A 57,435-nucleotide genomic window follows, 5' to 3' on the forward strand; every position below is an offset into this window, starting at 1 on the left:
CCGCATGACCAGCTTCATGGCCGCCCAATTTGCAGAACTTGACGCACACAATCGAGCCACAGGCCGCGATTGACCGAGCAAAGGCCGACGAGCCGGCGGTGGCAACGTGGGTGCCGATCGCTCCGCGGCTCACGGAGCGCGAAGCCCCCCTCCCGGATCAGCTTCGCTGCCGCTCGCTTCTCCGACCTCCCCTCAAGGGGAAGGCAAAGCCGATCATCAGGATCGCATCCTCTCACCCACCGTGAGCGAGCAAGTCCGCCCGATCTCAGCGCCGCGCCTTGCGGGCGGCGTAGCGCTGGTCGCGCTTTTCCTTCATGGCGGCCATGTCGGCGACCGCGCGTTCGGCGCGGGCCTTCTCCTCGGCCTCGCGGGCGATCTGCTCGGCGTGTTCGGCGGCATAGGCGGCTTCGGCCTCGGCGGCGTCCTGCGCGGCCTTCTGCGCCTCTTGCTCGCGCTTCAGGCGTTCGCGCTCGGCGCGGCGTTCCTCGCGCGCCCTGGCGACCGCCTCGCGTTCGGCGCGCTTGGCAATCATTTCCGGGTCATCCGGCTTCGGCGCGGCCTTCATCTTGTCGAGAAGCTTCTGCTTGGCTTCCATGGCGTCTTGACGGCGGTCGGTGAAGGAGGTGCGTACTTGCTTTTTCAAACTGAATTCGTCCTTGTGGAGATCAATGCCGCTCGGGCAAGCCGCCAAATGCGGCGATCCGCCGTCTATGTGACGCTCCGGCGGCAATTACACAACCCTTGCGACACAATTAATCCGGCCGCCAGCCGGCACGGCCGCGCGCCACGCCTAGCCGGCACAGACGAAGCAGAAGCGCTCAAGTCGGGAGATCAGCGCCTTCTGGCTCGACACGCCGCATTTGAGCATGGCGGATTTCAATTGCTTGCGCACCGTGTCGAGTGCGACACCGGCCTCCTCCGCAAGCGCGTCAAGCGGGCGCCCGGCCGCCACCGCGGCCACCGCGCGGCTTTCGGCGGCGGTGACGCCGAACAGGCGGCAGAAGCGGTCGATCTCGCGGGTGCCGATGCTGAGCGCTTCCGACAGCGGCTCCAGCGTCAGGATCACGGCCGGCGACTTGAACGACGGCAGGCTTGAGACGATCGGCGCGGCACCCACCAGCCGCACGCTGTATTGCTCGCGCGTGACCGGATGCTCGGCCAGGAAGGCGCCGAAAGGCTCGGCGGCGTCGCCGTGAAGCCGGCCGGCCTGCTGCTGCCAGGCAAGCTCGGAGGCACGCTCGGCAAAGCGCAGCCGGCCTGCGCTCATGCGCATCAGCCCGCCCCGCTGCATCTCCTCGGCCCGCTGGTTGGCAAACAGCACGGCGCCATGAATATTGAGGATCACCACCGCCTTGCCCGCATAGGCCCAGAGATCTCCGAGCGCGCTGCGCTGCAATTCGAGATCGCGATTGGCGATGTAGAAGCGCAGCGCATGGCGGAAATCGGGCAGGATGCGGGTCAGGCGCTCGACCTGTTCCGGCTCGAACGGCACCGCGTCGTCATGGGGCGCCACGCCCACGCCCATATAGGCGGGGCCGGCCGACAGGTTGGTCAGCATCAGGTTGCGCATGCCGCCGGTCGCCAGCACCTCGTTGTAGACGATATCGGTGCGCCTTTCCTCCTCCGTGAGCACCTGGTGCTCGAGCAGGACCGTGTTCACCGGCGCTTCGGCGACGCGCGGAACCCGGCGATCGATGGCGATATAGGTTTCGATATAGGAGGCATAGGTGTGGTCGTCGCCACGCACGAAATGTTCGAGATAGGGCCGCTCGCCGGGGCGGTCGAGCACGATCAGGTTGACCGAGGAGCCGCCGACATAGTCCGACAGCGAGATCAGGCAGTCGGTCCAAAGCTCCGGGCTCAGCGCCGCCTCGAACAGCCGCTCCCGCATCGCCCGCTCGTCGATGCCCATCCCGCTCACAACCGCCCTCCCCGCGAACGCCCGAGCCAGCCTCCACGGGCAACCTGGCCTCGGTTGCGGCGCTGCGAATGTGGGGCGGATCGCATGGCATTATCCTGACTTGATGGCGCAAGCATATAAGCCCCCTTGCCCGGTCTTCAAGCCACTTGTTGGCCGATCCCAGCGGCAGGCAGGCCTCACGCCGGGAAAAAGTCCGGCAGCCGGGCGCGTGTCAGGTGCCGCAGAAGGTCGTGTAGGGTCCGAACTCCGGCGGCGCGCCGCGCGCGAAAGCCTCGAGCCCCGCGCGCTCGGTGAAGGGATCGGCAAGCACCCCGAGCAGCTTCTCGAACGGACCGAGATCACCCGCGGCAGCCGATTGCAGAGCCGCCTCCACCAGATGGTTGCGCGGGATGTAAACCGGATTGACACGGTCCATTGCCGCCCTCCGCTGCTCGGGCGCAGCGCTGTCGCGCGCAAGCCGCGCCCGGTAGCGATCGAGCCAGTCGTCGATGGCGGCGGGGTCGGCAAAGAGGGACCGCACGGGCTCCTCGTCGCCCGCAACGGCGGCGGAAAGGCTGCGGAACACGCGGGTGAAATCCGCCTGCGATTGCGCCATCGCGACAAGCAGCGCCACGCCGAGATCGAGGTCTTCGGGCTCCGCCGACACAAGCCCCAGCTTCAGGCGCAGACCCTCGAGCCAGGCACTCTCATAGGCGGCGGGAAATCCGTTGACCACCGTGCTCGCGCGTGCGACCGCATCCTCGCTGTCGTCGGGATTGATGAGATCGAGCAGGGTTTCGGCAAAACGCGCCAGATTCCACTGCGCGATCTGCGGCTGGTTGCCAAAGGCATAGCGCCCCTGGTGATCGATCGAGCTGAACACCGCATCGGGACTGTAGCCATCGATGAAGGCGCACGGCCCGTAGTCGATGGTCTCCCCCGAAATCGTCATGTTGTCGGTGTTCATCACCCCGTGCACGAAGCCGAGATGCATCCACTGGGCAATCAGCCTGGCCTGGCGCTCGAGGACGGCGGACAGCAGCCCGAGAGCGCGGTCGGGCTGGCCTGAGAGCTCCGGATAATGGCGGGCAATCGCGTAGTCGGCGAGTTGGCGCAGCCTGGCGGTCTCGCCGCGGGCGGCGAAGAACTGGAAGGTGCCGACCCGCAAATGGCTCGACGCAACCCGCGCCAGCACCGCGCCGGGGGCGGGTCCGTCCTGCCTGAGGATCCGCTCGCCGGTCGCCACCGCCGCAAGCGCCCGGGTGGTGGGCACACCCAGCGCATGCATCGCCTCGCCGATCAGATATTCGCGCAAGACCGGGCCGATCACGGCCTTGCCATCGCCACCGCGCGAAAACGGCGTCCGGCCCGAGCCCTTCAGATGCAGGTCACGACGCCGGCCTTGCGGGTCGATCACCTCGCCCAGAAGCAACGCACGCCCATCGCCGAGTTGCGGCGAGAAGCCGCCGAACTGGTGGCCGGCATAGGCCATCGCCAGCGGGGTTGCGCCCTCCGGCGCGGTGTGGCCGGCAAGGATAGCGGCCCCGGCCGGACTGTCGAGCGCCGTGGCGTCGAGACCCAACTCAGCGGCCAGAGCGCGATTGAAGCGGATCATCTCAGGGGCCGGAACCTCGGCCCCCTTCCACGGCACATAAAAGCCTTCGAGGTCGCGGGCATAGCTGTTGTCGAACCGGAAGGGGGCGGTGCTCATGGTCAAATCCTGAGGTTATGGGGCGTCTGCCGGGCATCGCTGCCTTGCAGACGCAAGCCGCTGCAGCGGCGGTGCCGGCGGGGCGTCGGGCGCCTGCCCTATTCCGCGGCGTCGCGCTTGGGCAGAACCCAGCCCGGCCGGGCGAAATGACAGGTATAGCCGTTCGGAATGCGTTCGAGATAATCCTGGTGCTCCGGCTCGGCCTCCCAGAAATCGCCCACCGGCTCGACCTCGGTCACCACCTTGCCCGGCCACAGGCCCGAGGCATCGACATCGGCAATGGTGTCGAGCGCGATCTCGCGCTGCCGCTCGTCGACATAATAGATCGCCGAGCGGTAGGACGGGCCGCGGTCGTTGCCCTGGCGGTTGGGCGTGGTGGGATCGTGGATCTGGAAGAAGAACTCCAGAAGTCGGCGATAACTCAGCTTCGACGGATCGAAGATGATCTCGATCGCCTCGGCATGGGTGCCGTGATTGCGGTAGGTCGCGTTCTTGACGTCACCGCCGGAATAGCCGACGCGGGTTTTCTCGACGCCCGGCATCTTGCGGATCAGGTCCTGCATGCCCCAGAAGCATCCGCCGGCCAGTACTGCGCGTTCGCTCATCTAGATATCCTCCACCTGGTCAAGATAGTCGCCATAGCCCTCGGCCTCCATCTGGGCCTTGGGTACGAACCGCAACGATGCGGAATTGATGCAGTAGCGCAGCCCGCCGCGGTCGCGCGGCCCGTCGGGAAACACGTGCCCCAGATGGCTGTCGCCATGGGTGGAGCGGACTTCCGTGCGGATCATGCCGTGGCTCACGTCGCGCAGTTCCTTCACATGCGCGGGTTCGATCGGCTTGGTGAAGCTCGGCCAGCCGCACCCGCTTTCGAACTTGTCGGACGAAGCGAACAGCGGCTCGCCGGAAACGATGTCGACATAGATGCCGGCGGCCTTGTTGTCGTTGTACTCGCCGGTAAACGGCCGCTCGGTGCCGTTCTGCTGGGTGACGCGGAACTGTTCGGGCGTCAGTTTCGAGAGAGCATCATCGCTGCGGACATAGGTTTTTGACATGGGGCGCATCTTCCTGACTGAAAATCTGTCTGGTTGTCCCACAGACATGGGCCACACCGCGCCGGTTTTCAATCGCCGGCGGCGTTCACGGCGCCGGATTTGGCCTCACGCCGGATGAATTTGTGGTGAGATGCGGCGCGAGCAACCGGCGCAAGCGAACCGTCTGGCCGAGCCAGGACGCCCGGACTGCCGGCAGACAACGCACCCTTGGCCGCCAAAGCGGCGCCCGTCCTCAGTATTCGCGTTCGAAGAAGATGCCGCCCTTGGTTTCGCCGCTAGAGCTCGCTTCGCCGCGCAGCTTGATGCCCTTGCCGACATCGAGATCGATGCGCGCCTTGCCGGCTCCGGCCGATCCGCCGCTCTCGATCCCGAGATAGGTGCGGTCGTTCAGATATTTGCCGACGCCCAGCGAGGTGTCGCCGGTCTCTTCGTCGGTGCGCACGTCGATGTCGTCGACACCGGTGGCGCGGCGCAGCTGCTCGACCAGCCCGCCGCCCTTGACCGCGCCGGTCAACTGCCCGACCGCCTCGGCAAGCTGGGCAATCTGCAGCGCCGACAGGCTGTTCATCGAGCGGCCGAACACGAGTTGCGCGAGCACCTCTTCCTCGGGCAGGGTCGGGCTCGAGGAGAATTTGAATTCCGGCGCATCCGCCGGTCCCGTCACCGCGATGGTGACGGTGGTGCTGCCCGAGCGGCTTGAGGCCGCGAGATCGAGGATCGGCACCACGGAGCCCGCAAAACCGAGCCGGCCGCGGTCGAAATCGAGCGTCTGGCCGACAATGCTGAGCCGGCCGCGCCTGAGATCGAAGCCCCCGGCAGCAACCGGCGCGCCGGTGGTGCCGGTCAGCCGCACCGAGCCGCCAAGTTCCACGTCCATGCCGCGCCCGCGCACGAAGATCCGGCTGGCGCGCACCTGCACGTCGAGCCCCACCCCGGTGGAGGCACCCTCGCTGCCGCCGCCCGACAGGCGCTCGGCCTGGGAGCGCACCTGGGCGGAGGCGTTTTCATGGGTGACGTTCAATTGCGCGATCGAACTCGGAATCGTGTCGGGCACGGTGATCGTGGTTTCGTCGAGCACGACCGTCCCGGACAGCTGCGGCAGACCTGTCAGCGGGCCGGAGAGCCCGAGATCCGCGTCAAACCGCGTCGCCACCGTTCTGCCGTCGGCATAGCGGCCGCGTTCGACCTTCAGGTTGAGATCGGCGGGAAAACTGGCCGCCGGATCGAGCCCTACGGTGCCGGAACCGCTGATGCGTCCGCCCGAGGACAGCGTGCCCGACAGCGAGCGGATCGACGCCTGCTGCGGCGAAAGCCCGATTTCGGCGGACAGGTCGTTGACGGCGATGCCGGTGCGCGCATCGACCAGCCGCGCGCCCGAGGTGCGGACCGTGCCGGAAATGCGCGGCCCGCCCACGGTGCCGCCGATATCCATGTTGACCTGGGCTGCGCCCGACAGCGCGATCCCCTGCCGGGCAAGCGGGGCCGACAGCAGCGAAAACGGCACGCTGCCGTCGATCTTGGCCGAGACCGCCTTGGATCCGCCGGTGTCGAGCCCGCCGGAGGCGGCAAAGGCCAGCCCCCCGCCGCTCGCGCGCGCGTCAAAGCTCAGGCGCCCGCTGCGCAGTCCACCGCTTGCCTTGAGCGACACCGGAACATCTGTGACCGACGAGGCCGCCGCCGCGCGCACATTGCCGGCATCAAGCGTGTAGTCGACCACCGGTGCGGAGGCCGTGCCCCTCACCGTGACCTTGCCGGACACGGAGCCCGACAGCCCTGCCCCGGGTGCAACCGCATTGACCGATGTCAGCGGCAGGTTTGCGAGCGCGACATCGAGGTTGAGTTGCTGTCCGGCTGAGCCGGTCACCGCCACCCGTCCGCCGCCGGGCGAAATCACCAGCCGCTCGATCCGCGTGGTGCCGTCGCGGATCACCGCCCGGGCCGGTTCGAGGAGGTCGATCTTCAGGCCCTGGTAGCTCGTGCGCGCGCTCGCGACCTCGATTTCCGTCTGCCCCTCGCTCTGCCGCACCCGCGCGTCGAGCGACACCGGAAATCCGGCGGCCTGCGCCTTGGCCTCGATCGCGGTCCAGCCCTGCTCCTGCGAGAAGCCGGCCGTGAGGCCGGAGACATCGGTACCGCCGGCGCTGAGCCGTGCGACATCGAGCGTGCCCACCGGCGCGGGCGTGCCCATCAGATCGGCAACGGTCATTTTCAGCCGTGCATCGCGCACCGAATAGCCGTCATCGCGGATCTCGGGGAAGCCAAGCGCGATGTCGGCCACCGATTTGGCGTCGCGTACCTCGAAGCGGATGCTGCCCGCGCCCTTGCCCTTGACCGTCTGCAGCGCAAGCGCCGAAAGCGATCCGAGATCCTTGAGATCGAGTTCGATCGTGCCGGTGGGGCGGTAAGCCTGGTCCAGCACCAGGGCGCCCGACACCAGGTTGTCGGCGACCTCGAGCCGCAGCGGATCGACGCGCACCGCGCCATCCGATTGCGCCACCACGACGCGCCCCTTGACGGGCCGGCCTTCCAGCGTGCCGGAGAGGTCCAAGTCGGCCTGCGGCGCGGCCGGATCGGCGACGCCCTTGGCGCTCAGCACCAGGTCGGACAGATCGCGCCCCTCGACGCTCAGCCCCTGGCCGGTGATCCGCGCCTCAAAACCCGGCGCGGAGCTTTGCCCGGAGACGGAGGCCGTGAGATCGAGACCACCGCTGACAGCGGCATTGAGCCCGGCAAGCTGCTTGAGGCTTGCCTCGATATCGCCCTCGATCCCGCCGTCGTCGGACAGCGCCACGCCGCCCGCGGCACTCGCATGGTCGGAGGCGAGCTGAAAGTCGCGCACGGCAACGGCGCCCGCCGCATCGCGCGAGACCTCCGCGGCAAACCGCGTTTCGGGCCCCAGGATGTCGGGCGCTTGCTCGGACAGCACCGCGTTGCGGATCGAACCCGCGATCCTGGCGGCAACGCCGCCGGCGCCGTCATAGGACGCATTCTCCAATACGACTTCGGCCACGCCGGTGCGGAGCGTGACCTTGTCGCTCGATACCGCGCCGTCTTCCGCCAGCGCGACATCGCCCGTCACCGACACGCCACCCGCAAGTGCCCGTGCGACGATCTCGTTGCTGGAGCCGGCTGCGCCGAGCTTGACCTCGAACGACCCCGCACCGCTGCGCGTCGCCAATGAGAACCGGTCGAAATCTGCCGTCGCCTGGATGGCGTCGGCGCTGTAGCCGGTGGCCGCCACGCGGTCGGTCGAGACCTCGACCCGGACCGCGGCTTCCTCGGCATTGCCCTTGACCCCGACGCTGAGCTGCGGCACCGCAAGGCTCACCCGCCCATCGCCTTCCCCGAAGACGAAAGGAGCGACCCCGTCCCGGGGGCCCGCCGTCAGGGTCAGGTCGACCGCGCCTTCGCGCGCCACGCGGCCACGCCCCTCGGCGCTGACGCTCCCTGAAGTGAACGAGAACAGGTCGATCACCGCGCCGTTTCGGTCAGGCTCGACCAGCGCTTCGAGCAGCAACTGGCTGCGCCCGGCCACGACCTGGCGCAGGTCCGGCGGCAGGAAGCGTTCGAACTCCCCGCCGGCCTCGACCGAGACCGCCTCGCCGGCGTCGCTCCTGTTGAGCCGCAGCTTTGCCTCGGCCACCAGGGCATCGTTGACGAGACCGTTCGCGGTGAGTTGCCAATCGGCCAGCGACCCTTGCGAGGTGGCCGTGAGCGTGATCGCGTCATTGGGCGACAGCCCGGCAAGATTGGCCATCACGCCGCCGGCCGGTTCGCTCAGCTTCGCCGACACATCAAGACGGTTTTCGGACTCTTCGTAATCGGCATCGAGCGTCAGTTCGCCCCCCACGCCGTCCGTGCGCTTGACAACAAGATCGGCAAGCGCGGTCGACAGCGACGCATTGACCTTGGCGCTTCCGCGCGCCTCGAACCGGGCGACGCGGCCGGCCACGGGCTCGCCGAGCACGATGTCGCCGGCGACGATCCGGCGGATGTCGAAGGCGACCGGCAGCGACACCGCGCCGCTTTCGGAGGCATCTTCGCCCGCTTCGGGCAACCGCGCCAGTTCCACCCGGTCAATGCTGACGCTGTCGGCGTCGAAGGCGGCATTGACGAGCGCGAAAGGCGACCAATCGATCTTGATGCCCTTGAGCAGGAGCCAAGGCTCGCCGGTCCCGTCGCTGAGCATGACATGGCCGATCCGGGTCGAGCCCGAAAACAGCCCGTCGACGCGGTCGATCTCGACGGTCTGCGCCGGCCCCGAGCCAAGCCGGTTGAGCGTAATCGCGATCAGCCGGCCGCCGGGCGTGGTCACGAACACGATCACCAGACCTGCGATCACCGCCAGGATCAAGATGGCGAACAGCCGCAACGCATAGCGTACAGCACCCGCCCGGGATTTGGCTTTTCCGGACCCTGCCATATCAGAACGCCTGACCGATCCCGGCATAGATTCCGTAATCGGGATCAAGCGGCCCCTTGTTCAGCGGCAGCGCGACATCGATGCGCAGCGGGCCGAAGGGCGTCGCATAGCGCAGGCCCACACCGGCGCCGACCTTGAACTCGGAATCGGAAAAGTCCTCGTTGGCGCTGACGAGCCCCGCGTCGACGAAGGGCACGAGGCCGATCGTGTCGGTGATGCCGATGCGCAGCTCGCCCGAGGCTTCGAGCAGCGAACGGCCGCCGGTCGGCTGCCCGAGCGCATTGACGGGGCCGATGTCCTGGTAGCCATAGCCGCGCACCGAACCCCCGCCACCGGCATAGAAGCGCCGGTTTGCGGGAATCGACGCCAGATCGGCGCCGACGATCGAGCCAGCGGCAATACGGCCCGCGGCGATGAAGCGTTTCTGCTCATCGAAGGCTCGATAGGCCGAGGCCTCGCCGCGCAGCTTGACGAAAGTCGCCCCGGAATTGATCTCGTAGGCCGGTTCGACCAGCAAGGACAGCCGCGTGCCGCTGCTCGGGTTGAGCTTGTTGTCGCGGGTGTCGCGCACATATTCTAGCGGCACCGCCACCGTGATCGTTTCCAGATCGACGTTGAAGCTGTCGGTCAGCTTCGCATATTCGACATCCACCCCGGCGGACACCGTCTGGGTTTCGGTGAGCTCATAGGAAACGCCGACCTTGCCCTCGACCGAGAAGCGGCGGAAGGCATCGGGGTTTTCCTGCTCGACCTTGAGCTGCGAGGTGAATTTGGAAGCCGGTCCGAGTACGCCCGGTTTTTCGAACAGCACCGCGCCGCGCCAGGTCATGTCCTTGGCTTCGGCGGTATCGCCGAGGCTGCTCACGGAGCCTTCGATGCGCAGTTTTTCGGCGCGACCGAACAGGTTGCGGTGGCCCCAATAGGCTTCGAGCCCGCCGCCATCGGTGGAAGAGAAGGTCGCGCCCGCGCCGAGATAGCGATGCTTGCGTTCGGACACCGTGACCTCTACCGGCACCGCGCCCGCAGGCGTGAGGCTGTCGGCGCCGCGCACGGTCACGCTCGAAAACACCTCGAGCGCGCGCAGCCGCTTCTCCGCTGCCGCCAGGTCGGCGCGATCATACTGCTTGCCTTCGCGAATGCCCGCCATGCGGGCGATGAAGGCCGAATCGACACTTTCGGCGCCCTCGACCGAGGTCGTCCCGAACGGCGCCACCGGGCCGGGGTCCACGCGCAGCGTGACATCGAGAACGCCGCGGGCATGGTCGGCGACGATATCGCGGCTCGAGACTTCCGCAAACGGGTGCCCGACATCCTCGAGCGAGCGCACCAGTTTCGTCTCGGCATCGAGAATGACCGTCGACTTCGCGGGTTCGCCTGGCGCCAGTTCGTCGAGCGGCGAGGCATAGGCAATGCCCGCGGCATCGACGATATCGACCTTGCCGAACCGGAACGGCTTGCCCGGCACCACCTGGATGCGCACCGGCACGGGTGCGGCCGCACTCAGGTCCGCGTCGGGCGGAAGGTCGGCGAGCGGCCGGCCGGCGATGAAGATCCGCACCTCCCCCGCATAGCGGGCGTTTTCATAAAGGGCTGCGACCAGCTGCTCGAAATCGCTGTTGGCACGCTGGATCAGGCCGATCGAGCCCGGAACCGGCTTGTCCATGTTGCGCATCAGTTCCGAAGCCGATTGAAGCTTTTCGCGCAAGGGATCGTCGGGGCCCGCGCCCTCGACTTCGAGTGTCGCGCTATAGGACAAAGGATCGGCGATTTCGATCGCCGTGGGTTCGTCGTCCTCGAACAGCTTGATGCCGAAAATCTCGAAGGCGCCCGCGGGTGCGGGAACGGCCGCGATCGCCACGCCCAGACACAGGGCGGCGGAAAGCCTGCGCAGCCAGATGCGGCTGCCCGTTCCGGATGTCCTGTCCCGCGGGTCTCTCATCTTCACCAATCTAGCAGGATGCGGTGAACGCTTCCTGAATCAACGTGTCAATCTGGCAACGCCGGCATGGGCGCGATCGTTCCCTTATATAGCGGAATGAGGCGAAGTGTAGCCCTTTGCGACCTCATGCGCGCCCGAAGAAATCCGGCTTCCCCAGAGGGGCACCGTTGTGCCGCAGGATGGCGTAGGCCGTGGTCACGTGAAAATAGAAATTCGGCACGGAAAACCCCTGGAAATACTGCAGGCCGGGAAAGCTCATGTCCTGCGCGCCGATCTTCAGCGTGATGTTTCTGTCCTCCGCACCGGCGAAGCCGGCCTCCGCAACGCTCTCGATGAAGTCGCGGGTCCTGGCGATCCGCGCCTGCAGTTCGGCAAAGCTCTCCTCGACATCGGGGAAGGACGGCACTTCGACACCGCCGAGGCGGGCGACGGCGCCCTTGGCATGATCGGTGGCGATCTGCACCTGCCGCTTGAGCGGCAGCATGTCGGGCGCCAGGCGATCATTGAGAAGAACAGCCGGATCGATCTTGCGCTCCGCGGCCCAGGCTTCTGCCCTGGTGAGCACATGCGCGAGATTGGAGAGCGCCGCCGTATAGAACGGCACCGAGAGAGCATGCATGGAAACCGTCATCGGACTTCTCCGCTTGGTGTGAAACGGCAGGGACGAGGCCGTGCGGACCTATGTGGAGAGCCGAGCGCGCCGGCACAAGCGGCGACCGCCCGGGGCGCGGAAAATCTTTGTGCGGCGATGTCGCATTTGCCCCTTGTGCGTGGGTTTCCGATTTCGCAAGCTGCCGCGGTTTCGGGAGCCGGGAGAGCGTCAATGAAATCGCATGCGAGAGCCGTGGTCATCGGGGGCGGCGTGGTCGGCTGCTCGGTGCTCTATCACCTGGCCAGGGCCGGCTGGACCGACGTCATGCTGATCGAACGCTCGGAACTCACCTCCGGCTCCTCCTGGCACGCCGCCGGCGGTTTCCACACCTTGAACGGCGACCCCAACGTCGCCAAGCTGCAGGCCTATACCGTGAGCCTCTACCAGGAGCTCGAAGAACTTTCCGGCCAGTCCTGCGGGTTGCACCTGACGGGCGGCGTGATGATGGCCGACAGCCCCGAGCGCATGGATTTCCTGCGGCTGGTGCACGCCAAGGGCCGCTATCTCGGCATGGAAACCGAACTCATCACCCCGGCCGAGGCGAAAGCCATGTTCCCGCTGATGGACGAAAGCAATTTCGTGGGCGCGCTGTGGGATCCGGTCGAGGGCCATCTCGATCCGTCGGGCACCACCCATGCCTATGCCAAGGCCGCGCGCAAGCTCGGCGCCGAGATCGTCCTGCGCAACCGCGTGACCGAACTGACGCAAGATCCCGACGGCACCTGGAACGTCGTCACCGAACAGGGAACCGTCAAGGCCGAGCACGTGGTCAATGCCGGCGGGCTGTGGGCGCGCGAGGTCGGCCGCATGGTCGGCCTCGAACTGCCGCTGCTTGCCATGGAGCACATGTATCTGCTCACCGAGGAAATGCCCGAGGTTCTGGACTTCAACGCCAGGACCGGCCGCGAACTGATCGGCGTGATCGACTTCAAGGGCGAGATCTACACGCGCCAGGAGCGCTCGGGCATCCTGCTTGGCACCTACGAGAAGGCCTGCAAGCCCTGGTCGCCGGTCAACACGCCCTGGGACTTCGGCCACGAACTGCTCGCCCCCGATCTCGACCGCATCGCCCCCTCGCTCGAGGTCGGCTTCCGCCATTTCCCGGCGCTCGAAAACGCCGGCATCAAGCAGGTGATCAACGGTCCCTTCACCTTCGCGCCCGACGGCAATCCGCTGGTAGGTCCCGTCCCGGGCCTCACCAATTACTGGACCGCCTGCGCGGTGATGGCGGGCTTCTCCCAGGGCGGCGGCGTGGGGCTGGCGCTCTCGAACTGGATGGTTCATGGCGACCCCGGCGCCGACATCTGGGGCATGGATGTCGCCCGCTTCGGCGAATGGGCGACGCTGCGCTACACCAATGCCAAGGTGCGCGAGAACTATTCGCGCCGCTTCTCGATCCGCTTCCCGAACGAGGAACTGCCGGCCGCCCGCCCGCAGCAGACCACGGCCCTTTACGACGTGATGGTGCGCGACAACCACGCGGTGATGGGCGACAGCTGGGGGCTCGAGACGCCGCTCTGGTTCGCGCCTTCGGCTGAGGAAGCCCATGACGTGCTTTCCTTCCACCGCTCCAGTGATTTCGACCACATTGGCAACGAGGTCCGCGCCACCCGCGAGCGCGTGGGCGTGACCGAGATCGCCAATTTCGCGAAGTACCGCGTCTCCGGAACCGGCGCCGAGGCCTGGCTGTCGCATCTGATGACCAACACCATGCCCAAGACCGGCCGCATCGTGCTCACCCCCATGCTCAACGAGCGCGGCAAGCTGATCGGCGATTTCACCATCGCCCGGCTGTCGGACGAGGTCTTCATGGTCTGGGGTTCGTCGGCGGCGCAGCGCTACCACATGCGCTGGTTCGAGCGGCACCTGCCCAAGGATGGCAGCGTGCTTGTCCACCGCTACGACATGACGCTGGTCGGGCTTTCGATCGCCGGCCCCCGCGCCCGCGATGTTCTTTCCAAACTCACAGATACCGATGTCTCCAACGCCGCCTTCCGCTTCATGGACATCCGCACCATGGATGTGGGCGGCGCGCCCTGCGTGGTCGGCCGCATCACCTATACCGGCGATCTCGGCTACGAGATCTGGATGGAGCCCTGCTACCAGCAGGCGGTCTACCGCGCGATCAAGGCGGCGGGCGAAGAATTCGGCATCGTCGATTTCGGCATGCGCGCGCTCTTGTCGATGCGGCTCGAGAAGAATTTCCCCACCTGGTTCCGGGAACTCCGGCCGATCTACGGCCCGTTCGAGGGCGGCATGGAGCGCTTCGTCAAGCTTTCGAAGAACGATTTCATCGGCCGCGAGGCCGCTGCGAAGGAGCACGCCGACGGCCCGAAGCTGATGCGCACCTCGTTCCTGGTCGACGCCGAGGACGCCGACGTGATGGGCGACGAACCGGTCTGGGCGAAGGTCGGCGACACCGATTACGGCACCGTCGAGCCGCCGCACGGCTACGGCGCGCCGCGGTTTGACGGCGACGGCAAGGAGATCGCCAAACCCGAAGGCGGCTCATTGCGCGACGGCGACTGGCGCGTCGTCGGCTGGATCACCTCCGGCGGCTACGCCCACACGGTTCGCGCATCCATGGCACAGGGCTACATCCCCGCCGCACTCGCCTCGAACGGAGACGAAGGCATGTTCGAAATCGAAATCCTCGGCATCCGCCGCGGGGCGCGCATCGCACTTGAGGCACCGTTTGACCCGGCGGGCGAGAAGATGCGGGGTTAGGCTCGCCTTATCCCCGTCATGCCGGACTTGATCCGGCATCCAGCCACCGCGCGTCGGCGCGGTGAATGACTCCTTTGTAGGGCGATAAGACGGGTCTACCGGCTCGCGGACGCTCGCCTGCTGGATGCCGGATCAAGTCCGGCATGACGGAAAAAGCGGCACCGCGCCCTATCCGATAACCCTTCAACGAAATCGCGACAGACACAAAAACGCCCGCAAAGTCAGGGACTTGCGGGCGTCTTCGGATTCAATTTCAAAACCGCTTGATTCAGCGTACGAACCTATTCCGCCCGCACCACGGCATTGCCTTCGGCGGCAAGGCGCGCGAGATCGGCGGGCTTCAGCTCCACCGATTCGCCGCAGCCGCAGGCCGAGGTCTGGTTGGGGTTGTTGAAGACGAAACCCGAGCGCAGCTTGGTGACTTCGTAATCCATCTCGGTGCCGAGCAGGTAGAGCACGGCCTCGGGCGCCACGAACACCGAAGCGCCGTCGCGCTCGATCCGGTCGTCCTTGGGATTGATCTCGGTGGCGAGGTCGATGGCATATTCCATCCCCGCGCAGCCACCCTTCTTGATGCTGACGCGGATTCCCGCGGCACTGTCGGAATTCTTCACGATCGCATTCACGCGCTCGGCCGCGGCCGGCGTCAGTGTCATTACGGCAAAACCCATCACGGTCTCCTTCGGCTACACGGGTTCAAGGCCCGCTGCTTCGTTCCATGAATGTAGTGTGAAACGGTCAGGTTAACAAGCGCACCACAGACCGGTCCGGCTTGCGGGTCAGTACCAGCCGACCGCCACCTGCGCCTCTTCGCTCATCCGGTCGGGCGTCCAGGGCGGATCGAAGGTCATCGAGACCTCGACGCCGGAAATGCCCTCGACCGTGTTGACCGCGTTTTCCACCCAGCCCGGCATTTCGCCCGCCACCGGGCAGCCCGGAGCGGTCAGCGTCATCTCGATCTTGACCAGCCGGTCATCCTCGATGTCGATCCGGTAGATCAGCCCGAGTTCGTAGATATCGGCGGGAATTTCCGGGTCGTAGACCGTCTTCAGGGCCGCAATGATGTCGTCGCTCAGCCGCGCCAGCTCTTCCTTCGGAATGGCGGATTCGGCAGCCGGATCGGTCACGGGGGCAGTGTCGGTTTCGGATGCGTCGCTCATCGGCTTGGCTCCTTCAAGAGAAAAACTCCCGCGCCTTTCCGAGTGCCTCGACCAGCACATCGATTTCGGCGCGGGTATTGTAGAGCCCCATCGAGGCCCGGCAGGTAGAGGTGGCGCCGAACCGCTTGAGCAGCGGCTGGGCGCAATGGGTGCCCGCCCTGACCGCCACGCCGGAGCGGTCGATCAGCATCGAGATGTCGTGGGCATGAATACCCTCGATCTCGAAGGCGAAGATCGCCCCCTTGCCCGGTGCGGTGCCGATCAGCCTCAGCGCATTGACGGCCGACAGCTTCTCGGCGGCGTAGGATGCGAGATCCGCCTCGTGGGCGGCGATCCGGTCAAGCCCGATCTTCAGCATGTAGTCGAGCGAGGCGCCAAGCCCGATCGCCTGCACGATCGGCGGCGTGCCGGCCTCGAAGCGGTGCGGCGGATCGTTGTAGGTCACCGCCTCCTCGCTCACGTCGATGATCATCTCGCCACCGCCCATGAAGGGCTGCATCGATTTGAGCGCGTCGGTCTTGCCATAGAGCACGCCGATGCCCGAAGGACCGTAAAGCTTGTGCCCGGTCATCACATACCAGTCGCAATCGAGCGCCTGCACGTCGACCGGCATGTGCACGGCCGCCTGGCTGCCATCGACCAGCACCTTGATGTCGCGTTCGTGGGCGATGCGGCAGACTTCCTTGATGTCGACCACCGTGCCGAGCACGTTCGACATCTGCGTGATCGCCACCAGCTTCGTGCGCTCGGTCAGTGCCGCGCGGAAATCGTCGAGATCGAAATTGCCCTGGTCGTCGACGCCGACCCAGGTGATCTTCACGCCCTGGCGCTCGCGCAGAAAATGCCACGGCACGATGTTGGAGTGATGCTCCATGATGCTGAGCACGATCTCGTCGCCCGCCTTCAGGTGCGGCATGCCGTAGCCATAGGCGACGGTGTTGATCGACTCGGTCGTGGACTTGGTGAACACCACATTGTCCGGCGACGGCGCGTTCAGGAACCGCTGCACGATCGCACGCGCGGCTTCATAGGCGTCAGTCGCCGCATTCGACAGGAAATGCAGCCCGCGGTGCACATTGGCATATTCGTTCGAATAGGCATGGGCGACGGCGTCGAGCATCACCTGCGGCTTTTGCGCGGAGGCACCGTTGTCGAGATAGACCAGCGGCTTGCCATGCACGCTGCGCGACAGGATCGGAAAATCCCGCCGCAGCGCCTCGACGTCATAGGCCTGATTCAGAATATCAGCCATGATCGACAAGCCATTGTTCTATCAGGGATCTCAGCGGCTCGACCAGCGCTTCGTCTTCAAGCTCGTCGATCAGTTCATCGACAAAGCCGTTGACCAGCAGCGCCCGCGCCGTCTTTTCGCTCACGCCGCGCGCCATCAGGTAGAACAGATGGTCGGCATTGATGTCGATGACGGTCGCACCGTGGCCGCAGACCACGTCGTCGGCGAAGATCTCGAGTTCTGGTTTGGCCGCGAACTCGCCCTCGTCGGACAGCAGAAGCGTGTTGCAGGACATCTTGGCGTCGGTCTTCTGCGCCACCTGGGCAACCCGAATCTGCCCCTGGAACACGCCGCGGGCACGGTCGAGCACCACGTTGCGCACGATTTCGGACGAGGTTGTTTCAGGCACCATGTGCCCGAGCGTCATGGTCACGTCGGTGTGGCTGTCGCCGGCAAGCAGATTGACGCAACGCAGGTCGAAATGGGCGCCCTCGCCGGCCACATCCACATGCACCTCCCGGCGCACCAGCTTGCCGCCGGCATTGATCACGAACAGCTTGAGCGTGGCGCCCGCCGCGAGCCGGGCGATGGTCTGGCCCAGATGCTGGTCGGCCTCGCCGGCTCCCTGCACCAGGATCCAGGTCACTTCGGCGCCCTCGCCGAGGTCGAGCGTGGACACGGAACTCGACAATCCGGCGTTCGACGTCTCGCCGAGATGCCGTTCGACCACCGTCGCCTTCGCGCCCGCGCCGATCTCGGCCAAGAAGCGCGTATGTGCCTGCCCGCCCGCCTGCACCGACTGCAGTTCAAGGATCTCGTCGAGTTCGCGGCCTGCCTCGATCGCCAGGCGGTAACCGTCGGACACGAAGGCGCCGTTGAGTTCGCCGACCAGGTCGTCGGCCCCGCGGCTCGAAAGCAGCGGCGCAGCCTCGCCCGACACCAGAAGCTCCATGAACGGGCTCAGCTCCACGCCCTCGGGGACGCGGGGCATCAGTGCCTGGCCCTGCACCACCGGGCATACCAGTGCGTCCCTGACCAGCGGTTCGGCCGCACGGGCAGAACCGCCCGCCTTGACCGGAACCGCGCGCAGCACGGCGCGCAGGTCGGTGTAGTGCCAGCTTTCGATGCGCTTGGTGGGCAAGCCCTTTTCGGCAATCGCGCTCAAAAGGCGGTCGCGCGCGACCGTCACCCTGGCGTCACCCGGCAACTGGCCGACCATTTCGGCGTAACTGTCGAGGAGCGCCTGTTCGGCGGCGGTGCGTGGCGGCTTGGTCTGCATGTTCATGCCTGTCTCTCCTGGCCTTGCGGCCCGTCTTTACGGCGTCGGTTCACGCGGCGTCTTCGATGATCTGGCTGTAGCCGTTGGCTTCCAGGTCGAGCGCCAGCTCCTTGCTGCCGGACTTGATGACCTGCCCCTTGTAGAGCACGTGCACGCTGTCGGGCACGATATATTCGAGCAGGCGCTGGTAGTGGGTGATCACGATCACCGCGCGGTCGGGCGAGCGAAGCGCGTTGACCCCGTCGGAAACGATCTTGAGCGCATCGATGTCCAGGCCCGAGTCGGTTTCGTCGAGCACGCAGAGCTGCGGCGCGAGCAGCTTCATCTGCAGGATCTCGGCGCGCTTTTTCTCGCCGCCGGAGAACCCGACATTGAGCGGACGCTTGAGCATGTCCATATCGATCTGCAGGCTGGCTGCCGCTTCCTTGACCAGCTTGATGAAGTCGGGCGTCTTCAGTTCTTCCTCGCCGCGCGCCTTGCGCTGCTCGTTCATCGCCACCTTGAGGAACTGCATGGTGGCCACGCCCGGAATCTCGACCGGATACTGGAAGGCGAGGAAAATGCCCTTGGCGGCGCGCTCGGACGGATCGAGCTCGAGAATGCTCTCGCCATTGTAGAGGATGTCGCCTTCGGTCACCTCGTAGTCGTCGCGACCGGCGAGAATGTAGGACAGCGTCGATTTGCCGGAGCCGTTCGGCCCCATGATGGCGGCGACTTCGCCGGCCTTGACGGTCAGGTTGAGGCCGCGAATGATTTCCGTGCCGTCTTCGGCGATCCGGGCATGAAGGTTCTTGATTTCTAGCATAGCGTTGTTTCCCAACTCGAATTCATAATCTGTCTCAATCGGCTGCCGCCAGGCGGGCCAGTCCCTTCTCGGACCTTGCCCCCATGGCGACGCCTTCAGTCATCGTCGTTCTGCAGGCCCTGCAGCCGGCGCGCGATGGACGCAAGTTCCATCCGTGCCTTGGTCAGCTCCCGGCTCAGCACCGCGTCGCTGGTGGTCGATCCGCGCGAGATCGCCTCCAGGAGATCCTCGATCGACCCGCCGAGATCGCGGTAGCGCTTCTTCAGCTTGTCGATCTCGATCCTTGTTTCAGCTTTCAGGTTCACACCATTCATCCATTCGGTTCCTTGACTGCCGAACACCGCGTTTCCCTGCTGGCGAGCCGAAACCGGTGTCAGCAAGAGCCCCCGGGCCTGTAATCGACGGCCTTGCAGGCATTGGGAAAGCTGTTTGCCACATCGAAGTAGTCGACTTCCCGCTCGATATTCACCCTGTCGCGATAGTACCGCGTCAGCGCCTTGACATCATCCCAGTCCCAGTCGCCCTCGCAGGTGAAGAACCGGTCCACCGAGTTGTCGCGCAGAAACTGCATCGAGATCGGGCAGCCGTCATTCTTGTAGACCTCAAGAGACAGCCTGTCCTGATTGACAACGCTACGGCCGTTCACGACCACCATGTCGGCGTGAACCGGCGCCACCCACGCGAACAGCGCAAGTCCCTGGACGATCAGATGGGTGGGCAAGCCGGTCATGTCGGGATGAACTCCTGTTCAGGACGTGTCGTCAGCCGACGCTGCCTTCCAGCGAGATGCCGATCAGCTTCTGCGCCTCGACGGCGAACTCCATCGGCAGTTCCTGGATGACTTCCTTGACGAAGCCGTTGACGATCAGCGCGATCGCCTCTTCCTCGGGAATGCCGCGGGCCAGGCAGTAGAACAGCTGGTCCTCGGAGATCTTCGACGTGGTCGCCTCGTGCTCGAACTGCGCGGTCGAGTTCTTGGCCTCGATATAGGGCACCGTGTGCGCGCCGCAGTCGTTGCCGATCAGCAAGCTGTCGCACTGGGTGAAGTTGCGGGCGTTCGTCGCCTTGCGGTGGGCCGAAACCTGGCCGCGATAGGTGTTGGACGAATGGCCGGCGGAAATGCCCTTGGAGATGATCCGGCTCGAGGTGTTCTTGCCCAGATGAATCATCTTGGTGCCCGAATCGATCTGCTGGTAGCCGTTCGACACCGCGATCGAATAGAACTCGCCGCGGCTGTCGTCGCCGCGCAGGATGCAGGACGGGTATTTCCAGGTGATCGCCGAGCCGGTCTCGACCTGGGTCCAGGAGATCTTCGAGCGGTCGCCGCGGCAGTCGCCGCGCTTGGTGACGAAATTGTAGATCCCGCCCTTGCCGTCCTTGTCGCCCGGATACCAGTTCTGCACCGTCGAATACTTGATCTCGGCGTCGTCCATGGCGATCAGCTCGACCACGGCGGCATGCAGCTGGTTCTCGTCGCGCTGCGGCGCGGTGCAGCCTTCGAGATAGGACACATAGGCGCCCTCCTCGGCAATGATCAGCGTGCGCTCGAACTGGCCGGTGTTCTTCTCGTTGATGCGGAAATAGGTCGACAGCTCCATCGGGCAGCGCACGCCCTTGGGTACGTAGACGAAAGATCCGTCGGTGAACACGGCGGCGTTGAGCGTGGCGTAATAATTGTCGGTGACCGGCACCACGGTGCCGAGATATTTGCGCACCAGGTCGGGGTGCTCGCGCATCGCTTCCGAGATCGACATGAAGATCACGCCGGCCTGGGCCAGTTCCTTCTTGAAGGTGGTCACCACGGAGACGGAATCGAACACTGCGTCGACCGCGATCTTGGAGGTCTGGACGCCCGCCAGGATCTCCTGCTCGCGCAGCGGAATGCCGAGCTTTTCATAGACGCGCAGCAGTTCCGGATCGACCTCGTCAAGCGATTTCGGGCCGACCGTGCTCTTGGGCGCGGAATAATAATGGATGTCCTGGAAGTCGATCTTGGGATAGTCGACGCGCGCCCAGCTCGGTTCTTCCATCTGAAGCCAGCGCTGGAACGCGTCGAGACGCCATTCGAGCATCCAGTCGGGCTCATTCTTCTTGGCCGAGATCAACCGGATGGTGTCTTCGGTCAGGCCCTTGGGCGCGGTATCGCTTTCGATGACGGTCTCGAAACCGTATTTGTACTGGTCAACGTCGATCTGACGGACCTGATCGATGGTCTCCTGCACAGCAGGCATGGCGCTCTCCAATCTCGCCGGGTCAAGGCCGGCAGCTTGTTAACGTCGTGTGGATCATCCCGAAGGGATTACCGCACTATGTAGGACGTGAATGCCGTTCACGCCATGACTATCGCGAAAAATCCACATTTCACGACAGCAATTTCGTCGCGGCTCATGCCGCGGGCTGCGAAGCCCGGCGCGCAAGCCGTCGGGCATTGATGGTTTTGACGACATCGAGAAAGCGCTCGACGTCGGTCATCGTGTGTACGCGGCCCAAGCTGACCCGGATCGCTCCGGCATCGGCATCCGCTCCCATCGCCGCCAGCACATGGCTCGGGCCGACCTTGCCCGACGAGCAGGCGGAACCCGCCGACACCGCCACGCCCTCCATGTCGAAGGCGATCTGCGCGGTCTCGGCCTTGAGGCCAGGCAGCGTGAGGAAACTGGTATTGGCGATCCGGCTTGCATCCGCACCGTGAATGATCACGTCCGGGGCGATCGCGCGGATCCCGGCCTCGAGCCGGTCGCGCAGCGCTTCGAGCGCGGCAATCTCGGCAAGCGCCGACAAGGCCCGCTCCGCCGCCGCACCGAACCCGGCGATCCCGACAAGATCCTCGGTGCCGCCGCGATGGCCCTTTTCCTGCCCGCCGCCGCGCAAAAGCGGCACGGGCATCAGCATTTCACCCGCGCTCACCAGCGCGCCAACGCCCTTGGGGCCGCCGATCTTGTGGCCCGACAGGATCAGGAAATCCGCGCCGAGGTTTTCAATCGAGAGGTCGAGCCGCCCCGCGCCCTGCACCGCATCGACCACCATGAGGCCCTTGTGCGCCCGGACGATCGCCGCCGCCTCGCGCACCGGCTGAATCACGCCGGTCTCGTTGTTGGCCAGTTGCAGCGCCAGCATCGCCTGTCCCGTGGACACGTCGTGGCCGCTGAACGCCGCCTCGAGCGCGCCCAGATCGAGCCGACCCTGGGCATCGACCGGCAGCACGGTGATCTGGTCCGGCGCGAAGCGGCCGCCTGCGAGGATGGCGGGATGCTCGACCGCGCTCACGAACAGGCGCGAAACCCTGAGCGGCGCGCGGCCCATGCGGAATTCCGGGGTCAGGACGTGATTGGCGGCTTCGGTGGCACCGGAGGTGAAGGTCACCTGCGCGGTCGGCACGCCGCAAAGCCGGGCCACCGCATCGCGTGCGCGGCTGACCACAGCCCGGGCCTTGCGCCCCTCGGCATGCACCGAGGACGGGTTGCCCGCAAGCTCCATCGCGACAAGCATCGCGGCCCGCGCTTCTTCAAGCAGCGGGGCCGTGGCATTGTAATCGAGATAGAGGCGCTCGCTCGCCATGACGACCCTTGTTTCCCGAATGCGGCGGCTCAACTTGGGCCGGACGCATTTTTCTTGAATTTTCAGTGTCCGATGCCGTAAGACACAGACACTTTCAGCGATCCCGCTGCAGTTTCGAACGATTCTAAACTAGGTTCTAGGGAGCCTCCCCGCCCCCGTCAAGGGCGGATAGCACTATCCCGGCGCCCGATACGCTGCCTGACGGCGCCCGCGCGGCCCGCATGAACCCAGCCGATGTATGGAGTAGCAATGCCTGAAGTCATTTTCAACGGACCCGCCGGACGCCTCGAGGGCCGCTACCAGCCGGGCAAGGAAAAGAACGCGCCGATCGCGATCATCCTGCATCCGCATCCGCAGTTCGGCGGCACCATGAACAACCAGATCGTCTACCAGCTGTTCTACATGTTCCAGCAGCGCGGCTTCACCACGCTGCGCTTCAACTTCCGCTCGATCGGCCGCAGCCAGGGCGAATTCGACCACGGCGCGGGCGAACTCTCGGATGCCGCCGGCGCGCTCGACTGGGTGCAGAGCCTGCATCCGGATTCGAAAAGCTGCTGGGTCGCGGGCTATTCCTTCGGCGCCTGGATCGGCATGCAACTTCTGATGCGCCGTCCGGAGATCGAGGGCTTCTTCTCGATCGCGCCGCAGCCCAACACCTATGACTTCTCCTTCCTTGCTCCCTGCCCCTCCTCGGGCCTGATCATCCACGGCGACGCCGACCGCGTGGCCCCGGAAAAGGACGTCAACGGGCTGGTCGAGAAGCTCAAGCTGCAAAAGGGCATTTTGATCACCCAGAAGACCGTGCCCGGCGCCAATCATTTCTTCACCGGCAAGGTCGACGAGCTGATGGCCGAATGCGAGGATTATCTCGACCGCCGTCTCGCCGGCGAACTGGTCCCGGAAACGGCCGCCAAGCGCCTGCGTTAGACGCAGCCGTCCGAATCGACTGCAACAGGCACGGCAGGGAAACCTGCCGTGTTTTTTTTGTTGCGCGGTCATCGGGGACGCAGGGATCATGCCGTGGGCCGGAACCAGATTGGTGGCCGGAACATGCCCGCTGCCGCGCCGGCCAGCGCCCTGCGCTAGGCCCTGTTTCCGCTCTTGTCGTCGTCCGCATCTTCCGCGGCGTCGTCCCCGTCCGTGTCCCGCTCGTTGAACGCGCCCGGATCGAATTCCGCCGGGTCGTAGCCGTCCTCATGCTCGGGAATGCCGGTCACATGCGTGGTTCCTGTCTCCTCGTTGAAGACAAGCCCATATTTCGCCCGCCCCTCGGCCTTGTAGCGCTGGAACTCATGAAATCCGGCATAAAGGAACATCAGCGCGAATGGCAGCACGAGCAGGATTGCAAGCAACTGGCCGGTCATGGCGGGTGCTCCTTTTGGTGACGCGCGCGGGTGGGACCTGGGCGGCAGATGTACACTCGTGTCAACACACGGGTAGAGCTGGTGTTCCAAACTAATTTAGGCTGCCTCAAAAAGCCGATATCAAGACTGTGCGTGAGCGGGCTGGGCGAATTGCTCCCAAATAAAGCCTAACTCACTCCCTCAAACATCTGAACGACAGCAGCGTATCAGATGCCATACAATTAAAAATAAATAAATTAGTATTATAAATAAATTCTGATGAAAATTAAAAAATTATGGCGTTAAGCCTTCTCCCTACCGAATATGATCGTGTCGACGAGTTGCCGATCATTTCGATTCGAAGGAAATAAAAATTGTTCAGTATAATTATGGCGAGCAATGATTCTTCTTGGAACGTCCCACCGGGTGAGTCTCACTCCGATAGGTTTCCGCTGTCACGCTTCTTAGAATACACGGACCCGTCAATAGCAGCGAGTTTTAAGCCTGTTACGCAAACCAGCCTCGATTATCTCGCTGGGCTTCCCACACTATTCATGAGCGAACTCGAACGCGAGAGCGACGGCAGTGAATTCTTTCGCATTCGGCTCGGTAGTGTTTCGGCCCTCTCTGTAGATAGTGGCGATATCAAATTCACATTTACACTATCACATGATTTCGGAAAGGTTCCCGTTCCCAATCGCGAAAACTTCCGCAGTGCTCTTCGACTGGATGCCTTTGAATTATACCGAACCCACTGGGCGATCAAATCTGTCGATCTGAACACCGTTCTCCCGAACATCGTCCAGCAGCCGCCAAACTTAGACAATACCGCGGTGCCCCAGACGCTACCTGCGCAAGAACAAGAGCCGATCGAGCCCGTCGGCACTTTGCGGGAATTTATGACGCGTGTCCTCGCACTTGAAGAGCGATCCGGCGAAGAGATTTTTTATCGTGGGCACTCGGACTTCAATTACCAACTAGTACCATCATTATTTCGTCGCAATCCGGCTGGCGGCTACAAATACCTCCCGAAGGAGGAAGTTATGGTTCGTGAATTGCTAAGCGTTCAGGACGCTCAATTCTCAAACGACCGTTCGATGTTGGACAGGCTGGTGCGTATGCAGCATTTTGGACTCCCGACCCGCTTGCTCGACGTCAGTTCCAACCCCCTGGTCGCGCTTTATTTCTGTTGCTCCACGTCTAAAAGAGACAGCAATGGAAATGAAATAGAGGGAGAGGTCGTAATTCTCCGCTCACCAAGCCAAGACGTACTTCATTTCGACTCAGACCGCGTGAGCTGCATCACAAACCTATGCCTAATGAAGGAGGAGGAGAAAAACGCCATGGACCTAAATTTAGAGAATACCGTCTTCAACAAGGAGCCGGCTGTTCAAAAACTTCTTCACTTTATCCGGCGTGAAAAGCCATATTTTGAGGGCCGAATTCAGCCAGATGATCTACGTAAGATCGTGTTTGTCCGGGCGCGAAATACACATGAACGGATGGTTTCACAATCAGGCGCCTTTCTACTCTTTGGAAAAGATGCAATTCTCCCCGAAACAGGTCACAGCAACATCAAAGTATCCCGAATTCGCATCAAGAATAAATCGGCGATCCTCACGCAACTCGCGAAGCTAAACATCATGGCCAGCACCATATATCCCGGCATCGAGAAGGCAGCGAATGATATAGCAAAAAAGTACGAACTTGCTTGACCAACTGAAGTACGGGGAGAAACAAAGTACACCAAAGACGTAGCAACCATATTCGTTGCATTGAGGCTTGGTACAAGCAGCAAAAACGGGGCTACTTTAGAGCCCTAAATCTCAACCACTTTGCCGTCATCCAGCGTCACGCGCCGGTCCATCAGGGCGGCGAGGTCGTGGTTGTGGGTGGCGATGACGGCGGAGAGGCCGGACTGGCGCACCAGCGCGTCGAGCGCCTCGAACACGTAGCCCGCGGTTTCGGGGTCGAGATTGCCGGTCGGTTCGTCGGCAAGCAGCACCAGCGGCCCGTTGGCGACCGCCCGCGCGATCGCCACGCGCTGCTGTTCACCGCCCGACAGTTCCGCCGGGCGGTGGTCGGCGCGGTGGCCGATGCGCATGTAGTCGAGCAATTGCGTGGCGCGGTCGCGCGCCTCGGCCTTGGAAAGCCCCATGATCAGCTGCGGCATCATGATGTTCTCGAGCGCGGAGAACTCCGGCAGCAGATGATGGAACTGGTAGACGAAGCCGATCTCGGAGCGGCGGATCGCCGTGCGCCGGTCGTCCGACAGCCGGCTGCAGCTTTCGCCGGCGATGATCACCTCACCCTCGTCGGGGCGTTCGAGCAGGCCCGCCAGATGCAGCAGCGTCGACTTGCCGGTGCCCGAAGGCGCCACCAGCGCCACCGTCTCCCCGGCATTGAGCGCGAAGTCGGCGCCGTCGAGGATCGAGATCTGGTTGTCGCCCTGGACGAAATGACGGCCGACCCCGGCCAGTTCGAGAACCGTGTTCACCTTGCTACCTTCAGCCTCACTCATACCGCAATGCCTGCACCGGATCGAGCCTGGAGGCCCGCCACGACGGGATCAGCGTGGCGATGAAGGACAGCCCCAGCGCCACCACCAGGATCACCACGGTTTCGCCGGAATCCATGTCGGCAGGCAGCTGGCTCAGGAAATAGAGTTCGGGGTTGAACAGCGTCGTCCCCGAAATCCAGGAAAAGAACTGGCGGATGCTCTCGACATTGAGACACACGACAACGCCGAGCAGGAAGCCCGCAAGCGTGCCTGTGACCCCGATCGCAGCCCCTGTCATGAAGAAGATCCGCATCACCGACCCCGAGGTCGCGCCCATGGTCCTCAGGATGGCGATGTCGTGGCCCTTGTCCTTGACCAGCATGATCAGCCCGGAAATGATGTTGAGCGCCGCCACCAGGATGATCAGCGTCAGGATCATGAACATCACGTTGCGCTCGACCTGCAGTGCGGAGAAGAAGGTCTGGTTGCGCTGGCGCCAGTCGGTGATGAAGATCTGCCGCTCCGCCGCCGCCTCGATCTTCGGCCGGATCGCGTCGATCTCGTCGGGCCGGTCGACGAAGATCTCGATCGACTGCACCAGCCCTTCGGCGTTGAAGAACAGCTGCGCTTCCTGCAGCGGCATGTAGATGATCGAGGCGTCGTATTCCGACATGCCGATCTCAAAGATCGCCGAGATCGGATAGGCCTTGATCCGCGGCGTCATGCCGAACGGCGTCACATCGCCTTCGGGCGCCATCAGCGTGATCTTGTCGCCGGCGCTCAGCCCCAGCGACTGCGCCATGCGCGAGCCGATCGCCACCCCCTCGCCGGCAATGAAGCCGACCATGTCGCCCGAACGGATGTTCTCGGACACGATCTTGAGCGATTGCAGGTCCTCGGCGCGGATGCCGCGCACCAGCGCCCCGGTGCCGGCACCGACCACGCCCGACGCGAAGGTCTGGCCTTCGACCAGCGGGATCGCGAGCTTGACGCCGTCGACCGCCTTGAAGCGGCTGGCAAGCGCGTCATAATCGTCGAGCGGCTTGTCGATCGGCTGCACCACGATATGGCCGTTGATGCCGAGGATCCGCGTGATCAGCTCGCCGCGGAACCCGTTCATCACCGCCATGACGATGATCAGCGTGGCCACGCCAAGCGTGATGCCGACGAAGGAGAAGCCGGCGATCACGGAGATGAAGGCCTCCTTGCGCCGCGCCCGGAGATAGCGCCAGGCGATCATCCGCTCGAAGGCCGAAAACGGACGCGCGGTGGGCGCATCCGAAGAGGGTTTCACGGCGGCGTCGGTATCGCTCATGAGGCTGTTCCTTCCGGGCGGACCCTGACTTAACGGGCTTCGGCGAGGCGGTTGATGGCGGCCTCGATCGACAGCGTCTCGCGCTCGCCGGTAGCCCGCACCTTGATCTCGACATTGCCTTCGGCCACCGCGCGCGGACCGGCGATCACCTGCAGCGGCAGGCCGATCAGGTCTGCGGTCGCGAACTTGGCGCCGGCGCGCTCGTCGGTGTCGTCGTAAAGCACGTCGAGCCCGGCATTTTCGAGCGCAGCCTCGATCTTCTCGCAGGCTGCGTCGCAGGCGGTATCGCCCGGCTTCATGTTGATCAGCCCGACATCGAACGGCGCCACGCTTTTCGGCCAGATGATCCCGGCCTCGTCATGCGAGGCCTCGATGATGGCACCCAAGAGCCGCGACGGGCCGATGCCGTAGGAGCCCATCGAGACGAAATGCTGCTTGCCGTCAGGGCCCTGCACATAGGCGTTCATCGGCTCGGAATATTTGGTGCCGAAATGGAAGATGTGGCCGACTTCGATGCCGCGGGCGGAGACGCGCGCCTCCTCGGCAAGTCCGTCCCAGGCCGCGCGCGCCCAGTCTTCCTTTTCCATGATCTCGTCGGTGGCGGCGAACGGCGTGGTCCACTTCTCGACGATGCCGGCAACCGCCGCGTCGTCGTCGTAATTGAGGTCAGCCGGCGGCACCGCGAAGCCTTCGAAGTCGCGGTGGCAGAACACCTGGCTTTCGCCGGTCTCGGCCAGCACGATGAATTCGTGGCTGAGCGAGCCGCCGATCGGGCCGGTGTCGGCGCGCATCGGGATCGATTTCAGGCCGCAGCGCTCGAAGGTTCTCAGATAGGAGACGAACATGCGGTTATAGGCGGCCTTCGAGGCCTCGTAGTCGAGGTCGAAGGAATAAGCGTCCTTCATCAGGAACTCGCGGCCGCGCATCACGCCGAAGCGCGGACGCCGCTCGTCACGGAACTTCCACTGGATGTGGTAGAGGTTGAGCGGCAGGTCCTTGTAGGATTTCACGTAGGAGCGGAAGATGTCGGTGACCATCTCCTCGTTGGTCGGGCCGAACAGCATCGCCCGGTCCTGGCGGTCCTTGATGCGCAGCATCTCGTCGCCATAGTCGTTGTAGCGGCCGCTCTCGATCCACAGGTCGGCGGATTGAACGGTCGGCATCAGGATCTCGATGGCCCCTGCCCTGTTCTGCTCCTCGCGCACGATATCGCAGACCTTGTCGAGCACGCGCTTGCCGAGCGGCAACCAGGAATAGATCCCCGCCGACTGCTGCTTGATCATCCCCGCGCGCGCCATCAGGCGGTGCGAGACGATTTCCGCATCCTTGGGGTTTTCCTTCAAAATGGGCAGAAAATACTTGGACAGGCGCATGGGAGGATCCGGTTCGGCTGTGAGCCTTGAAGGCTGAATCAGGCAAAATGAGGGACGGTGTGACAAGCGTTCATATCCGCTTCGCCCGTCAAAGAAAACCCGTCAGGCACCCGCTTCGGGGGCGACGAAATGACAATGCGCGTTTTGTTTGCGGCTCCGATCACGAACTGTCACAAAATGCGTGACAAGCCGCTTTTATTGGGATAAATAAAGCTCACCAAAGAGGCATTTACCACGGGTTAATGCTCATTTCGCGGTCAAAGTCTTGGGAGGATAGGATCTCAGGCGCGCTTTGCTCGCAGCCCCCGGGAAACCGGGAAACAGATCACGCGACACCTGAACAACAAGGCCAAGTGCCTTGTTTTTTTTTGCTTGTTGTTTGCCCGTTGCTGGCGCCTTCCGCCAAGCCGCAGATACGCCCCGGCCATGCCCCGCCTGTCGGGGGCCGATAACCGGGGCGCAGATCAACCGAACGCGCGGGAAAGCTGTGGCGGATTAGCCGGATTTGCGCGCGCCCTTGCCGAGTTCGCGTTCGGCGCGCACGTCCTTGTCCATCTTCTTCAGGCTCTCGACCACGCCGTCGTCCGGCTTTTGCCTGACCCCAGCCTGGGCCTCGCGCTGGTTGTGCACATTGGCCTGGTCGTCGCCCTGGAGCGCATTGTCGCCCATCTTGTCCTGGGCCAGGTCGGTCTCGGTCAAGCGGTCGGTGGTCTTCAGGTTTCTGGGCATGGTGCACCTCCGTGGATCGTTTGCTGGTGCCACCCCAACGCGGGGCGACAGGCAATGTTCCAAGAGACGCCGACAGTGCTGCCGGCCCGGTCGCGGCTCAGTTTGCGGCCGGCTTGAAGTCCGGCGTGATCGCGATCAGGTCGTCGAGCGTATAGCCGCCCACCACGGTGACCAGCAGATAAAGCCCGAACACCGCGCCGGAAATCAGTGTGGTGCGCCAGAAGATCGGCCAGAAGCGGAAATTCGCCGGCGCGCTGTGCGTGGTGCCGAGAGTGACTTCGCCCTCATCGGCCTGGCTGCGCGCCGAAAACGGCAGCACCGTAAACAGCACCACCCACCAGATGATGAAATAGATGGCAAAGCCGGTGCCAATTCCCATGGTCGCGCTCCTAAAACAGTTTCCAGTCCGGCAGTCTCACCTGGAATTCGCCGGCAAACGACAGGACACCAAGATCAAACGGGTGCGGGGTTCCATCGGACGACGAACCGCCCTAGGCCTGCTCGAGTTCGATCAGGGTGCCGTTGAAATCCTTGGGATGAAGGAACAGCACCGGCTTGCCGTGCGCGCCGGTCTTGGGCTCGCCGTCGCCGAGCACGCGCGCGCCCTGGGTCTTGAGGTGATCGCGCGCCGCCAGGATGTCGTCGACCTCGTAGCAGACATGATGCATGCCGCCAGAGGGGTTCTTGGCAAGGAACGCTGAAATCGGCGACCCTTCACCGAGCGGCTCGAGCAGTTCGATCTTGGTGTTGGGAACGTTCACGAACACCACCGTGACCCCGTGTTCGGGCAGGGCCTGCGGCGCGGTCACATCCGCGCCCAGCATGGTCCGGTACTGCGCCGTCGCGGCGGCGAGATCCGGCACGGCGATGGCGACATGGTTCAGGCGTCCCAGCATGATCGCTTCCCTACACCTTGTTGACGAAAACCGTGACGACCGGCTTCTTGCCCCAGACCTCGTTGGCGGCGGCGCGCACCGAGCGGCGGATCGCCTCGCGCACGCCGTCGATGTCCTTGCGACGGCCGCGCGGAATGCTCTCGACCGCGCCCAGCACGGAATCATAGAGAATGTCTTCCATCTCGTCACCCTCGCCGTCGAAGGCCGGCAGGCCGATGGCGCTGACCACCGGATCGCGCTGGAATTCGAAACGCTGGTCGAGCACCACATTGACGGCGACATGCCCGGCGAACGACAGCTTGCGCCGTTCGGAAATGCCCATCTCGTCGAAATCGCCGAGCAGATTGCCGTCCTTGTAGATGCGGCCATGGGTGACTTCGCCGATCACTTCCGGTTCGCCCGGCGCGAGCCTGAGCATTGAGCCGTTGCGCACCCGCGGCGTGAGCGTGATCCCGGACGCCTGCGCAAGCTCAGCCTGCGCGGTCAGGTGCGCCGCCTCGCCATGCACCGGCACCAGGATCTTCGGCTTGACCCACTCATACATCTGCACCAGCTCGCTGCGGCGCGGGTGGCCGGAGACATGCACCAGCGCGTCGGAATCGGTGACGATCTTGATGCCTTGCTCGATCAGCCCGTTCTTGATCTCGATGATGCCCTTCTCATTGCCCGGAATGGTGCGCGAGGAAAACACCACCGTGTCGCCGGAAGCGAGCGCCACATTGCGCATCTCGTCGCGCGAGAGTTTGGCGAGCGCGGCCCGCGGCTCGCCCTGGCTGCCGGTCAGGATCAGCACCACCTTGTCGCGCGGGATATAGCCATATTCGTCCTCGGCGAGGAATTCGGGAATGCCCTCCATCATGCCAAGATCGGAGGCGACGGCGACCACGCGCTTGATCGAACTGCCCAGCAGCAGCACCTCGCGGCCGGCATCGCGCGCGGCTTCGGCGATCGAGCGGATACGGCCGACATTGGAGGAGAAGGTGGTGATCGCCACCCGGCCCTCGGCCTGCTCGATCACCTCGCGCAGACCCTGGCTCACTTCCTTCTCGGACGGAGAAATGCCGTCGCGCATGGCGTTGGTGGAATCGCACATCATGGCGAGAACGCCCTCCTCGCCCAGGGCGCGGAACCGGTTCTCGTCGGTCAGCGGTCCGAGCGACGGGGTCAGGTCGATCTTCCAGTCGCCGGTATGGACCAGGTTGCCGAGCGGCGTGCGGATTGCCAGCGAGAACGGTTCGGGGATCGAATGGTTGACCGCCACCGGCTCGATTTCGAAGGGCCCGACGGTAAAGCGCTCGCCGGCCTTGAACACCGTCACCGGCACTTCCGCGCGGGTGCGCTCATAGGTGCGCTTGGCCTCCAGCATGCCGGCGGTGAAGGCCGAGGCATAGACCGGCGCCTTGATATGCGGCCAAAGCTGCGCCAGGCCGCCATAGTGGTCCTCATGGGCATGGGTGATGATGATCGCTTTGAGGTGCTTGCCGAGGCTTTTGACATATTCGATGTCCGGCAGCACCAGGTCGACGCCCGGCAGTTCCGGGCCCGGAAAGGTCACCCCGCAATCGACCATGATCCAGTCGCGCTTCTTGGGCGAGCCATAGCCGTAGAGGGCGAGATTCATGCCGATTTCGCCGACGCCGCCAAGCGGCAGGAATACGAGGTCGTGGTCTTTGCTCATCTACGTGTCCCGTCCAAACTGCTGTCATGGCGGCGGCGCGGACTACGAGCCGCGCCACCCCCATGGGAAAATACCGGATGCTGCATGATTTTCGCCGCGGCACGCGCCGGGGCAAAAACCGTGAAGCATCAACCGAAGAAGACGTCGCCCGAGGCGATCATCTGTTTTCTGCCATCCGGCAGGACAAGCACAAGCCGGCCGTCACCATCGATTCCATCGAAGAGACCATGGATCTGCCGGTCTGGCAAATTCACCGTCACCGGCGCGCCGAACCCGAGCGCGCGCTCGATCCAGGCGTCGCGGATGGCGGCAAGCCCCCGCCCCTGGTCCCAGGCATCGAGCACACGCTGCATCGAGCCCACAAGATGGGCAAACACCATCTGCGGAGTCGCGGAACTGCCCTCCTGGGCCAGGCATGTGGCGGGATAGAGCCCGGCCTCGGGCTTGTGGGCGATATTGATGCCGCAGCCGATCACCACGGCGCGGCGTCCGTTTTCGAGACCTTCGGCCTCGATCAGGATGCCCGCGGTCTTCGCGCCGCCGATCAGCAGATCATTGGGCCACTTGATCCGGAGCCGCTCCGGGGCGTCGGGCAACACCGCCGCCACGGCATCATGGACGGCGATGGTGACGGCAAGCGGCAGGCTCGCCATGCCGTCCCAGGGCGCGGGATCGATCAGCAACAGCGAGGCATAGAGATTGCCCGGCTCGGAGACCCAGGTGCGGCCGCGGCGCCCGCGGCCGCCGGTCTGCCGGGACGCCGTGATCCACAGCCGTCCCGGATCGCCCGCCCGGGCGCGTTCCATGCATTCGACATTGGTGGAGGAAACGTCCCCCAGCTCGATATGCCGGAATTCCGGTCCCTTCATGCCGCCCGCCGCGACATCTTAAAAGAATGTCTTTGCGGCGACATCGGCGGCAAGGCCGAGCGGATTGGACACCAGAACGTAAAACAGCACGAACATGCCGGAGACGCCGAAGACCAGCTTGAGCTCGCCGGCCACCGGAACGAAGGATTCCGACGGCTGGTCGAACCACATCACCTTGATGATGCGCAGATAGTAGTAGGCACCGACCACGGAAGCGAGAACACCGATGATGGCCAGCATGTAGAGCTTGGCCTCGATGGCCGCGACGAAGACCATGTACTTGGCGAAGAAGCCTGCCAGCGGCGGAATGCCCGCGAGCGAGAACATCAGGATCGTCAGCATCAGCGCCATGAACGGATTGGTCGACGACAGGCCGGCGAGATCGTCGATGTTCTCGACATTGCCGTCTTCCTTGCGGCGCATCGCCAGTATGCAGGCGAAGCTGCCGAGCGTCATCACCATGTAGATCAGCATGTACAGGATCACGCCGCGCACGCCGGCCTGGCTGCCCGCGGCAAGCCCGACCAGCGCAAAGCCCATATGCGCGATCGAGGAATAGGCCATCAGCCGCTTGATGTTCTTCTGGCCGATCGCGGCGAAGGCGCCGAGCACCATCGAGGCGATCGAGATGAACACGACGATCTGCTGCCAGTCGAGCGTCACCGGCTCGAAGGCGACGATGACGAGGCGGATGAACAGCGCCATGGCGGCGACCTTCGGCGCCGCGGAGAAGAACGCGGTGACCGGCGTAGGCGCACCTTCGTAGACATCGGGCGTCCACATGTGGAACGGCACGGCGGAGATCTTGAAGGCCACGCCCGCCAGCACGAACACCAGCCCGAAGATCAGCCCGAGCGACCGCTCGCCTTCGCTGACCGCAGCGGCAATCTCGTCGAAACCGGTGTAGCCGGTGTAGCCGTAGACCAGCGACATGCCGTAGAGCAGCATGCCCGACGACAGCGCGCCGAGCACGAAATACTTGAGCCCCGCCTCGGTCGAGCGCAGGCTGTCGCGGTTGATGGCGGCCACCACGTAAAGCGCAAGCGACTGCAGCTCGATGCCCATATAGAGCGCGATCATGTCGTTGGCCGAGATCATCAGCATCATGCCGAGCGTCGCCAGCACGATCAGCACCGGGAATTCGAACTTGTCGATCCGTTCGGCCTTGGCATGGCCGACGGTCATCACCATTGCCGTGATCGAGCCGATCAGCGTGAGCACCTTCATGAAACGGGCGAAGGGATCGGACAGGAAGGCGCCATTGAAGGCCTCGCCGTAGCCGGTGACCAGCACCAGCACCAGCCCCGCCATGATCAGCAGTGCCACCGCAAGGCCGTTGACCAGCGTCACCGACTTTTCGCCGGAAAACACGCCCACCATCAAAAGCACCATGGCGCCGATGGCGAGCATCAGTTCAGGTACGGAAAGCTGTAGACTGGAAGTAAGAATTTCTGGCGTCATGGTCCGCAGTCTCCGTAGCTCAGTTGACCGACAGCGCGAGATCGCGCGCTGCCTGCAGCGAAGCCGAGTAATTGTTGATCAGCGCGTCGACCGACGCTGCCGTCACGTCAAAGATCGGCGCCGGGTAGACGCCAAACAGGATTGTCAGCGCGATGAGCGGATACAGGATCGTCTTCTCGCGGGTCGACAGGTCGAGAAGCGCCTTGAGGCTTTCCTTCTCGAGCGCGCCGAACACGACGCGGCGATAGAGCCACAGCGCATAGGCCGCCGACAGGATCACCCCGGTTGCCGCGAACAGCGCCACCCAGGTGTTGACCTGGAACACGCCAGCCATGGTCAGAAACTCGCCGACGAAGCCGGAGGTGCCGGGCAGACCGACATTCGCCATGGTGAAGATCATGAAGGCCACGGCATATTTCGGCATGTTGTTGACGAGACCGCCATAGGCGGAGATCTCGCGGGTGTGCATCCGGTCATAGACCACGCCCACGCACAGGAACAAGGCGCCCGACACAAGCCCGTGGCTGAGCATCTGGAAGATCGCGCCCTGCACGCCCTGCTGGTTGGCGGCAAAGATGCCCATGGTGACGAAGCCCATATGCGCGACCGACGAATAGGCGATCAGCTTCTTGATGTCGTCCTGCACCAGCGCGACCAGCGAGGTGTAGATGATCGCCACCACCGAGAGCGTGAAGATGAACGGTGCGAAATCGGCGGATGCGAGCGGGAACATCGGCAGCGAGAAGCGCAGGAAGCCGTAGCCGCCGAGCTTCAGGAGAATGCCTGCCAGGATCACGGAGCCCGCCGTCGGCGCCTCGACATGCGCGTCGGGCAACCAGGTGTGGACCGGCCACATCGGCATCTTCACCGCAAACGAGGCGAAGAAGGCGAGCCACAGCCAGGTCTGCATGCCGGCCGGGAAATCATGGGCGAGCAGCAGCCGGATGTCGGTGGTGCCGGCATCCCAGTACATCGCCATGATCGCAAGCAGCATCAGCACGGAGCCCGCGAGCGTGTAGAGGAAGAACTTGAAGCTCGCATAGACCCGGCGCTTGCCGCCCCACACGCCGATGATGATGAACATCGGAATGAGGCCCGCCTCGAAGAACACGTAGAACAAGACGATGTCGAGCGCGCAGAACACGCCGATCATCATGGTCTCGAGCACCAGGAAGGCGATCATGTATTCGCGCACGCGGCTTTCGACCGAGTTCCAGCTTGCCAGGATGCACAGCGGCATCAGGAAGGTGGTCAGGATCACGAACAGCATCGAGATGCCGTCCACGCCCATCGCATAGGAGAAGCCGGAACCGGCGAGCTCGATGCTTTCAACCATCTGGAAGCCGGGATCGACGAAGTCGAAATTCGCCCAGATCAGCAGCGACATGATGAAGGTCGCCGTGGTGCCGAGCAGCGCCACCTGGCGGATGTTGCGCCGGCCGATCTCGGTATCGTCCTTGATCGGCAGGAGGAACAGCACGCATACGAGCGGTATGAAGGTGACAACTGACAGAAGGGGCCAATCGGTCATCAGAATGCACTCCCGAGCATCATCCATGTGACAAGCGCTGCAATTCCGATCAGCATCACGAAGGCATAGTGGTAAAGATAGCCGGTCTGGAGCCGGACGACCCAGCCGGTGATGTCCTGGGCCCGGGCGGCAACGCCGTTGGGACCGAAGCCATCGATGATCCGCACGTCACCCTGCTTCCAGAGCAACCTGCCAAGCGCCTTGGCCGGGCGGACGAAGATGAAGTCATAGAGCTCGTCGAAGTACCACTTGTTGAGCAGGAAGCGGTAGAGCATCTGGTGATCCTCCGCGAGCCGCTTCGGGGTCTCCGGCGAACGGATGTAGAAGAACCAGGCGGTGACGAGGCCCAAGAGCATGGCCACGAACGGGCTCAGCTTCACCCACAGCGGCACATGGTGGAACTCTTCCAGGATCTCGTTCTCGGGACCGGTGAACAGCGCGCCCTTCCAGAACTCGGCATAGTGATGGCCGAAGAAATAGCCTTCGAACAGCACGCCTGCGAACAAGGCGCCGACCGCGAGGATGAACAGCGGCACGAGCATCACCATCGGCGATTCATGCACGTGATGCATCACGTCCGACGAGGCACGCGGCTTGCCGTGGAAGGTCATGAAGATCAGCCGCCACGAATAGAAGCTCGTGAACAGCGCCGCGACCACCAGCAGGCCGAACGCCACGCCGCTTGCGGAGTTGTGGGCGACATAGGCGGATTCGATGATAATGTCCTTTGAGAAGAAGCCGGCGGTGCCGATCATCGTTCCGGGAATGCCGACGCCGGTGAGCGCAATCGTGCCGATGATCATCATCCAGTAGGTGAGCGGGATATGCTTGCGCAGCCCACCCATGCGCCGCATGTCCTGTTCGTCGGAGACGGCATGGATCACGGAGCCCGCGCCGAGGAACAGCAGCGCCTTGAAGAAGGCATGCGTGAACAGGTGGAAGACCGCGCCGCCATAGGCGCCGATACCGAGCGCCACGAACATGTAGCCGAGCTGCGAGCAGGTCGAATAGGCGATCACGCGCTTGATGTCGTTCTGCACCAGACCGACGGTCGCGGCGAAGAAGGCCGTGATCGCACCGATCCAGGTGACGAAGGTGAGCGCATCGGGCGAATGCTCGAACACCGGCGACATGCGCGCGACCAGGAACACGCCCGCCGTCACCATGGTGGCGGCATGGATCAGAGCCGACACCGGGGTCGGGCCTTCCATGGCGTCGGGCAGCCAGGTGTGCAGCAGGAACTGCGCCGACTTGCCCATCGCGCCCATGAACAGAAGCAGGCAGACGGCGGTCAGCGCATGCGCCTTGTCGAGTTCCATGCCGAACAGCGTGATCACCGCGCTCCCCGCTTCGCCGCCTTCGGCCGGCAGATAGTCGGCAACGGATGCGAAGATGGTGTCGAACGAGATCGAGCCGAACAGAACGAACAGGCCGAACATGCCGAGCAGGAAGCCGAAGTCGCCGACGCGGTTGACGATGAAGGCCTTCATCGCGGCCGCATTGGCCGACGGCTTCTTGAACCAGAAACCGATCAGCAGGTAGGAGGCGACACCCACGCCTTCCCAGCCGAAGAACATCTGCAACAGGTTGTCGGAGGTCACCAGCATCAGCATGGCGAAGGTGAAGAACGACAGATAGGCGAAGAACCGCGGCCGGTGCGGATCGTGGTGCATGTAGCCGATCGAATAGACATGGACGAGGCAGGACACGGTGTTGACCACGACCAGCATCACCGCGGTCAGCGTGTCGATCCTGAGCGCCCAGTCGGCGGTCATCGAGCCCGAGTCCATCCAGCGCAGCACCTGGATGCGCACCACCTCGCCGTCACCCAAGGCGACGGAGAAGAAAGCCACCCAGGACAGAAGGGCCGCAACGATCAGGAACAGCGTGGTGACGTATTCCGACGCCTTCGCGCCGATGGCACGGCCGCCGAGGCCGGCGATCAGGGCGCCGATGAGAGGAAGAAAGACGATAGCTTGGTACATGGCTGTCTCAGCCCTTCATCATGTTGACGTCTTCCACGGCGATCGAGCCGCGGTTTCGGTAGAAGACGACGAGAATGGCAAGCCCGATCGCCGCTTCCGCTGCGGCGACGGTGAGGATCAACAGCGCGAACACCTGGCCGACGATGTCGTTGAGATGCATCGAGAAGGCCACCATGTTCAGATTGACCGCGAGCAGGATGAGCTCGACCGACATCAGGATCACGATCACGTTCTTGCGGTTCAGGAAGATCCCGAAGATGCCGATCGTGAACAGGATCGCGCTGACCGTCAGGTAGTGGGAGAGTCCGATTTCCATTCTGTTATCCTTCACATCCCTGCGTTCAAATGCCCTGCCCGGGCTTGACCTTGACCACCTTGACGGCGGTTTCCGGGGTCCGGGCGACCTGACGCGAGATGTCTTGCCGCTTGATGTTTTCGCGATGCCTGAGGGTGAGCACGATGGCCCCGATCATGGCGACCAGAAGCACGAGGCCTGCGATCTGGAAATAGAAGATGAAGTCGGTGTAGAGCACGTCGCCCAGCGCCGCGGTGTTGGTGCGCTCGGTCACCGGCGGGATCAGGCTCGCCCCGGTGCCGGCCGCGGCCGGATGAAACGAGTTGCCGGCCAGCACCACGATCAGCTCGACCACCAGGATGATGCCGATCAGCGCGCCGATCGGCGCATATTCGAGCGCGCCGGCCTTCATTTCGGCAAAGTCGACGTCGAGCATCATCACCACGAACAGGAACAGCACCGCGACCGCGCCGATATAGACCACCAGCAGGATCATGGCCAGGAACTCCGCCCCCGTCAGCAGGAACAGCCCCGCCGCGTTGAAGAAGGTCAGGATCAGGAACAAAACGGAATGCACCGGATTGCGCGCCGCGATCACCATGAAGGCGGAAGCCACTGCCACGAAGGCAAACAAATAGAAAAACAGAGCCTGCAGACCCATGATCGGCGCCTTTTCGTCTTTCCCCCGAGCCGCAGGAATGCACATTCCTGACCCGATTGAGGGAAGGTTTGGCCTCGGCCGCCCCTGCCCCCGCGTCTGATGATAAACGGCGCGCCGCGCGCGGGCGCCGTTCCGGTGTCTTACCTGTAGGGCGAATCCATCGCGATGTTGCGCGCGAGTTCGCGTTCCCAGCGGTCGCCATTGGCGAGCAGCCGGTCCTTGTCGTAGTAGAGTTCTTCGCGCGTTTCCGTCGCGAATTCGAAGTTCGGTCCCTCGACGATCGCATCCACCGGGCAGGCTTCCTGGCAGAAGCCGCAATAGATGCATTTCACCATGTCGATGTCGTAGCGCACCGTCCGGCGGGTGCCGTCATTGCGGCGCGGGCCGGCTTCGATGGTGATCGCCTGCGCCGGGCAGATGGCCTCGCAAAGTTTGCAGGCGATGCAGCGTTCCTCACCGTTCGGATAGCGCCGGAGCGCATGTTCGCCACGGAAGCGCGGGCTCACCGGGCCCTTTTCATAAGGATAGTTCACGGTCGCCTTGGGCGCGAAGAAATAGCGCATCGACAGCACGAACGCGCCGACGAATTCCTTCAGGAACAGCGATTTTGCGGCTTGAGCCAGAGCCATGGTCAGTCTCCGCGTCTGGCCGGAACAGCCGGCCGGATGAATGAAGGGATGAAGGTCGCAATCACGCCGCCGTCTCCGTCAGCTTGACCACGAAGGCCACGATCACGAGCATGCCCAGCGAAATCGGCAGGAACACCTTCCAGCCCAGGCGCATCAGCTGGTCGTAGCGGTAGCGCGGCACGAAGGCCTTCACCATGGCGAACATGAAGAACACCATGCAGGCCTTGAGCACGAACCAGATGATGCCCGGGACCCAGTTGAGGAACCACACGTCGAGCGGCGGCAGCCATCCGCCCAGGAACAGGATCGTGGTCAGCGCGCACATCAGCACGATGGCCGCATACTCGCCGAGCATGAACATCATGTAGGGCGTCGAGCCGTATTCGACCATGAAGCCGGCGACCAGTTCCGATTCCGCCTCGGGAAGGTCGAAGGGCGGGCGGTTGGTTTCGGCCAATGCCGAGATAAAGAAGATGATGAACAGCGGGAACAGGGCGAACCAGTGCCAGTCGAGCAGCGAGCCCGGCAGGCCTATGCGGGTGCCGACGCCCGAAGCCTGCGCCATCACGATGTCGGTCAGGTTGAGCGAGCCCACGCAGAGCAGCACCGCGACGATCACGAAGCCGATGGAGACTTCGTAGGAGACCATCTGCGCCGCCGAGCGCAGTGCGCCCAGGAACGGGTATTTCGAGTTCGACGCCCAGCCGCCCATGATGATGGCGTAGACTTCGAGCGAGGAGATCGCCATCACGAACAGGATGCCGACATTGATGTCGGCGATCACCCAGCCGGCATCGAGCGGAATCACCGCCCAGGCCGACAGCGCCAGCGTCACCGCCAACAGCGGCGCGATCAGGAACACGCCCTTGTTGGCGCCCGACGGAATCACCGGCTCCTTGAAGACGAACTTCAGAAGGTCGGCGAAGGACTGGAACAGCCCCCAAGGGCCGACCACGTTGGGACCGCGGCGCAACTGCACGGCGGCCCAGATCTTGCGGTCGGCATAAAGGATATAGGCGATGAAGATCAGCAGCGCCGTCACCAGGAGCAGCGACTGCCCCAGGATGATGGCCGCGGGCCAAACAAATGTTGAGATGAAGCCGTCCATGATACTCCCCCGCCCTATTCCGCCGCCACCGGCCTGGCCGTCCGGGCCAGGGCCGAGCATTCGGCCATCACCGCCGAAGCGCGTGCGATCGGGTTGGTCAAATAGAAGTCTTTGACAGTTGAAGCAAACGGCGATTTGGCCATTTTGCCCGCTTTTTTGGCGATATCCGCAATTGCGCCGCCGTCGGCGGTGGAAATCACATCGATCTCGGCGAAATGCGGATACTCCGCATAGAGCGCGGCGCGCAGAGCGGCCAGCGAATCAAACGGCAGCTTCTTGCCGAGCACATCCGACAGCGCCCGGAGCACCGCCCAGTCCTCGCGCGCCTCGCCCGGCGCGAAGGCCGCGCGGCTCGACAGCTGCACCCGGCCCTCGGTGTTGACATAGGTGCCGGATTTCTCGGTATAGGCCGCCGCCGGCAGGATCACATCGGCATGGTGCGCGCCGTTGTCGCCATGGGTGCCGATATAGACCGTGAAGCCGGCCGTCTTCTTGGTGAAATCGAGTTCGTCGGCGCCAAGCAGGAACAGCACGTCGGTGTCGGTGAGCATGGCTGCGGCGTCGAGACCGCCCTCGCCCGGCACCAGGCCTAGATCGAGGCCACCCACGCGCGCGGCCGCCGTGTGCAGCACCGCAAACCCGTTCCAGTCGCCCGTCACCGCGCCGACCGCATCGGCAAGCTTGGCGGCGCTGGCGAGCACCGCGGCGCCGTCCTTGCGGGCCAAGGCGCCCTGGCCGACGATGATCATCGGCTTCTTGGCGCGCTTCAGCTTGGCTGCGAACTTGGCCGAACCGTCGATCAACTCCTGCAGCGTCTCGGGGCCCGCGCCCAGATATTCGTGGTCGTAGCGCAGGTCGGCCTGTTCGCCGATCAGGCCGATCGGCAACTCGTCCATGCGCCAGCGCTTGCGGATCCGCGCGTTCAGGATCGCGGCCTCGCGGCGCGGATTGGACCCGATGATCAGGATCGCGTCGGCGTCCTCGATCCCCTCGATGGTCGGATTGAACAGGTAGCTCGCCCGTCCGAGCGCCGGATCGAGGGCGGCACCGTCCTGGCGGCAATCGATATTGGCCGAACCGAGCGCGCCGATCAGCTTCTTGAGCGCGTACATTTCCTCGACGGTGGCGAGGTCGCCGGCGATCGCGCCGATGCGCTCGGGCTTGGCGGCGGAGACGGCAGCGGCGATCGCGGCAAAGGCATCGCTCCAGGACGCGGCTTCCAGGCGGCCGTTGCGGCGCACATAGGGCCGGTCAAGACGCTGCGTGCGCAGGCCGTCCCAGATGAAGCGGGTCTGGGTGCTGGAAGCGGGTTTTGTCGGAAATCCATTCTTCGTTGACCGCCTCGTTGACGCGCGGCATCACCCGCATCACTTCCCGACCACGGGTGTCGACCCGGATCGCCGAGCCGACGGCGTCCATCACGTCGATCGATTCGGTCTTGCCGAGCTCCCAGGGCCGCGCCTGGAAGGCATAGGGCCGCGAGGTGAGCGCGCCGACCGGGCAGAGATCGATGACATTGCCCTGAAGCTCCGAGCTCATGGCCTGCTCGAGATAGGTGGTGATCTCGGCATCCTCGCCCCGACCGATCAGGCCGAGTTCGGAAATGCCAGCGACTTCCGTGGTGAAGCGAACGCAGCGCGTGCAGTGAATGCAGCGGTTCATGATCGTCTTGACCAGCGGGCCGATATATTTGTCTTCGACGGCGCGCTTGTTTTCCTGGTAGCGCGAGCTGTCCATGCCGAAGGCCATGGCCTGGTCCTGCAGGTCGCATTCGCCGCCCTGGTCACAGATCGGGCAATCGAGCGGATGGTTGATGAGCAGGAACTCCATCACCCCTTCGCGCGCCTTCTTGACCATCGGCGTGTTGGTGAACACTTCCGGCGGCTCGCCATTCGGGCCCGGACGCATGTCGCGCACGCCCATGGCGCAGGAGGCCGCAGGCTTGGGCGGCCCGCCCTTCACCTCGACCAGGCACATCCGGCAGTTGCCGGCAATCGACAGCCGCTCGTGAAAACAGAACCGCGGCACTTCCGCGCCGGCCTCCTCGCACGCCTGCAACAGCGTGTAGTGATCCGGCACCTCGATCTCGTTTCCATCAACCTTGATCTTGGCCATGCAAGCAGTCCTACCTTTGCGAACGGTCATGACGACCGCGTGGCGTCCCTTTCGGGGACCTGAGTGTGGTTTGCCGGGCGGCGGTCGCGCCGCCCGGCGTTATGGTTTAACCGGCCGTGGCCGCGCCCTTGGCGAGCGCGTCGGCCTGCGCGATCCAGTCGTCCCGCTCGACCCGGCCGCTGAATTGCAGGTAATCGTCGACCCAGGCCACTTCTTCGGGCGTCCAGGCGGCGATCTGTGCATAGGTCCAGACCCCGAGGCCGTTCAGCACCTGTTCGAGCTTGGGGCCAATGCCCGAGATCGCCTTGAGATCGTCGGGCGTCGCAGGCTTGTCGATTTCGGCCGGACGGACGAAATCTTCCGGCGCGAGCGCGGGCGCAATCCCTTCTTTCACGGGTGCCGGCGCGGTTTCGCTGGCGCCGGCGGCGGCAACCTCTGCGTCCGCCTTCAGCTTCTCGACCGCGGCAGCGCTCTTGGCCGGCTTTTCGACGGGCTTCGCCTTAGTAGCGACCGGCTTGGCCTTCGCCTTTGCCGGCGCTGGCTGATCAACAGCCTTGAGCGTGACGACATCGGCCGATTTGGCCGTGGCCGCTACCGCAACTTCGGGCTCGTCCGCCGCATCTTCGGGCGCGAGGTCCTCGGCCAAAGTCGGCATGATCCAGCTCAGATCCGGCCGCCGGCCCATCAAGGCTGCCTGCGAGGCCATCGCGCCCTGCATGGTTCCCATCGCCAGGCCGGTCATCTGCCCGGCAATGCCGAAGCCCACCGCCGTGGCCGCGGCCGCCGCGCCGAGAGGATAGACCATCAGCGGCGGAATGGCGAAATCTGCCCTCCGGCCCCAGTCGGTCATGGCCCTTTCAGTCATGGCGGTCATCGATTTCATCATCTCGTTTGCAGTCAGGTCTTGGGGAAAAGAAAACATCGACATCAGTCTCTCCTTCGTCGTCTGTTGGCTCTCGTCCCTCGTGACGTTTCCTTTCGTCCGGGCCCGGCGTTGCGGGCCTCTTATTCCGCCGCTTCCAGCCGTTCGTTTCGGCTTTGTACGGCATTGCGTGTGTACTGCTCGATGCGCGCTTCCATCTCCGGACGGAAATGCCGGATCAGGCCCTGGATCGGCCAGGCGGCGGCATCGCCGAGCGCGCAGATGGTGTGACCCTCGATCTGCTTGGTGACATCGAACAGCATGTCGATCTCGCGCTTCTGCGCGTTGCCTTTGACCATGCGCTCCATCACCCGCATCATCCAGCCGGTGCCTTCGCGGCACGGCGTGCACTGGCCGCAGCTTTCGTGCTTGTAGAAGGCCGCAAGCCGCCAGATGGCTTTGACCACGTCGGTGGACTTGTCCATGACGATCACGGCGGCGGTGCCGAGACCGGATTTCAGGTCGCGCAGGCTGTCGAAATCCATCGGCGTGTCGATGATGTCGGCGGCCGGCACCATCGGTACCGAGGAGCCACCCGGAATGACGGCGAGCAGGTTGTCCCAGCCGCCGCGGATGCCGCCGCAATGGCGGTCGACCAGTTCGCGGAACGGGATCGACATCGCCTCTTCCACCGTGCACGGCGTCTGCACGTGGCCGGACACGCAGAACAGCTTGGTGCCGGTGTTGTTCGGGCGGCCGATGCCCGCGAACCAGGCGCCGCCACGACGCAGGATGGTCGGCGCCACCGCGATCGATTCGACGTTGTTGACCGTCGTCGGGCAGCCGTAGAGGCCCATGTTCGCCGGGAACGGCGGCTTCAGCCGCGGCTGGCCCTTCTTGCCCTCGAGGCTTTCGAGAAGGGCCGTTTCCTCGCCGCAGATATAGGCGCCGGCGCCGTGGTGGACATAGATGTCCATGTCGTAGCCGAGCTTGGAATTCTTGCCCAGAAGTCCTGCGTCATAGCACTCGTCGATCGCCGCCTGCAGCGCCTCGCGCTCGCGCATGTATTCGCCGCGCACATAGATATAGGTCGCATGCGCGCCCATCGAGAAGCCGGCGATCACGCAGCCCTCGATCAGCGTGTGCGGATCGTGGCGCATGATGTCGCGGTCCTTGCAGGTGCCGGGCTCGGATTCGTCGGCATTGACCACGAGATAATGCGGCCGGCCATCGCTTTCCTTGGGCATGAACGACCATTTCAGCCCGGTCGGGAACCCTGCCCCGCCACGGCCGCGAAGGCCCGAGGCCTTCATCTCGTTGATGATCCAGTCGCGGCCCTTTTCCAGGATCTGCTTGGTCCCGTCCCAATGGCCGCGCGCCATCGCACCCTTGAGCGACTTGTCGTAGGTGCCGTAGATATTGGTGAAAATCCGGTCTTTGTCAGCTAGCATCATTCACCTCTATCGCGGCTTCTTACCGAAGACCTTGATGTACTCGGCCTCGCCGCCCTTGGCCAGCGCCTTGGCCTGCTTGACCCAGTCTTCGCGGTCGATCCGGCCCTTGAACTTCAGATACCCGTCCACCCAGTCGCGCTCGGCCTTCTTCCAAGAGGCGACCTGCTGATAGGTGTAGATCCCGAGCGAATGCAGGATGCCCTCGATCTTCGGGCCGACGCCCGAAATCAACTTGAGGTCATCCGGATTTTCGGGCTTGTCGATGCCGGCCGGCCGGTTCTTGTCGTCGAGCGACGGCACATCCGCGGCCTTGGCCGCTGCCGGCTCGGCGTCGCTGGCCGTGTCCGACGCCTTGCGCGCAGCACTCATCTTCGGCGCGTCCGTGGCGGTCTCGGCGGTCTTGGCGTCGGCCTTCACATTGGCCTTCGCCTTTTCCGGCGACTTGGTGTCGGTCTCGGTCGAATCCCGCTCGGGCCGCGCGGCCTTGGTCGCTTCCGGCGACTTGGCATTGCCCGAAGCCGATTTGGCCCCGCCCTTGCCGCCGGGCTTGATCTCGCTGGTGAGCGTCGTCAAGCCGCCTGCCGGCGCCGAATAGGTCCGGGCGATCTGCGGTCCCGGCGTCACGTCCTCGGGGCGGCCTGCCTCGAAGCGGTCGATGATATAGGCGAGCCGCTCGGGCGTCAGATCCTCGTAGGAATCCTTGAAGATCATCACCATCGGCGCGTTCACGCAGGCGCCCTGGCACTCGACCTCTTCCCACGACAGCGTTCCGCTCTCGTTCAAATGGAAGGGTTCGGGATGGATCTTGGTGCGGCACACCTCCATTAGCGCTTCCGAGCCGCGCAGCATGCACGGCGTGGTGCCGCAGACCTGCACATGGGCGCGCTTGCCCACGGGCTTGAGCTGGAACTGGGTGTAGAACGTCGCCACTTCGAGCGCGCGGATATAGGGCATGCCGAGCATGTCGGCGATCGATTCGATCGCGCGCTTGGTCACCCAGCCATCCTGCTCCTGCGCCAGCATCAAGAGCGGGATCACGGCCGACTGTTCGCGGCCCTTGGGATATTTCTTGATCCAGACCTTCGCCTGGGCGGCGAATTCGCGGTTGAAGGCGAATTCCGCTGGCTGGACACTGTCTTCGGCAAGTCGACGAACGGACATGGTAAGCTCTTTGTCTTTCTTCCGGCCTAAATGATCTCGCCGCAGGGCGACAGGGTCATGGTCTTGGCGCTACGGCGCAGGGCAAGGGTGTGAAGTTTCCGCCGCATCACCGGTCCACCTCCCCGAACACGATGTCGAGCGAACCGAGAGCCGCGGAAATGTCGGCCAGTTGGTGGCCGCGGCAGATGAAGTCCATCGCCTGAAGATGCGCGTATCCGGGTGCGCGGATCTTGCAGCGGTAGGGCTTGTTGGAGCCATCCGAGACCACATAGACGCCGAATTCGCCCTTCGGCGCCTCGACCGCGGCATAGACGGCGCCTTCGGGCACCCGGTAGCCTTCGGTGTAAAGCTTGAAGTGGTGGATCAGCGCTTCCATCGAGCGCTTCATCTCGCCCCGCTTGGGCGGCACGATCTTGCCGTCGGTGGAGGACACCGGACCGGTCTTTTCCTTGCCGAGCAGCAGGTTGACGCACTGCTTCATGATCTTCACCGATTCGCGCATTTCCTGCATGCGGATCAGGTAGCGGTCGTAGCAGTCGCCGTTCTTGCCGATCGGAATGTCGAAATCGAGCTCCGAATAGCACTCATAGGGCTGCGCCCGGCGCAGGTCCCAGGCAGCGCCCGAGCCACGCACCATCACGCCGGAGAAGCCCCAGGCCCAGGCATCGTCGAGCTTGACCAGCGCGATGTCGACATTGCGCTGCTTGAAGATGCGGTTGTCGGTCAGAAGTCCTTCGATGTCGTCGCAGGTCTTGAGGAACGGATCGCACCACTTGCCGATGTCCTCGACCAGTTCGGCCGGCAGGTCCTGGTGCACGCCGCCGGGCCGGAAATAGGCCGAGTGCATGCGCGCGCCCGAGGCCCGCTCGTAAAACACCATCAGTTTTTCGCGTTCCTCGAAGCCCCACAGCGGCGGGGTCAGCGCGCCGACGTCGAGCGCCTGGGTGGTGACGTTCAGAAGATGCGACAGGATGCGGCCGATTTCCGAATAGAGCACCCGGATCAGCTGGCCGCGCTTGGGCACCTCGACGCCCGCGAGCTTTTCCACCGCCAGCGCGAAGGCGTGCTCCTGGTTCATCGGCGCGACATAGTCGAGCCGGTCGAAATAGGGCACGGCCTGCAGATAGGTCTTGGCCTCGATCAGCTTTTCGGTGCCCCGGTGCAGAAGCCCGATATGCGGATCGACCCGTTCGACGATCTCGCCGTCAAGCTCGAGCACGAGGCGCAGCACGCCGTGCGCGGCCGGGTGCTGGGGGCCGAAATTGATGTTGAAGTTGCGGACGTTGTGTTCGTTCATGGTTCCCGTCCTCACCCCTTGGCTTTTTCATCGCCCGGCAGCACGTAGTCGGTGCCTTCCCAGGGGGAGAGAAAATCGAAATTGCGGAATTCCTGCCGGAGTTCCACCGGCTCGTAGACCACCCGTTTGACCTCGTCGTCGTAGCGCACTTCGACAAAGCCGGTGAGCGGGAAATCCTTGCGAAGCGGATGCCCCTCGAAACCGTAGTCGGTGAGGATGCGGCGCAGGTCCGGATGGCCGGTGAACAGGATGCCGTAGAGGTCGTAGGCCTCGCGCTCGAACCAGTCGGCGCCCGGATAGACCGCGGTCAGCGACGGCACCGGCGCATCTTCCGCCGTCATCACCTTGACCCGGATCCTGAGGTTCTGGCGCGGCGACAGCAGGTGATAGACCACGTCGAATCGCTCCGGCCGGCCCGGCCAGTCGACGCCGCAGATGTCGATGAAGCTCACGAACTGGCACTGCGCATCGTCGCGCAGGAAGGTCATCAGCTCGATCAGCTTCGCCGGCTGCGTCAGAAGCGTGAGTTCGCCGAAGGCGATCTCGGCGCGGTCGATCAGGCGTCCCTTGGCTTCGCCGAGATAGTCCGAAAGGTCCTTGAGGGCTTGGCTCATGATCTCAACTCCTAGCGCTCGATGGTGCCGGTGCGGCGCAGCTTCTTCTGCAACAGCAGCACGCCGTACAACAGGGCCTCGGCCGTCGGCGGGCATCCGGGGACATAGATGTCGACCGGCACCACGCGGTCGCAGCCGCGCACCACGGAGTAGGAATAATGGTAATAGCCGCCGCCATTGGCGCAGGAGCCCATCGAGATGACGTAGCGCGGCTCGGGCATCTGGTCGTAGACCTTCCTGAGCGCCGGCGCCATCTTGTTGGTGAGCGTGCCCGCGACGATCATGACGTCGGACTGACGCGGTGAGGCGCGCGGCGCAAACCCGAAGCGCTCCGCGTCATAGCGCGGCATCGACATCTGCATCATTTCGACGGCGCAGCAGGCGAGACCGAAGGTCATCCACATCAGCGAACCGGTGCGCGACCAGTTGATCAGCTCGTCGGTCGAGGTGACCAGGAAGCCCTTGTCGGCAAGCTCGTTGTTGATCTCGCCGAAAAACGGATCGTCGCTGCCCACCGGCCGACCGGTATTGGGATCGATGATTCCCTTTGGCTGAGGTGCCACCACCGGTGTGTTGCTCACTCCCATTCGAGAGCTCCCTTTTTCCATTCGTAGACAAAGCCGACGGTCAGCACGCCGAGAAACGCCATCATCGACCAGAAACCCATCCAGCCGATCTCGCTGAACGCCACCGCCCAGGGAAACAGGAAGGCCACTTCGAGGTCGAAGATGATGAACAGGATCGCGACCAGATAAAAGCGGATATCGAACTTCATGCGCGCGTCGTCGAACGCATTGAAGCCGCATTCATAGGCAGAGAGTTTTTCGGGGTCGGGATTCTTGTAGGCGATGGCGAAGGGCGCGATCAGCAATGCCAGTCCGATGAGCAAAGCCAGTCCGATAAAGATCGCGATCGGTACATATGCGCCCAGAAGTTCAGTCATGGCGTTTGTTCCTGTACCCGCTGCAATCGAAGCCCCGGCGTGGTTCCAAAGATATGGTGCCGGTCCCTCAACCTGCGCGGCTAATCTTGTTGCAACGCGGCGTGGTTAGCGCAGCCTGCCACCCATAGCAAGAGGATGCGCAGGATTTGCCGCATTAGTACCAGCTTTCGGGCTTTCGCGCCTCCCCCGGCGGCGAAACAGCCGGCGAGCCTTTTCAAAGACTTGCCGTTCGGCCCGTCGAATCGGCTGAAAATCGGACTGGGTTAACGAGAAATAAGGATGCCGATGCGCCGTCCGCTCCGCCCCGGCGGCCCCACTCCCCGGCCACTGAGTCCCTCGCCACCAGGCGGGCCGCGCACCGTCCCGGGAGACCCGGCAGGCAGCCGGACCGGGTGGCGCGCCCCGACCGCCGGCCAGACGCAGAATCAGCCGCCCGCATCGCCCGCGTACGGACGCCAAAGCGATGGCACGCGCGCGCCGGCCGGGACGCGTGCATGCAGCGCGTAAGCACCGGATCGAATTTGCAATTTTTGGTGATCTTGATGCCGCCCCGAAGGGCTGGCGGTTTGAAAAATGGCGCGAGTGACGGGGCTCGAACCCGCGACCTCCGGCGTGACAGGCCGGCACTCTAACCAACTGAGCTACACCCGCGCATTTTTCAGACGGAACAGTGTGTGAGCGCCGTTCCGTGAGCGGCTGATTAAGGGGTTCGACGGTGGGTGTCAAGCGAGTTTGCGAAGGAAAAACGACAATGTGCAAACTTGTTTGAAAATGGCAGTCCGCCCGCCCCCGGCTCCGGCCTGCGCGAACCCCGCTGCAGCGCGATTTGATGGGGGGCGAAGCCGATTTTGGCTTGCGGAACGGTCCCGAACCCCCTAAATCAGGCGCCACCGATCTGGGGGCGATTAGCTCAGTTGGTAGAGCGCCTCGTTTACACCGAGGATGTCGGGAGTTCGAGTCTCTCATCGCCCACCATTCCTGTCCCCCGAAATCTTCACATGGACTGAGTGAGTCCTTTTCGGGCTTTGGCGGTGTCGCGCCGATATCCGGCGCAGCCGATACTCCGGCTCGCACCCCGGGAATCAGGCGGAACCGGTGCGAACCGCAAGCGTGCCGCCAGATCCCGACAGGTTCGCACCCGCCTGAACGCTTTGAGATCGCATGCAATCCCGCAAAACCGGATCAGCATCCGGCCAAAAAACCTGCCAGCACGCACGGGACCGCGCCATCGCAGCGGTTCTCTCCTTCTCCACAATGGGTTAGAAGACGACAGTCGCTCCCTCACGGGAGCGTGGATCGAAACCCGGTTGGGTGGGGATACCACCTACTGCACCCTGACGTCGCTCCCTCACGGGAGCGTGGATCGAAACGCGTCGCTCAATGTCGGCTTTGCCGAGCGGCAGCCGGTCGCTCCCTCACGGGAGCGTGGATCGAAACTGGCTCGACATTTTGATCGTTGATCCCGGCCTTCGTCGCTCCCTCACGGGAGCGTGGATCGAAACTTCGCCACTGTGCGTTGATCTGGGCGCTGATCGGGTCGCTCCCTCACGGGAGCGTGGATCGAAACCGCACCTGGGGGCCGCTCGACAATGAGGGCAAAGGTCGCTCCCTCACGGGAGCGTGGATCGAAACCACCCTGGCCCGCGCCTCCTCCTTGACGCGGAGCGTCGCTCCCTCACGGGAGCGTGGATCGAAACATCAGCGCATGCACCTTGGCCACGCCCACCACATGTCGCTCCCTCACGGGAGCGTGGATCGAAACAATCATCAGCAAACGAGCTGATCCGGGCGCCTCGGTCGCTCCCTCACGGGAGCGTGGATCGAAACGCCTCGCTCGCTGGCGGCTTTCCAGTCGAGCACCGTCGCTCCCTCACGGGAGCGTGGATCGAAACTACGATCATGCGGGCACCGCAGCCCGCATCAAGGTCGTCGCTCCCTCACGGGAGCGTGGATCGAAACCCGCGGCCGCTGCCCGAGGATATCGGGATCAAGGGTCGCTCCCTCACGGGAGCGTGGATCGAAACATGGCGCGCATTGAGAGCGGCGGGGTCGATCGTGATGTCGCTCCCTCACGGGAGCGTGGATCGAAACCGAAAGCGGATCGCCCGGCATGTTTGACCCGTAGTGGTCGCTCCCTCACGGGAGCGTGGATCGAAACCTCGCGAATCCACGCCTCAAGCCGCCGGGCCTCGGTCGCTCCCTCACGGGAGCGTGGATCGAAACGACTGGATACCCTCGGGCGATCCCGATGAGGTCGTCGCTCCCTCACGGGAGCGTGGATCGAAACACCCTGGACGCGCTCAAGCGCGCCAAGGCCATGCTGTCGCTCCCTCACGGGAGCGTGGATCGAAACAACGGCGTGGTCAGCATCGATAAGCCCCTGAACATGTCGCTCCCTCACGGGAGCGTGGATCGAAACCTGCCTGGGCGGTAGATCGCATCGGATTTCTTGAGTCGCTCCCTCACGGGAGCGTGGATCGAAACGATATCTCCAATATCGTGCTGCAGGATCTGCGCGGTCGCTCCCTCACGGGAGCGTGGATCGAAACAGGCCGACATCACCCGACACCAAAAGCGGAAAAATGTCGCTCCCTCACGGGAGCGTGGATCGAAACCCTGCCCATGACGCGACCTCCAAAACCGGAAGACAGTCGCTCCCTCACGGGAGCGTGGATCGAAACCCCCTCGATCTCATCGACGGCGACCTTGACGGTCGCTCCCTCACGGGAGCGTGGATCGAAACAGGTAGTAACCGCCGCCCAGGGAATATTTTTCGCGGGTCGCTCCCTCACGGGAGCGTGGATCGAAACGAAGACGCCTTGAAAAAAGCCGCGCCGTCATCCGCGCCGCTCCCTCACGGGAGCGTGGATCGAAACGCGAAAGAGCGGCTAGGAGCCTCCTCAGTTGGACGTCGCTCCCTCACGGGAGCGTGGATCGAAACGCCCCGGTCACGGTCCGCAGCGGCTCGCTCGCGCGTCGCTCCCTCACGGGAGCGTGGATCGAAACGTCTCCGCCGGAACGCTGGTGGCGCGCAGGATGAAAGCCTGCGGAGGCCGGGGCGGCCGGCGTGTGCGCCTTGGACGGGAGCGGTCCGATGCGGGGCCGGCCCCTTGATCCGCTCAGGCGCCCGGACGGAGGCAAGTCCGAAGGAAGGGCTGCGGCCTTTGCCGGAGGCGCGCGGGACGGGGTTTCGCGGCTTCAGCGATCCCGCCTGCCAGCCATGCTCCTATCCGCCTGCGAGGCGCGCTCCTAAAGGCCGGACGCGTTGCCGGGCCGCTTTCGGGCCTCGGCCACATCCTCCCGCGGCACTGCGCTTTTGACATTGTCGCGCTTGTCGCGGCGGGTGCGATAGAGCGAGAACAGCATGAAGCCCACCGCCATGGCGAAAGTGACGAGGGCGAGGACGATGATCAGGTTCACGTCGGGCATGAAAATCTCCTTGTAACCGGTGCGTGCAATCAAACGCCGGCCACGCCCGATGGTTCCGCCACCGGTCACTGGAGGTTTCAGGCTTGGCGACCGCGGGTCGCCTGTTCAGTGCCCGCGCGACGCCCCGTCCGGCTTGCCGGGGCCGCGTCGCGCAGGCGCCCGTCAAGCAGGCTGCGACAGGGCTCAGCGCAGCGCCGCCTCGATATTGCCGCCATCGACGGTGATCACATGGGCGGTGGTGCGCTCCGAGCGGGCGAGCGCCACGAAGGCCTCGGCGACGTGATGGGCTTCCACCTCGGCCTTGAGCAGGTTGCCGGCCATGTAGTCCGAGGCCGACACCCCCCTCGCCTCCGCGCGCGACTTGATGAAATCGTCGGTCAGCAGCCCCGACCGGATCCGGTCGGCATTGACCCCGTTCACCCGCACGCCCGCGCCGCCGAGTTCGAGCGCCAGCTGGCGCAGCAGGAAGAAGGTCGCGGCCTTGGGCAGGCCATAGGCGCCGAACCCCTTGCCGGGATTGACCGCCTGCTTGGAGACGTTGAACAGCATCTGCCCGCCATGGCCCTGCGCCGCAAACACCTTCGCCGCCGCCCGCGCCATGGCGAGATGGGAGAAGAAGTTGAGTTCGAAGCTCTTGCGCAGCGTGGCCTCGTCGAGATCGAGCAGCATCCCCTGGATCGCCGCACCGGCATTGGAGACGAGAATGTCGAGGCCGCCGAATCGGCGCACGACGGCGGCGATCGCAGCCTCGGCAGCCCCTTCCTCGGTGAGGTCGGCGGTCACCGCCAGGCAGTTGGGTCCGATCGCGGCGGCCGCGGCCGCACAGGCCTCGGGATTGAGATCGATCAGCGCCACGGCCGCGCCTTCGCGGGCAAAGGCCTTGGCGGTGGCAAGCCCGATCGCGCCCGCGCCGCCGGTCACGGCGACGATGCGCCCGCCGAACGGCTTGTCCGCGGCCTTCGAGAGCTTGGCCTGTTCCAGAGACCAGTATTCCATGTCGAACAGGTCGTCGGGCCCGATCGGGTGGAAGCCGCCGGCGGCCTCGGCGAGCGTCATCACCTCGACGGTCTGCTCGGCGATATCGGCCGCGGCCGAGGCCGCAGCCGCATCCTTGCCGATGCCGGCAATGCCCACGCCCTCGATCCAGGCCACGCAAGGATGCGGCTCAAGCATGATCTTGCCGCCGCCGACACGGCTGAACTGCTCATCGAACATCGCCCGGTAACTGGCTGCAAACGCGTCCAGTTTGGCCTCGATGCCGGCGGCACCATTGGCGAGATCGTCCTTGTGCAGCACCAGCATGCGGCCCTTGGTGCGGATCACATGGTCGGGCGAGCCGACGCCGCGGGTGGCGAGCTCGTCGAGATCGGTGCGGCCGAGGAAGTCCTCGACCGTGCCGCCGCCGCGAATGTCCATCACCAGCAGCTTCGCAGCCCCGCCGTGATGGGCGCCGCGCAGCCGGCCGACGGCGCCGCGCAGCACCGGCAGCACCGATTCGGCCGTCCCCTCGTCTGCCGGCGCCCGCTCGCGCTTGACGGTGGCGGAGAAGGTGCGGCCGCCGGCGCGCGATGCGAGCCACTCCTCGACCATGTTGGTGTGCTCGATCACCTTGTCATAGCTTTCCTTCGCGGTCGCGCCGAAGGTGAAGTGGCCGTGCTTGAGCAGCACCAGCCCCTCGCAGGCGCTGTTGGCGTCGAACACGTCCGCCGCTTTCCGGGCGAGCGCAAAGCCGGGCATGATGTAGGGCACGACCGCGAGCCGGTCGCCGAAGATCTCGCGGATCGCCGCTTCCGCGTCGGGCAGGTTGGCGAGCGCCAGGAAGGCGGTCGCATGGGTGTGGTCGATGAAGCGGTGCGGCAGGAAGGCGTGCAGCAGGGTCTCGACCGAGGGATTGGGCGCGGTCGAATCGAGCAGGTTCGAGCGCTGCATGTTGACCATGTCCTCGTCGGACAGCGCCTCGAGCCGACGCGTCTGCAACAGCGGCTCGAGCCGCACGCCCGGCAGGCCCGGCGCCTCGAGCGTGTCGAGGTCCCAGCCGCTGCCCTTGACATGCAGCACCTTCTGCCTGTTGCCGAACAGGTCCGGCCGCTCGACCTTGACCGAGGTGTTGCCGCCGCCATGCATGACGAGATCCGGATCCGAACCGATCAGCCGCGACGAGTAGACCCTGAGCGCCAGCGCCTGGTCGGCAGGGTCTGCGCCCGCCGCCTCGACCCGCGCCTGCGCATCCTTGTCATTCCACCTGTTTTGCCGCATTACCGTCTCTCCTGCCGTATGAATTGCATTATTTGACAAAAGTCATATGCCGTTGTCAAATGTATATATTTGGTGATGGAGGGATCTATGGGGCAGAACTCAACCCGGCGCTCGAGCAAGCAGATCAGCGGCGAGGACATCGTCGTCGAAACCGCCTGGCTCTATTATCACGACAGCCTCAACCAGAGCGAAATCGCCAGCCGCCTGTCGGTCTCGCGCGCCACCGTCGTCAACTATCTCCAGGAAGCCCGCGAGCGGGGCTACATCCACACCAAGCTCGCGCCCGAGGCCTTCAACACCCACCGTGCGGCGCTCGAACTGCGCGACCATTTCGGCCTCAAGGCGGCCTATATATTGCCCGACGGCACCGGCGGCAGCGACGACCATGCGAGCCGCATCATCCGCGGCGCGGCCGATTGGCTGCCGAGCCTCCTGGAGCCCGGCGACCGTCTCGGCGTGGCCTGGGGCAAGACCATCTACGATGTCGCCGAACGGCTCGAACAGACCACCATCCCGGATCTCGTCGTGCTGCAACTGGTGGGGTCGATGGCGACGCCCTACGGTTTTTCCGCCGATGTCTGCTCGTCCAACGTCGCCCGCAAGTTCTCCGCCAAATGCATCAACCTGCACGTTCCGGCGATCCTGAGCACCGCCGAGATCGCGTCCACGCTGCGTGCCGAATCGCTGATCAGCAAACAGCTCGACGCGATCCGCCATTGCAACAAGACGCTGTTTGCCGTGGGCTCGTGCAATCCCGACAGCCACATTGCCTCAAGCGGCCTTGCGACCCTCCAGGATCTCGAGGATTACATCGCCAGGGGCGCCGTCGGGGTGCTCTGCGGCCGCTTCATAGACGCCGAGGGCAACCCCGTGAGCGGCCCGCTCGACAACCGCATGATGGGGATCGAGCTGCACGAATTGCGCCACCGCGACATGGGCATTCTCGTCTCGATCGGCGAGGAACGGGTTCCCGCAGCCGTGGCCGCCATCCGCGGCGGCTATGCCACCCACGTCGTCACCAACCAGAGCTGCGCGGCCGCGATGATGGACCACGCCTGACACAAGGCGTTCAGGCGCGGCCCGGGCCGCGCCTGACTTCAGTCTTGGTACAGATGCGGATCAGGCCGCGCTGCGGCGTTCAGGGAACAGCCCCAGCAGCCCTTCGCGCGAGGCTTCGGCGACGCCGCGCTCGGTGATCAGGCCGGTCACCAGCCGCGCTGGCGTGACGTCGAAGGCGGGATTGCCGCCGGGCGTGCCATCGGGCGAAATCTGCACCGAGGTGACGGTGCCATCTTCGAGGCGACCGAACACATGCGTGACCTCCCGGTCGTTGCGCTCCTCGATCGGGATCTCGCGCACGCCGTCCTCGACCGTCCAGTCGATGGTGCTCGACGGCAGCGCCACGTAAAACGGCACATTGTTGTCATGGGCGGCCAGCGCCTTGAGATAGGTGCCGATCTTGTTGCAGACGTCGCCGGTCGCCGTCGTCCGGTCGGTGCCGACGATCACCACATCCACCATGCCGTGCTGCATCAGGTGCCCGCCGGCATTGTCGACGACCAGGTGGTGCGGAATGCCGTGGCTGTTCATTTCCCAGCTGGTCAGCTGCGCACCCTGGTTGCGCGGCCGTGTCTCGTCGACCCAGACATGGATCTCGATGCCGTCCTTGACCGCGTGGTACATCGGTGAGGTGGCCGTACCCCAGTCCACGGTGGCGAGCCACCCGGCATTGCAGTGGGTGAGGATGTTGACCGGCTCGCCGGGCTTCTTGGTGGCGGCGATCTTGCGGATGATCTCGAGCCCGTGCACGCCGATCAGCCGGTTGGTCTCGACATCGGCGTCGCAGATCTCTTCGGCCTTGCGGAAGGCAGCGGCCGGCCGATCGCCCTCGGAGAGCCCGCCCAGCGCCTGGCGCATCTCGTCGAGCGCCCAGCGCAGGTTGATCGCGGTGGGCCGGGTTTCGTGCAACAGCTCCCAGGCGGCATCTAGCGCCTTGTCGGAAGCGTCGCGCTGCATTTCCACGGCGATGCCGTAAGCGGCGGTGGCGCCGATCAGCGGCGCGCCGCGCACCCACATGTCGCGGATCGCCGTGGCGAACTCGTCGAGCGTGTCGAGTTCGACCACGCGGAACTCGTGCGGCAGCCAGCGCTGGTCGATGATCATGGTCTTCGCCTTGTCGCTGTCGTACCAGATCGACCGGTAATGGGTGTCGCCTACCTTCATGCCTGTGCTCCCGTTTCGGCGCTACGCGCCGCGGCGATGACGGCATCCATGCCCGTCAGCCGGTTTCTGTTCATGACCAGGAACTGGCCAAGCTTGAGGCACGTGCTTTCGCAGCGCGCCTTCGTCTTCACATCCGCGATGGTGTCGAGTTCGGCCACATGCGCGAGCCCGAGGATGCGGCGATGCATCTCGATGCCGGCAAAGCCGACGAGATCGCGGAAAATCTCGCCAAGCAGCTGCTCGGCAGCGCCCTCGGCGGCAAAGCCGT

The 57,435-nt window shown here is 64.3% G+C and carries 48 protein-coding genes, 2 tRNA genes, 1 pseudogene and 1 CRISPR repeat array (1 of these 52 only partly in view); of the genes and pseudogenes, 5 read left to right on the plus strand and 46 right to left on the minus strand.

Features of this window, described 5'->3' with window-relative positions:
* Nucleotides 1–265: 265 nt before the first annotated feature.
* The 8 genes from AWJ14_RS04695 to AWJ14_RS04730 form a co-directional block, all read right to left on the minus strand.
* Nucleotides 266–643, minus strand: a complete 378-nt coding sequence (locus tag AWJ14_RS04695; protein ID WP_280949300.1) for a DUF6481 family protein — start codon at nt 641–643, stop codon at nt 266–268.
* Nucleotides 644–790: 147 nt separating this feature from the next.
* Complete coding sequence (locus AWJ14_RS04700) at nt 791–1,921, minus strand: helix-turn-helix transcriptional regulator (protein WP_139112530.1); 1,131 nt, start codon at nt 1,919–1,921, stop codon at nt 791–793.
* Nucleotides 1,922–2,132: 211 nt separating this feature from the next.
* Nucleotides 2,133–3,611, minus strand: a complete 1,479-nt coding sequence (locus AWJ14_RS04705; RefSeq protein ID WP_066175598.1) for a protein adenylyltransferase SelO — start codon at nt 3,609–3,611, stop codon at nt 2,133–2,135.
* A gap of 98 nt (nt 3,612–3,709) precedes the next feature.
* Entirely contained in the window at nt 3,710–4,216 is a 507-nt protein-coding gene (gene msrA, locus AWJ14_RS04710) for a peptide-methionine (S)-S-oxide reductase MsrA (RefSeq protein ID WP_066175601.1), read from the minus strand.
* The gene (gene msrB / locus AWJ14_RS04715; RefSeq protein WP_066175604.1) at nt 4,217–4,666 is read right to left on the minus strand and encodes a peptide-methionine (R)-S-oxide reductase MsrB; all 450 of its coding nucleotides are present in this window, start codon (nt 4,664–4,666) and stop codon (nt 4,217–4,219) included. It lies immediately after the preceding gene.
* A 232-nt stretch (nt 4,667–4,898) separates the two neighbouring features.
* Complete coding sequence (locus AWJ14_RS04720; RefSeq protein ID WP_139112531.1) at nt 4,899–9,089, minus strand: translocation/assembly module TamB domain-containing protein; 4,191 nt, start codon at nt 9,087–9,089, stop codon at nt 4,899–4,901.
* Between the two features lies 1 nt (nt 9,090).
* Nucleotides 9,091–11,028, minus strand: coding sequence for an autotransporter assembly complex protein TamA (locus AWJ14_RS04725; RefSeq protein WP_066175945.1), 1,938 nt, complete (start codon nt 11,026–11,028; stop codon nt 9,091–9,093).
* A gap of 124 nt (nt 11,029–11,152) precedes the next feature.
* Nucleotides 11,153–11,659: a DUF1993 domain-containing protein gene (locus AWJ14_RS04730; protein ID WP_066175609.1), complete on the minus strand. Its 507-nt coding sequence runs from the start codon at nt 11,657–11,659 to the stop codon at nt 11,153–11,155.
* Between the two features lie 192 nt (nt 11,660–11,851).
* Here AWJ14_RS04730 and AWJ14_RS04735 point away from each other — a divergent pair, with 192 nt between their 5' ends.
* Nucleotides 11,852–14,407 carry a GcvT family protein gene (locus tag AWJ14_RS04735; RefSeq protein ID WP_066175612.1) on the plus strand — a complete coding sequence of 852 codons (2,556 nt, stop codon included), beginning with the start codon at nt 11,852–11,854 and terminating at the stop codon, nt 14,405–14,407.
* A 281-nt stretch (nt 14,408–14,688) separates the two neighbouring features.
* Here the strand turns inward: AWJ14_RS04735 and sufA are convergent, their stop codons facing one another.
* The 9 genes from sufA to AWJ14_RS04780 form a co-directional block, all read right to left on the minus strand.
* The gene (sufA, locus tag AWJ14_RS04740) at nt 14,689–15,078 is read right to left on the minus strand and encodes a Fe-S cluster assembly scaffold SufA (RefSeq protein WP_066175615.1); all 390 of its coding nucleotides are present in this window, start codon (nt 15,076–15,078) and stop codon (nt 14,689–14,691) included.
* 108 nt (nt 15,079–15,186) lie between these two features.
* Complete coding sequence (locus AWJ14_RS04745) at nt 15,187–15,567, minus strand: SUF system Fe-S cluster assembly protein (protein WP_066175618.1); 381 nt, start codon at nt 15,565–15,567, stop codon at nt 15,187–15,189.
* Between the two features lie 13 nt (nt 15,568–15,580).
* Entirely contained in the window at nt 15,581–16,819 is a 1,239-nt protein-coding gene (locus tag AWJ14_RS04750; RefSeq protein WP_066175622.1) for a cysteine desulfurase, read from the minus strand.
* Nucleotides 16,812–18,083 carry a Fe-S cluster assembly protein SufD gene (sufD, locus tag AWJ14_RS04755; protein ID WP_066175625.1) on the minus strand — a complete coding sequence of 424 codons (1,272 nt, stop codon included), beginning with the start codon at nt 18,081–18,083 and terminating at the stop codon, nt 16,812–16,814. Before sufD ends, AWJ14_RS04750 begins: the two co-directional genes overlap by 8 nt.
* A 43-nt stretch (nt 18,084–18,126) precedes the next feature.
* The gene (sufC, locus tag AWJ14_RS04760; protein ID WP_066175628.1) at nt 18,127–18,882 is read right to left on the minus strand and encodes a Fe-S cluster assembly ATPase SufC; all 756 of its coding nucleotides are present in this window, start codon (nt 18,880–18,882) and stop codon (nt 18,127–18,129) included.
* 95 nt (nt 18,883–18,977) lie between these two features.
* Nucleotides 18,978–19,187, minus strand: a complete 210-nt coding sequence (locus tag AWJ14_RS04765; RefSeq protein WP_139112532.1) for a hypothetical protein — start codon at nt 19,185–19,187, stop codon at nt 18,978–18,980.
* Nucleotides 19,188–19,255: 68 nt separating this feature from the next.
* The gene (locus AWJ14_RS04770; RefSeq protein WP_066175633.1) at nt 19,256–19,612 is read right to left on the minus strand and encodes a hypothetical protein; all 357 of its coding nucleotides are present in this window, start codon (nt 19,610–19,612) and stop codon (nt 19,256–19,258) included.
* Between the two features lie 31 nt (nt 19,613–19,643).
* Nucleotides 19,644–21,113: a Fe-S cluster assembly protein SufB gene (sufB, locus tag AWJ14_RS04775; protein WP_066175637.1), complete on the minus strand. Its 1,470-nt coding sequence runs from the start codon at nt 21,111–21,113 to the stop codon at nt 19,644–19,646.
* Between the two features lie 154 nt (nt 21,114–21,267).
* Nucleotides 21,268–22,440, minus strand: coding sequence for a cysteine desulfurase family protein (locus AWJ14_RS04780; RefSeq protein WP_066175640.1), 1,173 nt, complete (start codon nt 22,438–22,440; stop codon nt 21,268–21,270).
* A 249-nt stretch (nt 22,441–22,689) separates the two neighbouring features.
* Here AWJ14_RS04780 and AWJ14_RS04785 point away from each other — a divergent pair, with 249 nt between their 5' ends.
* Nucleotides 22,690–23,367 (plus strand): alpha/beta hydrolase, encoded by a 678-nt coding sequence (locus AWJ14_RS04785; protein ID WP_066175645.1) that lies wholly within the window; start codon nt 22,690–22,692, stop codon nt 23,365–23,367.
* Nucleotides 23,368–23,522: 155 nt separating this feature from the next.
* Here AWJ14_RS04785 and AWJ14_RS04790 read toward each other — a convergent pair whose 3' ends face one another.
* Nucleotides 23,523–23,804, minus strand: a complete 282-nt coding sequence (locus tag AWJ14_RS04790) for a hypothetical protein (RefSeq protein WP_066175648.1) — start codon at nt 23,802–23,804, stop codon at nt 23,523–23,525.
* A 533-nt stretch (nt 23,805–24,337) separates the two neighbouring features.
* Between AWJ14_RS04790 and AWJ14_RS04795 the strand changes: the two genes are divergently transcribed.
* Nucleotides 24,338–25,498, plus strand: coding sequence for an FRG domain-containing protein (locus AWJ14_RS04795; RefSeq protein WP_245304132.1), 1,161 nt, complete (start codon nt 24,338–24,340; stop codon nt 25,496–25,498).
* Nucleotides 25,499–25,602: 104 nt separating this feature from the next.
* Here AWJ14_RS04795 and AWJ14_RS04800 read toward each other — a convergent pair whose 3' ends face one another.
* The 24 genes and pseudogenes from AWJ14_RS04800 to AWJ14_RS04915 form a co-directional block, all read right to left on the minus strand.
* A complete protein-coding gene (locus AWJ14_RS04800; protein ID WP_066175651.1) occupies nt 25,603–26,304 on the minus strand; it encodes an ABC transporter ATP-binding protein in 702 nt (233 codons plus the stop codon).
* On the minus strand, nt 26,297–27,598 hold the full coding sequence (locus AWJ14_RS04805) for a lipoprotein-releasing ABC transporter permease subunit (RefSeq protein ID WP_066175654.1): 1,302 nt from the start codon (nt 27,596–27,598) through the stop codon (nt 26,297–26,299). The genes AWJ14_RS04800 and AWJ14_RS04805 overlap by 8 nt, the downstream gene beginning before the upstream one ends.
* A 29-nt stretch (nt 27,599–27,627) precedes the next feature.
* Nucleotides 27,628–28,971: a proline--tRNA ligase gene (proS, locus tag AWJ14_RS04810; RefSeq protein WP_066175657.1), complete on the minus strand. Its 1,344-nt coding sequence runs from the start codon at nt 28,969–28,971 to the stop codon at nt 27,628–27,630.
* Between the two features lie 495 nt (nt 28,972–29,466).
* Entirely contained in the window at nt 29,467–29,700 is a 234-nt protein-coding gene (locus tag AWJ14_RS04815) for a hypothetical protein (RefSeq protein ID WP_066175660.1), read from the minus strand.
* Between the two features lie 97 nt (nt 29,701–29,797).
* Nucleotides 29,798–30,079 (minus strand): DUF1467 family protein, encoded by a 282-nt coding sequence (locus AWJ14_RS04820; protein WP_066175663.1) that lies wholly within the window; start codon nt 30,077–30,079, stop codon nt 29,798–29,800.
* A 112-nt stretch (nt 30,080–30,191) separates the two neighbouring features.
* Entirely contained in the window at nt 30,192–30,596 is a 405-nt protein-coding gene (gene mce / locus AWJ14_RS04825) for a methylmalonyl-CoA epimerase (protein WP_066175666.1), read from the minus strand.
* Between the two features lie 10 nt (nt 30,597–30,606).
* A complete protein-coding gene (locus AWJ14_RS04830) occupies nt 30,607–32,274 on the minus strand; it encodes a ribonuclease J (RefSeq protein ID WP_066175668.1) in 1,668 nt (555 codons plus the stop codon).
* A 128-nt stretch (nt 32,275–32,402) separates the two neighbouring features.
* Nucleotides 32,403–33,143 carry a biotin--[acetyl-CoA-carboxylase] ligase gene (locus AWJ14_RS04835; protein ID WP_066175670.1) on the minus strand — a complete coding sequence of 247 codons (741 nt, stop codon included), beginning with the start codon at nt 33,141–33,143 and terminating at the stop codon, nt 32,403–32,405.
* Between the two features lie 18 nt (nt 33,144–33,161).
* Nucleotides 33,162–34,604 (minus strand): NADH-quinone oxidoreductase subunit NuoN, encoded by a 1,443-nt coding sequence (nuoN, locus tag AWJ14_RS04840; protein WP_066175673.1) that lies wholly within the window; start codon nt 34,602–34,604, stop codon nt 33,162–33,164.
* A 19-nt stretch (nt 34,605–34,623) separates the two neighbouring features.
* Entirely contained in the window at nt 34,624–36,135 is a 1,512-nt protein-coding gene (locus tag AWJ14_RS04845; RefSeq protein WP_066175674.1) for an NADH-quinone oxidoreductase subunit M, read from the minus strand.
* The gene (gene nuoL, locus AWJ14_RS04850; RefSeq protein ID WP_066175677.1) at nt 36,135–38,120 is read right to left on the minus strand and encodes an NADH-quinone oxidoreductase subunit L; all 1,986 of its coding nucleotides are present in this window, start codon (nt 38,118–38,120) and stop codon (nt 36,135–36,137) included. The genes AWJ14_RS04845 and nuoL overlap by 1 nt, the downstream gene beginning before the upstream one ends.
* A gap of 7 nt (nt 38,121–38,127) precedes the next feature.
* Nucleotides 38,128–38,436, minus strand: a complete 309-nt coding sequence (gene nuoK / locus AWJ14_RS04855) for an NADH-quinone oxidoreductase subunit NuoK (protein WP_066175680.1) — start codon at nt 38,434–38,436, stop codon at nt 38,128–38,130.
* A 25-nt stretch (nt 38,437–38,461) separates the two neighbouring features.
* Nucleotides 38,462–39,076 carry an NADH-quinone oxidoreductase subunit J gene (locus AWJ14_RS04860; protein ID WP_066175685.1) on the minus strand — a complete coding sequence of 205 codons (615 nt, stop codon included), beginning with the start codon at nt 39,074–39,076 and terminating at the stop codon, nt 38,462–38,464.
* 140 nt (nt 39,077–39,216) lie between these two features.
* Nucleotides 39,217–39,705: an NADH-quinone oxidoreductase subunit NuoI gene (gene nuoI / locus AWJ14_RS04865; RefSeq protein ID WP_066175688.1), complete on the minus strand. Its 489-nt coding sequence runs from the start codon at nt 39,703–39,705 to the stop codon at nt 39,217–39,219.
* 61 nt (nt 39,706–39,766) lie between these two features.
* A complete protein-coding gene (gene nuoH, locus AWJ14_RS04870; RefSeq protein WP_066175691.1) occupies nt 39,767–40,813 on the minus strand; it encodes an NADH-quinone oxidoreductase subunit NuoH in 1,047 nt (348 codons plus the stop codon).
* 14 nt (nt 40,814–40,827) lie between these two features.
* Nucleotides 40,828–42,928 (minus strand): annotated as a pseudogene (nuoG, locus tag AWJ14_RS04875) (NADH-quinone oxidoreductase subunit NuoG).
* 106 nt (nt 42,929–43,034) lie between these two features.
* Nucleotides 43,035–43,856, minus strand: coding sequence for an NADH-quinone oxidoreductase subunit E (locus AWJ14_RS22535; RefSeq protein WP_210183497.1), 822 nt, complete (start codon nt 43,854–43,856; stop codon nt 43,035–43,037).
* A 77-nt stretch (nt 43,857–43,933) separates the two neighbouring features.
* Nucleotides 43,934–45,241, minus strand: a complete 1,308-nt coding sequence (gene nuoF / locus AWJ14_RS04885; RefSeq protein ID WP_066175961.1) for an NADH-quinone oxidoreductase subunit NuoF — start codon at nt 45,239–45,241, stop codon at nt 43,934–43,936.
* Nucleotides 45,242–45,250: 9 nt separating this feature from the next.
* On the minus strand, nt 45,251–46,405 hold the full coding sequence (locus tag AWJ14_RS04890; RefSeq protein ID WP_066175694.1) for an NADH-quinone oxidoreductase subunit E: 1,155 nt from the start codon (nt 46,403–46,405) through the stop codon (nt 45,251–45,253).
* Nucleotides 46,406–46,511: 106 nt separating this feature from the next.
* Nucleotides 46,512–47,702 (minus strand): NADH-quinone oxidoreductase subunit D, encoded by a 1,191-nt coding sequence (locus tag AWJ14_RS04895; RefSeq protein ID WP_066175697.1) that lies wholly within the window; start codon nt 47,700–47,702, stop codon nt 46,512–46,514.
* Between the two features lie 11 nt (nt 47,703–47,713).
* Complete coding sequence (locus AWJ14_RS04900) at nt 47,714–48,316, minus strand: NADH-quinone oxidoreductase subunit C (RefSeq protein WP_066175699.1); 603 nt, start codon at nt 48,314–48,316, stop codon at nt 47,714–47,716.
* Between the two features lie 11 nt (nt 48,317–48,327).
* Nucleotides 48,328–48,903: a NuoB/complex I 20 kDa subunit family protein gene (locus tag AWJ14_RS04905; RefSeq protein WP_066175701.1), complete on the minus strand. Its 576-nt coding sequence runs from the start codon at nt 48,901–48,903 to the stop codon at nt 48,328–48,330.
* The gene (locus AWJ14_RS04910) at nt 48,894–49,259 is read right to left on the minus strand and encodes an NADH-quinone oxidoreductase subunit A (RefSeq protein WP_066175704.1); all 366 of its coding nucleotides are present in this window, start codon (nt 49,257–49,259) and stop codon (nt 48,894–48,896) included. The genes AWJ14_RS04905 and AWJ14_RS04910 overlap by 10 nt, the downstream gene beginning before the upstream one ends.
* 574 nt (nt 49,260–49,833) lie before the next feature.
* Nucleotides 49,834–49,910 (minus strand) — tRNA-Asp (locus AWJ14_RS04915).
* A 248-nt stretch (nt 49,911–50,158) separates the two neighbouring features.
* On the opposite strand from AWJ14_RS04915, the gene AWJ14_RS04920 reads away from it, so the two are divergent.
* Nucleotides 50,159–50,234 (plus strand) — tRNA-Val (locus tag AWJ14_RS04920).
* Nucleotides 50,235–50,531: 297 nt separating this feature from the next.
* Nucleotides 50,532–52,265: a CRISPR direct-repeat array (repeat unit 31 nt; unit sequence GTCGCTCCCTCACGGGAGCGTGGATCGAAAC).
* A gap of 243 nt (nt 52,266–52,508) precedes the next feature.
* On the opposite strand, the gene AWJ14_RS04925 is transcribed toward AWJ14_RS04920, so the two are convergent.
* Nucleotides 52,509–52,688 (minus strand): hypothetical protein, encoded by a 180-nt coding sequence (locus AWJ14_RS04925; protein ID WP_139112533.1) that lies wholly within the window; start codon nt 52,686–52,688, stop codon nt 52,509–52,511.
* Between the two features lie 183 nt (nt 52,689–52,871).
* Nucleotides 52,872–54,944, minus strand: a complete 2,073-nt coding sequence (locus tag AWJ14_RS04930) for a bifunctional aldolase/short-chain dehydrogenase (protein ID WP_066175712.1) — start codon at nt 54,942–54,944, stop codon at nt 52,872–52,874.
* Between the two features lie 87 nt (nt 54,945–55,031).
* Here AWJ14_RS04930 and AWJ14_RS04935 point away from each other — a divergent pair, with 87 nt between their 5' ends.
* Nucleotides 55,032–56,003: a sugar-binding transcriptional regulator gene (locus AWJ14_RS04935; protein WP_066175715.1), complete on the plus strand. Its 972-nt coding sequence runs from the start codon at nt 55,032–55,034 to the stop codon at nt 56,001–56,003.
* 60 nt (nt 56,004–56,063) lie between these two features.
* On the opposite strand, the gene mtnA is transcribed toward AWJ14_RS04935, so the two are convergent.
* Both mtnA and mtnK read right to left on the minus strand, forming a co-directional pair.
* Nucleotides 56,064–57,167 carry an S-methyl-5-thioribose-1-phosphate isomerase gene (gene mtnA, locus AWJ14_RS04940; protein ID WP_066175717.1) on the minus strand — a complete coding sequence of 368 codons (1,104 nt, stop codon included), beginning with the start codon at nt 57,165–57,167 and terminating at the stop codon, nt 56,064–56,066.
* Nucleotides 57,164–57,435 carry the 3' end of an S-methyl-5-thioribose kinase gene (gene mtnK / locus AWJ14_RS04945; RefSeq protein ID WP_066175721.1) on the minus strand. 997 nt of this gene lie beyond the right edge of the window, so 272 of the gene's 1,269 nt are visible here — the last part of the coding sequence; its start codon lies off the right edge, out of view — the gene reads right to left on this strand; its stop codon occupies nt 57,164–57,166. Before mtnK ends, mtnA begins: the two co-directional genes overlap by 4 nt.

Source organism: Parahoeflea olei (genome assembly GCF_001703635.1).
GTDB lineage: Bacteria > Pseudomonadota > Alphaproteobacteria > Rhizobiales > Rhizobiaceae > Hoeflea > Hoeflea olei.

Bases quoted from the DNA above. Each gene is read 5' to 3' on its own strand.
- AWJ14_RS04705 (WP_066175598.1), bottom strand. From the start codon at position 3,611: ATGAGCACCGCCCCCTTCCGGTTCGACAACAGCTATGCCCGCGACCTC.
- msrA (WP_066175601.1), bottom strand. From the start codon at position 4,216: ATGAGCGAACGCGCAGTACTGGCCGGCGGATGCTTCTGGGGCATGCAG.
- msrB (WP_066175604.1), bottom strand. From the start codon at position 4,666: ATGTCAAAAACCTATGTCCGCAGCGATGATGCTCTCTCGAAACTGACG.
- AWJ14_RS04720 (WP_139112531.1), bottom strand. From the start codon at position 9,089: ATGGCAGGGTCCGGAAAAGCCAAATCCCGGGCGGGTGCTGTACGCTAT.
- AWJ14_RS04725 (WP_066175945.1), bottom strand. From the start codon at position 11,028: ATGAGAGACCCGCGGGACAGGACATCCGGAACGGGCAGCCGCATCTGG.
- AWJ14_RS04730 (WP_066175609.1), bottom strand. From the start codon at position 11,659: ATGACGGTTTCCATGCATGCTCTCTCGGTGCCGTTCTATACGGCGGCG.
- AWJ14_RS04735 (WP_066175612.1), top strand. From the start codon at position 11,852: ATGAAATCGCATGCGAGAGCCGTGGTCATCGGGGGCGGCGTGGTCGGC.
- sufA (WP_066175615.1), bottom strand. From the start codon at position 15,078: ATGGGTTTTGCCGTAATGACACTGACGCCGGCCGCGGCCGAGCGCGTG.
- AWJ14_RS04745 (WP_066175618.1), bottom strand. From the start codon at position 15,567: ATGAGCGACGCATCCGAAACCGACACTGCCCCCGTGACCGATCCGGCT.
- AWJ14_RS04750 (WP_066175622.1), bottom strand. From the start codon at position 16,819: ATGGCTGATATTCTGAATCAGGCCTATGACGTCGAGGCGCTGCGGCGG.
- sufD (WP_066175625.1), bottom strand. From the start codon at position 18,083: ATGAACATGCAGACCAAGCCGCCACGCACCGCCGCCGAACAGGCGCTC.
- sufC (WP_066175628.1), bottom strand. From the start codon at position 18,882: ATGCTAGAAATCAAGAACCTTCATGCCCGGATCGCCGAAGACGGCACG.
- AWJ14_RS04770 (WP_066175633.1), bottom strand. From the start codon at position 19,612: ATGACCGGCTTGCCCACCCATCTGATCGTCCAGGGACTTGCGCTGTTC.
- sufB (WP_066175637.1), bottom strand. From the start codon at position 21,113: ATGCCTGCTGTGCAGGAGACCATCGATCAGGTCCGTCAGATCGACGTT.
- AWJ14_RS04780 (WP_066175640.1), bottom strand. From the start codon at position 22,440: ATGGCGAGCGAGCGCCTCTATCTCGATTACAATGCCACGGCCCCGCTG.
- AWJ14_RS04785 (WP_066175645.1), top strand. From the start codon at position 22,690: ATGCCTGAAGTCATTTTCAACGGACCCGCCGGACGCCTCGAGGGCCGC.
- AWJ14_RS04790 (WP_066175648.1), bottom strand. From the start codon at position 23,804: ATGACCGGCCAGTTGCTTGCAATCCTGCTCGTGCTGCCATTCGCGCTG.
- AWJ14_RS04795 (WP_245304132.1), top strand. From the start codon at position 24,338: ATGAGCGAACTCGAACGCGAGAGCGACGGCAGTGAATTCTTTCGCATT.
- AWJ14_RS04800 (WP_066175651.1), bottom strand. From the start codon at position 26,304: ATGAGTGAGGCTGAAGGTAGCAAGGTGAACACGGTTCTCGAACTGGCC.
- AWJ14_RS04805 (WP_066175654.1), bottom strand. From the start codon at position 27,598: ATGAGCGATACCGACGCCGCCGTGAAACCCTCTTCGGATGCGCCCACC.
- proS (WP_066175657.1), bottom strand. From the start codon at position 28,971: ATGCGCCTGTCCAAGTATTTTCTGCCCATTTTGAAGGAAAACCCCAAG.
- AWJ14_RS04815 (WP_066175660.1), bottom strand. From the start codon at position 29,700: ATGCCCAGAAACCTGAAGACCACCGACCGCTTGACCGAGACCGACCTG.
- AWJ14_RS04820 (WP_066175663.1), bottom strand. From the start codon at position 30,079: ATGGGAATTGGCACCGGCTTTGCCATCTATTTCATCATCTGGTGGGTG.
- mce (WP_066175666.1), bottom strand. From the start codon at position 30,596: ATGCTGGGACGCCTGAACCATGTCGCCATCGCCGTGCCGGATCTCGCC.
- AWJ14_RS04830 (WP_066175668.1), bottom strand. From the start codon at position 32,274: ATGAGCAAAGACCACGACCTCGTATTCCTGCCGCTTGGCGGCGTCGGC.
- AWJ14_RS04835 (WP_066175670.1), bottom strand. From the start codon at position 33,143: ATGAAGGGACCGGAATTCCGGCATATCGAGCTGGGGGACGTTTCCTCC.
- nuoN (WP_066175673.1), bottom strand. From the start codon at position 34,604: ATGACGCCAGAAATTCTTACTTCCAGTCTACAGCTTTCCGTACCTGAA.
- AWJ14_RS04845 (WP_066175674.1), bottom strand. From the start codon at position 36,135: ATGACCGATTGGCCCCTTCTGTCAGTTGTCACCTTCATACCGCTCGTA.
- nuoL (WP_066175677.1), bottom strand. From the start codon at position 38,120: ATGTACCAAGCTATCGTCTTTCTTCCTCTCATCGGCGCCCTGATCGCC.
- nuoK (WP_066175680.1), bottom strand. From the start codon at position 38,436: ATGGAAATCGGACTCTCCCACTACCTGACGGTCAGCGCGATCCTGTTC.
- AWJ14_RS04860 (WP_066175685.1), bottom strand. From the start codon at position 39,076: ATGGGTCTGCAGGCTCTGTTTTTCTATTTGTTTGCCTTCGTGGCAGTG.
- nuoI (WP_066175688.1), bottom strand. From the start codon at position 39,705: ATGGCTCTGGCTCAAGCCGCAAAATCGCTGTTCCTGAAGGAATTCGTC.
- nuoH (WP_066175691.1), bottom strand. From the start codon at position 40,813: ATGGACGGCTTCATCTCAACATTTGTTTGGCCCGCGGCCATCATCCTG.
- AWJ14_RS22535 (WP_210183497.1), bottom strand. From the start codon at position 43,856: ATGTCGATGTTTTCTTTTCCCCAAGACCTGACTGCAAACGAGATGATG.
- nuoF (WP_066175961.1), bottom strand. From the start codon at position 45,241: ATGCTAGCTGACAAAGACCGGATTTTCACCAATATCTACGGCACCTAC.
- AWJ14_RS04890 (WP_066175694.1), bottom strand. From the start codon at position 46,405: ATGTCCGTTCGTCGACTTGCCGAAGACAGTGTCCAGCCAGCGGAATTC.
- AWJ14_RS04895 (WP_066175697.1), bottom strand. From the start codon at position 47,702: ATGAACGAACACAACGTCCGCAACTTCAACATCAATTTCGGCCCCCAG.
- AWJ14_RS04900 (WP_066175699.1), bottom strand. From the start codon at position 48,316: ATGAGCCAAGCCCTCAAGGACCTTTCGGACTATCTCGGCGAAGCCAAG.
- AWJ14_RS04905 (WP_066175701.1), bottom strand. From the start codon at position 48,903: ATGGGAGTGAGCAACACACCGGTGGTGGCACCTCAGCCAAAGGGAATC.
- AWJ14_RS04910 (WP_066175704.1), bottom strand. From the start codon at position 49,259: ATGACTGAACTTCTGGGCGCATATGTACCGATCGCGATCTTTATCGGA.
- AWJ14_RS04925 (WP_139112533.1), bottom strand. From the start codon at position 52,688: ATGCCCGACGTGAACCTGATCATCGTCCTCGCCCTCGTCACTTTCGCC.
- AWJ14_RS04930 (WP_066175712.1), bottom strand. From the start codon at position 54,944: ATGCGGCAAAACAGGTGGAATGACAAGGATGCGCAGGCGCGGGTCGAG.
- AWJ14_RS04935 (WP_066175715.1), top strand. From the start codon at position 55,032: ATGGGGCAGAACTCAACCCGGCGCTCGAGCAAGCAGATCAGCGGCGAG.
- mtnA (WP_066175717.1), bottom strand. From the start codon at position 57,167: ATGAAGGTAGGCGACACCCATTACCGGTCGATCTGGTACGACAGCGAC.